Origin of the sequence: uncultured Granulicatella sp. (assembly GCF_963528195.1) — a bacterium.
Lineage (GTDB): Bacteria > Bacillota > Bacilli > Lactobacillales > Aerococcaceae > Granulicatella.
This window is the reverse complement of record NZ_CAURVN010000009.1, coordinates 1-55,256: the sequence shown is the minus strand read 5'-3', so window position 1 is coordinate 55,256 and position 55,256 is coordinate 1. Positions and strand designations below refer to the sequence as shown.

45 protein-coding genes, 1 pseudogene and 2 other annotated features are annotated in these 55,256 nt (G+C 34.7%); of the genes and pseudogenes, 39 read left to right on the top strand and 7 right to left on the bottom strand.

The window, feature by feature from the left end; translation table 11 throughout:
* Positions 1–130: 130 nt before the first annotated feature.
* The 16 genes and pseudogenes from RWR88_RS04325 to RWR88_RS04250 all read left to right on the top strand — a co-directional run bounded on the left by RWR88_RS04325 (position 131) and on the right by RWR88_RS04250 (position 19,300).
* Positions 131–997, top strand: a complete 867-nt coding sequence (locus tag RWR88_RS04325) for an ROK family protein (RefSeq protein WP_314450811.1) — start codon at positions 131–133, stop codon at positions 995–997.
* Between the two features lie 407 nt (positions 998–1,404).
* Positions 1,405–1,947, top strand: coding sequence for an XRE family transcriptional regulator (locus RWR88_RS04320; protein WP_314349946.1), 543 nt, complete (start codon positions 1,405–1,407; stop codon positions 1,945–1,947).
* Positions 1,948–1,969: 22 nt separating this feature from the next.
* A complete protein-coding gene (locus RWR88_RS04315; protein WP_314450810.1) occupies positions 1,970–3,079 on the top strand; it encodes an ABC transporter ATP-binding protein in 1,110 nt (369 codons plus the stop codon).
* Positions 3,072–3,881, top strand: coding sequence for an ABC transporter permease (locus RWR88_RS04310; protein WP_314450809.1), 810 nt, complete (start codon positions 3,072–3,074; stop codon positions 3,879–3,881). The genes RWR88_RS04315 and RWR88_RS04310 overlap by 8 nt, the downstream gene beginning before the upstream one ends.
* Positions 3,881–4,717: an ABC transporter permease gene (locus RWR88_RS04305; RefSeq protein ID WP_314450808.1), complete on the top strand. Its 837-nt coding sequence runs from the start codon at positions 3,881–3,883 to the stop codon at positions 4,715–4,717. The genes RWR88_RS04310 and RWR88_RS04305 overlap by 1 nt, the downstream gene beginning before the upstream one ends.
* Positions 4,714–5,784, top strand: a complete 1,071-nt coding sequence (locus RWR88_RS04300; RefSeq protein ID WP_314450807.1) for an ABC transporter substrate-binding protein — start codon at positions 4,714–4,716, stop codon at positions 5,782–5,784. Before RWR88_RS04305 ends, RWR88_RS04300 begins: the two co-directional genes overlap by 4 nt.
* Positions 5,785–6,022: 238 nt before the next feature.
* Positions 6,023–6,233: a binding site (T-box leader), on the top strand.
* A gap of 61 nt (positions 6,234–6,294) precedes the next feature.
* Complete coding sequence (gene argS / locus RWR88_RS04295) at positions 6,295–7,986, top strand: arginine--tRNA ligase (RefSeq protein WP_314450806.1); 1,692 nt, start codon at positions 6,295–6,297, stop codon at positions 7,984–7,986.
* Between the two features lie 293 nt (positions 7,987–8,279).
* Positions 8,280–8,810 carry a hypothetical protein gene (locus RWR88_RS04290; RefSeq protein WP_314450805.1) on the top strand — a complete coding sequence of 177 codons (531 nt, stop codon included), beginning with the start codon at positions 8,280–8,282 and terminating at the stop codon, positions 8,808–8,810.
* A gap of 339 nt (positions 8,811–9,149) precedes the next feature.
* Positions 9,150–11,042: pseudogene (locus RWR88_RS04285) on the top strand (C69 family dipeptidase); the annotation flags it as partial.
* A 168-nt stretch (positions 11,043–11,210) separates the two neighbouring features.
* A complete protein-coding gene (locus tag RWR88_RS04280) occupies positions 11,211–12,299 on the top strand; it encodes a spermidine/putrescine ABC transporter substrate-binding protein (protein WP_314450804.1) in 1,089 nt (362 codons plus the stop codon).
* A 1-nt stretch (position 12,300) separates the two neighbouring features.
* On the top strand, positions 12,301–13,887 hold the full coding sequence (locus tag RWR88_RS04275; RefSeq protein ID WP_314450803.1) for an amidohydrolase: 1,587 nt from the start codon (positions 12,301–12,303) through the stop codon (positions 13,885–13,887).
* Between the two features lie 118 nt (positions 13,888–14,005).
* The gene (locus RWR88_RS04270; protein WP_314450802.1) at positions 14,006–14,704 is read left to right on the top strand and encodes a cytochrome c biogenesis CcdA family protein; all 699 of its coding nucleotides are present in this window, start codon (positions 14,006–14,008) and stop codon (positions 14,702–14,704) included.
* An 11-nt stretch (positions 14,705–14,715) separates the two neighbouring features.
* Positions 14,716–15,267: a TlpA disulfide reductase family protein gene (locus RWR88_RS04265; RefSeq protein ID WP_314450801.1), complete on the top strand. Its 552-nt coding sequence runs from the start codon at positions 14,716–14,718 to the stop codon at positions 15,265–15,267.
* A gap of 351 nt (positions 15,268–15,618) precedes the next feature.
* On the top strand, positions 15,619–16,734 hold the full coding sequence (msrB, locus tag RWR88_RS04260; protein WP_314450800.1) for a peptide-methionine (R)-S-oxide reductase MsrB: 1,116 nt from the start codon (positions 15,619–15,621) through the stop codon (positions 16,732–16,734).
* A gap of 388 nt (positions 16,735–17,122) precedes the next feature.
* The gene (locus RWR88_RS04255; protein ID WP_314450799.1) at positions 17,123–18,376 is read left to right on the top strand and encodes an NAD(P)/FAD-dependent oxidoreductase; all 1,254 of its coding nucleotides are present in this window, start codon (positions 17,123–17,125) and stop codon (positions 18,374–18,376) included.
* A 222-nt stretch (positions 18,377–18,598) separates the two neighbouring features.
* A complete protein-coding gene (locus RWR88_RS04250) occupies positions 18,599–19,300 on the top strand; it encodes a hypothetical protein (protein ID WP_314349797.1) in 702 nt (233 codons plus the stop codon).
* A 48-nt stretch (positions 19,301–19,348) separates the two neighbouring features.
* On the opposite strand, the gene RWR88_RS04245 is transcribed toward RWR88_RS04250, so the two are convergent.
* Positions 19,349–20,029, bottom strand: a complete 681-nt coding sequence (locus tag RWR88_RS04245; RefSeq protein WP_314450798.1) for a M15 family metallopeptidase — start codon at positions 20,027–20,029, stop codon at positions 19,349–19,351.
* A 209-nt stretch (positions 20,030–20,238) separates the two neighbouring features.
* On the opposite strand from RWR88_RS04245, the gene guaB reads away from it, so the two are divergent.
* The 14 genes from guaB to RWR88_RS04175 all read left to right on the top strand — a co-directional run bounded on the left by guaB (position 20,239) and on the right by RWR88_RS04175 (position 42,246).
* Positions 20,239–21,717, top strand: coding sequence for an IMP dehydrogenase (gene guaB, locus RWR88_RS04240; protein ID WP_314450797.1), 1,479 nt, complete (start codon positions 20,239–20,241; stop codon positions 21,715–21,717).
* Positions 21,718–22,258: 541 nt separating this feature from the next.
* The gene (locus tag RWR88_RS04235) at positions 22,259–22,720 is read left to right on the top strand and encodes a DNA starvation/stationary phase protection protein (RefSeq protein WP_314450796.1); all 462 of its coding nucleotides are present in this window, start codon (positions 22,259–22,261) and stop codon (positions 22,718–22,720) included.
* A gap of 145 nt (positions 22,721–22,865) precedes the next feature.
* Complete coding sequence (locus RWR88_RS04230; RefSeq protein ID WP_314450795.1) at positions 22,866–24,212, top strand: MATE family efflux transporter; 1,347 nt, start codon at positions 22,866–22,868, stop codon at positions 24,210–24,212.
* A 170-nt stretch (positions 24,213–24,382) separates the two neighbouring features.
* Positions 24,383–24,871: a preQ(1) synthase gene (queF, locus tag RWR88_RS04225; RefSeq protein ID WP_314450794.1), complete on the top strand. Its 489-nt coding sequence runs from the start codon at positions 24,383–24,385 to the stop codon at positions 24,869–24,871.
* 11 nt (positions 24,872–24,882) lie between these two features.
* Positions 24,883–25,527 (top strand): 7-cyano-7-deazaguanine synthase QueC, encoded by a 645-nt coding sequence (gene queC / locus RWR88_RS04220; RefSeq protein ID WP_314450793.1) that lies wholly within the window; start codon positions 24,883–24,885, stop codon positions 25,525–25,527.
* Positions 25,527–26,000 (top strand): QueT transporter family protein, encoded by a 474-nt coding sequence (locus tag RWR88_RS04215; RefSeq protein WP_314112042.1) that lies wholly within the window; start codon positions 25,527–25,529, stop codon positions 25,998–26,000. The genes queC and RWR88_RS04215 overlap by 1 nt, the downstream gene beginning before the upstream one ends.
* Positions 26,001–26,746: 746 nt before the next feature.
* Entirely contained in the window at positions 26,747–29,425 is a 2,679-nt protein-coding gene (locus RWR88_RS04210; protein ID WP_314450792.1) for a pneumococcal-type histidine triad protein, read from the top strand.
* Between the two features lie 709 nt (positions 29,426–30,134).
* The gene (locus RWR88_RS04205) at positions 30,135–30,923 is read left to right on the top strand and encodes an alpha/beta hydrolase (RefSeq protein WP_314450791.1); all 789 of its coding nucleotides are present in this window, start codon (positions 30,135–30,137) and stop codon (positions 30,921–30,923) included.
* 389 nt (positions 30,924–31,312) lie between these two features.
* Positions 31,313–31,600 carry a hypothetical protein gene (locus RWR88_RS04200; protein WP_314450790.1) on the top strand — a complete coding sequence of 96 codons (288 nt, stop codon included), beginning with the start codon at positions 31,313–31,315 and terminating at the stop codon, positions 31,598–31,600.
* A 513-nt stretch (positions 31,601–32,113) separates the two neighbouring features.
* Positions 32,114–35,755, top strand: coding sequence for a DNA-directed RNA polymerase subunit beta (rpoB, locus tag RWR88_RS04195; RefSeq protein ID WP_314450789.1), 3,642 nt, complete (start codon positions 32,114–32,116; stop codon positions 35,753–35,755).
* A 52-nt stretch (positions 35,756–35,807) separates the two neighbouring features.
* A complete protein-coding gene (rpoC, locus tag RWR88_RS04190) occupies positions 35,808–39,470 on the top strand; it encodes a DNA-directed RNA polymerase subunit beta' (RefSeq protein ID WP_314450788.1) in 3,663 nt (1,220 codons plus the stop codon).
* 358 nt (positions 39,471–39,828) lie between these two features.
* Entirely contained in the window at positions 39,829–40,608 is a 780-nt protein-coding gene (udp, locus tag RWR88_RS04185; RefSeq protein ID WP_314349634.1) for a uridine phosphorylase, read from the top strand.
* Positions 40,609–40,623: 15 nt separating this feature from the next.
* Complete coding sequence (gene deoC, locus RWR88_RS04180) at positions 40,624–41,295, top strand: deoxyribose-phosphate aldolase (RefSeq protein WP_314450787.1); 672 nt, start codon at positions 40,624–40,626, stop codon at positions 41,293–41,295.
* 150 nt (positions 41,296–41,445) lie between these two features.
* Positions 41,446–42,246, top strand: coding sequence for a class I SAM-dependent methyltransferase (locus RWR88_RS04175; RefSeq protein ID WP_314450786.1), 801 nt, complete (start codon positions 41,446–41,448; stop codon positions 42,244–42,246).
* A 140-nt stretch (positions 42,247–42,386) separates the two neighbouring features.
* Here RWR88_RS04175 and fic read toward each other — a convergent pair whose 3' ends face one another.
* Together fic and tehB are read right to left on the bottom strand one after the other, a co-directional pair.
* Entirely contained in the window at positions 42,387–42,992 is a 606-nt protein-coding gene (gene fic, locus RWR88_RS04170) for a protein adenylyltransferase Fic (protein ID WP_314450785.1), read from the bottom strand.
* 11 nt (positions 42,993–43,003) lie between these two features.
* Entirely contained in the window at positions 43,004–43,864 is an 861-nt protein-coding gene (gene tehB / locus RWR88_RS04165) for an SAM-dependent methyltransferase TehB (protein ID WP_314450784.1), read from the bottom strand.
* Positions 43,865–44,003: 139 nt separating this feature from the next.
* Positions 44,004–44,234: a binding site (T-box leader), on the top strand.
* A 53-nt stretch (positions 44,235–44,287) separates the two neighbouring features.
* On the opposite strand from tehB, the gene RWR88_RS04160 reads away from it, so the two are divergent.
* From RWR88_RS04160 to dltC, 5 genes are all read left to right on the top strand, one after another.
* Positions 44,288–45,334 carry an ATP-binding cassette domain-containing protein gene (locus tag RWR88_RS04160; RefSeq protein WP_314450783.1) on the top strand — a complete coding sequence of 349 codons (1,047 nt, stop codon included), beginning with the start codon at positions 44,288–44,290 and terminating at the stop codon, positions 45,332–45,334.
* A gap of 1 nt (position 45,335) precedes the next feature.
* Positions 45,336–46,013 (top strand): methionine ABC transporter permease, encoded by a 678-nt coding sequence (locus tag RWR88_RS04155; RefSeq protein WP_314450782.1) that lies wholly within the window; start codon positions 45,336–45,338, stop codon positions 46,011–46,013.
* A 199-nt stretch (positions 46,014–46,212) separates the two neighbouring features.
* Entirely contained in the window at positions 46,213–47,073 is an 861-nt protein-coding gene (locus tag RWR88_RS04150; RefSeq protein WP_314349645.1) for a MetQ/NlpA family ABC transporter substrate-binding protein, read from the top strand.
* A gap of 90 nt (positions 47,074–47,163) precedes the next feature.
* Positions 47,164–48,333: an amidohydrolase gene (locus RWR88_RS04145; RefSeq protein ID WP_314450781.1), complete on the top strand. Its 1,170-nt coding sequence runs from the start codon at positions 47,164–47,166 to the stop codon at positions 48,331–48,333.
* A gap of 13 nt (positions 48,334–48,346) precedes the next feature.
* Positions 48,347–48,580, top strand: coding sequence for a D-alanine--poly(phosphoribitol) ligase subunit DltC (gene dltC, locus RWR88_RS04140; protein WP_314450780.1), 234 nt, complete (start codon positions 48,347–48,349; stop codon positions 48,578–48,580).
* Between the two features lie 162 nt (positions 48,581–48,742).
* Here dltC and RWR88_RS04135 read toward each other — a convergent pair whose 3' ends face one another.
* The 4 genes from RWR88_RS04135 to RWR88_RS04120 form a co-directional block, all read right to left on the bottom strand.
* Entirely contained in the window at positions 48,743–49,309 is a 567-nt protein-coding gene (locus RWR88_RS04135) for a TlpA disulfide reductase family protein (protein WP_314450779.1), read from the bottom strand.
* A 107-nt stretch (positions 49,310–49,416) separates the two neighbouring features.
* Entirely contained in the window at positions 49,417–49,842 is a 426-nt protein-coding gene (locus RWR88_RS04130) for a pyridoxamine 5'-phosphate oxidase family protein (RefSeq protein WP_314349868.1), read from the bottom strand.
* A gap of 1 nt (position 49,843) precedes the next feature.
* The gene (locus RWR88_RS04125) at positions 49,844–50,326 is read right to left on the bottom strand and encodes a glutathione peroxidase (protein WP_314450778.1); all 483 of its coding nucleotides are present in this window, start codon (positions 50,324–50,326) and stop codon (positions 49,844–49,846) included.
* A 9-nt stretch (positions 50,327–50,335) separates the two neighbouring features.
* Entirely contained in the window at positions 50,336–51,103 is a 768-nt protein-coding gene (locus tag RWR88_RS04120) for a Cof-type HAD-IIB family hydrolase (protein ID WP_314450777.1), read from the bottom strand.
* 166 nt (positions 51,104–51,269) lie between these two features.
* On the opposite strand from RWR88_RS04120, the gene secG reads away from it, so the two are divergent.
* The 4 genes from secG to smpB all read left to right on the top strand — a co-directional run bounded on the left by secG (position 51,270) and on the right by smpB (position 55,120).
* Entirely contained in the window at positions 51,270–51,503 is a 234-nt protein-coding gene (secG, locus tag RWR88_RS04115; protein WP_006703884.1) for a preprotein translocase subunit SecG, read from the top strand.
* Between the two features lie 81 nt (positions 51,504–51,584).
* Complete coding sequence (locus RWR88_RS04110) at positions 51,585–52,313, top strand: alpha/beta fold hydrolase (RefSeq protein WP_314450776.1); 729 nt, start codon at positions 51,585–51,587, stop codon at positions 52,311–52,313.
* Between the two features lie 3 nt (positions 52,314–52,316).
* Positions 52,317–54,644: a ribonuclease R gene (rnr, locus tag RWR88_RS04105; RefSeq protein WP_314450775.1), complete on the top strand. Its 2,328-nt coding sequence runs from the start codon at positions 52,317–52,319 to the stop codon at positions 54,642–54,644.
* An 11-nt stretch (positions 54,645–54,655) separates the two neighbouring features.
* Positions 54,656–55,120, top strand: coding sequence for an SsrA-binding protein SmpB (gene smpB / locus RWR88_RS04100; protein WP_314450774.1), 465 nt, complete (start codon positions 54,656–54,658; stop codon positions 55,118–55,120).
* The last annotated feature ends 136 nt before the right edge of the window (positions 55,121–55,256 follow it).

Sequence of the window (55,256 nt, the reverse complement as noted above, 5' to 3'; positions counted from 1 at the left end):
GAGCACTTGGTTTGGGACCAAGGGGTCGTAGGTTCGAATCCTGTATTCCCGATTTATTGGCAAGTAAGTGCTAGCTTACTTGTCTTTTTTTGTATATAATATAATTATTAATAATTTGGAGGAATTTTATATGGTATTAGGTAGTATCGAAGCTGGTGGTACAAAGTTTGTTTGTGCGATTGGAAATCATGATATGGAAGTTTTAGAAAGAATCTCAATTCCAACGACAACTCCAGAGGAAACTTTACCGAAAGTTTTTGAGTTTTTTAAAAAGTATGAACAAGAATTAGAAGCAGTTGGTGTGGGCGCGTTTGGTCCAATTGATAGTAATAAAAAATCTGCAACATTTGGATATATTACTTCTACTCCAAAATTAGCATGGCAAAATTTTGATTTTATTGGTGAATTGAAACGTCATTTAAATGTACCAATTAATTGGACAACTGATGTAAACGCAGCAGCTTATGGAGAATACTATTTTGGCCATGGAAAAGATTTAGAAAGTTTAGTGTATTATACATTTGGAACCGGTGTTGGTGGTGGTGCTATCCAACGTGGTGAATTTGTTGGTGGAATGAATTTCCCTGAAATGGGTCATATGATTGTAAAACGTCATCCAGAAGATAATGCAAAATGTGTTTGTCCTTTCCACTCTGACTGTTTAGAAGGTTTAGCAGCTGGACCAGCTTTACAAGAAAAAGCTGGACGTCCTGCATTTGAATTAGAACCAACTGATCCAATTTGGGATATTGAAGCTTACTATGCTGCTCAATGTATTTATAATACAACATTAATTTTAGCCCCTGAAGTGATTGTTTTAGGTGGTGGGGTTATGCAACAGTCTCATTTATTAAAGAAAGTAAAACAAGAATTCGAGAAATTAATGAATGGTTATGTTGGATATCCTTCTGTGGATGAATATTTACAAACTCCAGCATTAGGAAATAATGCAGCAACAATTGGATGCTTAGCAATGGCGAAGGCTCTTTTAAAATAGATAAATTCAAGAAATTGACTTTTTAATAGTAGAATAGGACGCCAGCAAACCTGCGGTTTCATGGCTAAAATTCGAGCCTTGGTCTCGAATTTCCCTTTAATATAAGCCAAACTTGGATTATATTAATAATTCTACTATGAAAAAGTCATTTCTTTCTGAACGGAAGTAATGAGGGTACGTTTATAAACTGACTTCTTTTATAGTAGCAATCGACGGCAGTAAACCTTTGGTTTCATGCCTTTAATGCTACTTTGAATCCTAATTTTTATATCTATTCGTCTGAATTCTATACATTGTATAGGGTTCTTTTTTTATTTTTTGAAACTTATTTGTTGACTATTACTAAACTTAGAGTATAATGAATCATAGTGTTATTAAACTTTAAGTTTAAAGAATGGAGGGATAAGATGGAAATAGGGAGTCATTTGAAAGCTCTGCGTGTTCAAAAAGGACTTACCCAAGAAGAATTAGCCGAGAGGACGGATTTGTCTAAAGGATATATTTCCCAATTAGAAAACGATCTAAGTTCACCTGCGATGGACACATTTTTTGATATTTTAGAAGTATTAGGATGTGCACCAAAGGATTTCTTTGAAGATGGACCGGAAGAAGCTTTAACCGTTTATGGGCCTGAAGATATGACCGTAATGGAGGATCCAAAACATAAAACAATAGTGACTTGGTTAAATCCAGATTCGAATGAACATGAAATGGAACCTGTAATATTAGAATTTAAACCTCAAGGGGAATACAAAGTGTTCCAACCATCATTATCCGAAACTTTTGGATATGTTCTAGAAGGTAAAGTACAAGTAAAAGTAGGAAAACAAATAGAAGTTGTCTCTAAAGGAGAATCTTTTTATTTTGAAGCTTCTGCTAAACACCAAATTAAAAATGCTGGCAATGAAACAAGTAAGGTGTTAATTGTCGCAACAAATTCTTATTTATAAAAAGGAAGGATTGGTACAAAACATGTCCAACAATGCAATTATTACATTTGAAAATGTTACAAAATCTTATGATGATACTCAAGTTTTAAAAAATATTAACTTTGAAATTGAAAAAGGAAAATTTTATACATTATTAGGCCCTTCAGGCTGTGGTAAAACTACTATTCTTCGTATTATTGCCGGTTTTACGGATGCAACAACTGGTTCTGTTACTTTAAATGGAGAAGATGTTACAGATTTACCACCGAATAAACGTAAAGTAAATACTGTTTTCCAAGACTATGCATTATTCCCACATATGAATGTGTTTGAAAATATCGCCTTCGGTTTACGTTTGAAAAAATTACCTGAAGATGTGATTAAACAAAAAGTATCTGAAGCATTAAAATTAGTTCAATTATCAGGATATGAAAAACGTGAGATTGTTCAAATGTCTGGTGGACAACAACAGCGTGTAGCGATTGCTCGTGCATTAGTGAATGAACCAGAAGTTCTATTATTAGATGAACCATTATCAGCATTAGACTTAAAATTAAGAACGGACATGCAGTATGAATTACGCGAATTACAACAACGTTTAGGAATTACATTTATTTTCGTAACGCATGATCAAGAAGAAGCTCTTGCGATGAGTGATGAAATCTTCGTATTAAATGGTGGAGAAATTATTCAATCAGGTACTCCAGTAGATATTTATGATGAACCAATCAACCGTTTCGTTGCGGACTTTATCGGGGAAAGTAATATTGTTGCAGGTGTGATGAAGGAAGACTACTTAGTAGAATTTGTTGGGAAAGAATTTGAATGTGCCGATGCTGGTATGCGTCCAAATGAGAAAGTAGAAATCGTAATCCGTCCGGAGGATTTATCTCTAACAACTGTAGATAAAGGGAAATTAACCGTTGAAGTGGATACACAATTATTCCGTGGAGTTCACTATGAAATTATTTGTTATGACGAAAATAAAAATGAGTGGATGATTCACTCAACGAAAAAAGCAGAAGTTGGATCAAAAGTTGGTTTATACTTCGAACCACAAGATATTCACGTAATGCGTTTTGGAGAAAGTGAAGAAGAATTTGATGCACGTCTAGAAAGCTATGAGGAAGTGGAGGACGACAGCAATGAGTAAAAATTTTCGCATGTTCTTTTCCATTCCATATCTTTTATGGTTGTCATTATTTGTAATAGCGCCTTTGGCAATGATTTTCTATAAATCATTTTTTGATATTAATAATCAATTAACAATTGGAAACTATACGAATTATTTTTCTTCTGGTAATTATTTAGAAATGACATTTAACTCAGTGTGGTATGCCTTTTTAGTAACATTAGTGACTTTAGTCGTGAGTTATCCAACAGCTTACTTTTTAAGTAAAACTAAACATAAAAATTTATGGTTATTATTAATTATTTTGCCAACATGGGTGAATTTATTATTAAAAGCTTATGCATTTATTGGTATTTTTAGCCAAACAGGTACAGTGAATCAGTTCTTATCATTATTTGGAATAGCGCCAAAAGAGTTTTTATTTACAGATTTTAGTTTCTTAACAGTAGCTGCTTATATTGAATTACCATTTATGATTTTACCAATTTACAATGCGGTACAAGAATTACCAAGTTCATTAATTGCGGCAAGCCGTGACCTTGGTGCGACTCCTTGGCAAACATTAAAAAATGTCGTCATTCCATTAACGATGAGTGGTGTAAGAAGTGGAGTTCAAGCAGTATTTATTCCTTCACTTTCTCTATTCATGTTAACTCGTTTAATTGGAGGAAATCGTGTAATTACATTAGGGACTGCCGTTGAGCAACATTTCTTAGTAACACAAAACTGGGGAATGGGTTCAACAATTGGGGTTATCTTAATTGTGGCGATGATTATTTTAATGTTTGTAACACGTGATCGTAGAAAAGGAGGAGAAGCATAATGAAATTAGAGAAAAATCATTGGTTATCAAATGCCTATTTAGTATTTGTATTTGCAGTACTGTATGCTCCAATTTTCTATTTGATTTATTACTCATTTAATAGTGGTGGAGGAATGAATGATTTCCAATCCTTTACTTTAGAACATTATCAAGCTGTTCTTGGCGATACAAGATTAATTGGTATTGTAATTGATACTTTAGTTTTAGCTTTGTTATCAGCTCTATGTGCAACAATTATTGGTACACTTGGTGCAATAATGATTGACTTTATTCGTTCAAATAGAAGAAAACAATTTGTTCTTGGAATGAATAATATTTTATTAGTTTCACCAGACGTTATTATCGGGGCAAGTTTATTAATTTTATTTACATTTATTGGATTTAAATTAGGATTTTGGTCCGTACTACTTTCGCATATTGCGTTTAATATTCCAATTGTTGTATTAATGGTTTTACCAAAATTAACAGAAATGAATCGTTCAATGATTACTGCTGCACGTGACTTAGGTGCAACAAGTTCTCAAGTGTTAACACGTATTATTTTACCATCGATTACACCTGGTATTTTAAGTGGATTCTTTATGGCGTTTACGTATTCTTTAGATGATTTTGCGGTAACTTTCTTTGTAACAGGAAATGGATTCTCTACAATTGCGGTTGAAATTTATTCAAGAGCTCGTCAAGGAATTAGTTTGCAAATTAATGCTTTAAGTACATTAATGTTCTTATTCTCATTAATTTTAGTGATTGGATATTATTTCATTCAACAATACCAAACAAAACGATTAAATCAGAAAAATGCTGAAACTGATTTAGCGAAGGGGGTAGTACTGTGAAGCGATTAATGATGTTTGTTGGGGCAATTTTAGTCGCAAGTTTAGGGTTATTACTTTTTAGAAAAAATTTTGAAACTGCTATCGCAGGAAATCCTGATACTATTATTGTATACAACTGGGGAGACTATATTGACCCGAGTTTAATTACTCAGTTTGAAGAAGAGACTGGTTATAAAGTTATTTATGAAACATTTGATTCCAATGAAGCAATGTATACAAAAATTAAACAGGGTGGAACGAATTATGATGTGGCAATTCCAAGTGAATATGCAATTCATAAAATGTTAAAAGAAGATTTATTAGTACCACTTGATTATTCTAAAATTGAAGGTATCGAGCATTTAGATGAGAAATTTTTGAATAAGAGTTTTGATCCAAATAATCATTATAGTATTCCTTATTTCTGGGGAACTTTAGGAATTATTTATAATAAAAAAAATATTGCTGAAGGTGAAATTACGAAATGGTCTGATTTATGGAAAGAGGACTATAAAGATTCGATTTTATTTATCGATGGTGCTAGAGAAATGATGGGAATTGCGCTTCAAACTCAAGGATATTCTTTGAATGAAAAGGATCCTGAAGTTGTAAAAGAAGCGGGTAAATTTTTGAAAACATTAATGCCAAATGCTAAAGCGATTATTGCAGATGAGATGAAGACGTATATGGCGCAAGAGGAAGCTTCCATTGGTGTGTCATTCTCTGGAGAAGCTGCGAAGATGTTGGAGAAAAATGAAGATTTAGTATATGTTTTGCCAGAAGAGGGAACGAACTTATGGTTTGATAATATTGTTATTCCTAAAACTGCTAAAAACTATGATGGTGCGTACCGTTTTATTTCGTTTTTATTGAGACCGGATGTGGCTGCTAAAAATGCGGAATATGTTGGGTACTCAACTCCTAATAAGGATGCTTTAGAGTTGTTACCAGAAGAGGTGACGAGTGATGAAACTTTTTATCCTAAGGATGAGCAGATGGAGCATATGGAAGTGTATGAGAATCTAGGTTCTGAGTTGCTAGGTTTGTATAATGACCTGTTCTTGGAGGCTAAGATTTTCCGCAACTAATGATTTCGAATTAGACTTTGCGTGATAGTAGTATTAGGACACCAGCAGCCTTGCGAAGCAAGTCTCATGGCTAAATTTCGAGCCTCGGTCTCGAAATTTCCAGTAATATAATCTGACTTTGCAGATTATATTACTCATACTACTATTCAAAGTCTTTTTGTGTTTTTTGCCTTATAAAGTTTATTATAAAATTACTAGACAAATATTCTATCGCTTGTTATAATCGTCGTATAAATAATAAACATTTATGAAGAAGAGAGTAGTTTACGGATATCTGTTTTAGCGAGCTGGGGTGGTGGAAGCCAGTCATGATGAAGTAAATGAACCGCACTTTGGAAATGATTATTCGAATGTAGTAGAGTAATCCGGTCGCTTACCGTTAAAAAAGTTTAAAGTGGTTTAAGATTTTAAACAATAAGAGTGGTACCACGGGTTATCTCGTCTCTAGTCAAGGTTGCTTGATTAGGGGCTTTTTTATTTATAATTTATACCAAAAGAAGGAGTGTCAAGATGGATTACAAAAAAATAGTTGCAGAACAAATTCATAAAACAATTAGTGAACATTTATCGTTTGAAGAAATTTATAAAATGATTGAGGTTCCAAAATATGCAGAACAAGGGGACTTAGCTTTCCCAGCATTCTCACTTGCTAAAGTATTACGTAAAGCACCTCAAGCAATTGCACAAGAGATTGTTGAAGCAGTTGCTGATGAACATATTAGCCAAGCAGTAGCAATGGGACCTTACGCAAACTTCTTCCTTTCAAAAGGTAAATTTGCAGATGAAACATTACACACTGTTTTAGAACAAAGAGAAGAATATGGTAACTTTGATTTTGGACAAGGACGTAATGTTATAGTTGATATGTCAAGCCCTAATATTGCAAAACCAATGTCAATGGGTCACTTACGTTCAACAGTTATTGGGAATGCCATCGTTAACTTAGAGAAAAAAGTTGGTTATAACCCAATTAAAGTGAACCACTTAGGAGACTGGGGAACACAATTCGGTAAATTAATCGTTGCTTATAAAAAATGGGGAACAAAAGAAGCCGTTGAACAAGATCCAATCGCAGAATTATTACGTTTATATGTAAAATTCCATGATGAAGCAGAACGCGATAGCTCTTTAGAAGATGAAGGTCGTGCATGGTTCAAGAAATTAGAAGATGGCGATGCAGAAGCAGAAGAACTATGGAATTGGTTCAAATCTGAATCATTAAAAGAATTTAACCGAATTTACGATGTATTAGGAATTACATTTGATTCTTATAATGGTGAAGCTTTTTATAATGATAAAATGGATCCAATTGTTGAATACTTAGAAAATAATGGAATTACAACAATTGACCGTGGTGCAACAGTTGTTCACTTAGATAAATATGACTTACCACCTGCATTAATTAAAAAATCAGATGGTGCTACATTATATATTACACGTGACTTAGCTGCTGCACATTACCGTAAAGCAACTTATGATTTCGCTAAAAACATTTATGTTGTAGGGAATGAACAAGCAAACCACTTTAGACAATTAAAAGCTGTTTTAAATGAAATGGGTCGTGATTGGCAAGAAAACATGATTCATGTTGGCTTTGGTTTAATTACATTAGGTGGTAAAAAATTATCAACACGTAAAGGTAAAATTGTCTTATTAGAAGAAGTTTTACGTGAAGCTGAAGAATTAGCCTTAAAACAAATTGAAGCTAAAAATCCAAACTTACCAAACAAAGAACAAGTTGCAAAACAAGTTGGGGTAGGTGCGGTAATCTTCCACGATTTGAAAAACGATCGTACAAACAACTTTGACTTCAACTTGGAAGAAGTTGTTCAATTTGAAGGAGAAACTGGACCTTATGTTCAATATACTCGTGCTCGTGCAATGAGTATTTTAAGAAAAGCAGGAGTTTCAGTTGATTTATCTCAACCATTATCATTAGAAGATGACTATGCATGGGAAGTATTAAAACAAATTGAAAATTATCCAAATATTGTGAAATATGCAGAAAGTAAATTTGAACCTTCTGTGATTTCTAAATATGTAATTTCTCTAGCGCAAGCCTTCAATAAATATTATGCAAACAGCCGCATCTTACAAGAAGATGAAGGACTAAATGCTCGTTTAGCATTAGTGGAAGCAACAGCTGTTATCTTAAAACAAGGTCTTGCAATTTTAGGAGTAGAATCTCCAGACGAAATGTAATGGTTTGAGTTTTCAGATCATTTAATAAAGCCATCCTATCTCTCACTTGTTTACCTGGCAAGTGGGAGTTTTTTGTTTGTAAGAAGCAATTTCTGTTGAAACTCTGTAAAAGGATTGATAAAATCTTCATGAGAATTATTTCACAATTTTATTTTCTATTCTTTCTTAAATAATTATTAGGAAAGGTGGGATGGATGAGGTTTGTCAAAAATAGAAGGTATATTTAGGATTGATGGGAATTTTAAAATTGGATAGAATTTTTACTTTACAAACTTATATAAAGGAGTAATGTTATGGGACTTTCATTTGGACCAAATTATACATGGACGGATCATTTCGCTCAAAGAGCACTGGAGCGGTTTGAAGTCAGCAGTGAACAGCTTCCAAAATGGGTAGGTAGACAACTTGGAAGTTTAGTAGAGTATAATAAGAATGAAGAACAGCGTCCAGAAGAGAAGAAATATGTTTCGCAAATAGGAGTTGTTTTTGTTTGTAATACAATTGAACAAAAATTTTTAACTTGCTATGAAGCGAATGATTTAGTACCAGAAGGAAAAAATATTACTATTCATGAAAATAATTTGGCATTATTTTCTGAAGAAGTAGCACATATTGCTAAAAAGTATCGTCATAAAGATGCTAAGGAGATGCTTATGAGTATTGAAGAACATCTAGATAATTTTCATCAATTTTCTCATAAAATATTATCAGGTAGATTAACTGAGCGTAATTATGAGTTAATTGCAAAATTAATAGATGAATTTCATGTCATTCGTTCGGCAATGAAAATTATTGAAACAAAACAAGGAGATTTTAAGGGTTAGTATATTTAGTTGTGACATTTTTCTATTTAAACTAGTTCTTGATGAAACATCCGTTTAAGTTGTGCTCTACTTAAACGGATGTTTTTTGTGTAGATTAATAATTTCATTAGAAATTAGGAAGAATAATTGAAAGCGCAATCATTTTAGCGTATAATATAGGCGACAAAATACACGAGAGGGAAGTGACTAGAAGAGTGTGTGAAGTTTGTGTGATTAATATAAATGAATAAGCTTACAAAAGGAGAGATAGGGATGGATAAAAAAATTACAAAACTATTATTGTCAAGCGTTATTATTGGTACAGTATTATCATTACAATCTGTAGAAGCATGTTCAGGTTTTATTATTGGAAAGGGATTAACAAAAGACGGTTCCATTTTATATGGTCGTACTGAAGATTATCCATATAAGCAAGGCGATGGAATTACACCAGGACAACATACACATAATAAGAATTTCATTGTAAATCCTGCAAAAGATTATGCAGAAGGAGAAATGTTAGAAGATGTGTCTACAGGATTCACTTATCCTCATTTACGTCATGAATTTAAATATACTTCTGTAGCAGATGATTCTAGAGATACAGATGAAGGAATTTTTGATGAACATGGATTCAATGAATATGGGGTTTCTTTAACAGCCACATTAACAACAACTCCAAGAGAAGATGTTCTAGCAGTAGATCCACTTGTTAAAGATGGAATTGCAGAAGCAGCTACGACAACATTAATTTTACCACGTGTTAAAACTGCACGTGAAGGGGTAGAACTTTTAGCAAAAGTCATTGATGAAAAAGGCTCTGCTGAAGGAAATAATATTATGATTGCGGATAAAAATGAGTTATGGTATATGGAAATTTATTCTGGACATCAATATGTTGCTTATAAATATCCAGACGATAAATTCTCTATTATGCCAAATACTTATTTCCTTGGCGCATTGAATTTATCAGATACGAACAATGTTATTGCTTCAAAAGGTATTGTTGAAACAGCTAAAAAAGCAGGATCTTATAAAGAAGTAAATGGAAAATTCCATTTAGCAGCAAGTTATGCTCCTAAACTAGATGAGCGTAATCGTTCAAGACAATATGCCGGCATTAAATTATTAAATCCTCAATCATCAGTAACTTATCAAGATGAATATTATGAATTTTTACAAGACACTCCACGTAGAGATTATACAGTAGCAGATGCAATTAAAATTCAAAGAAATCGTTTTGAAACATTATCTGAAGGATTTATTCCAGATGATGAAGTTCCGGGATATGATTTTTATAATGACTATACTCCAAAAGATAATATCAAGGCTTTACCAGAGGCTGAACAAGCAAAATATAAATATGCACCAGGTAATGAAAATGTTATTGATCCCCATGTGTATCAAATTCGTAATGATTTACCAAGTGAATTAGGAGGAATTATGTGGTTTGGCTTAAGTCGCTCACGTAACACTCCATACGTTCCATACTTTGGACATATTAAAGATACTTTTAAAGCTTACCAAGTAAGAGGAAGTAAATATAGCCCTGATTCATGGTATTGGGTTGCAGATCATATTGATAAGATGGTAACGGAACATAAAGATTTATTTGGCAAAACGATTAAATCAAATTGGGAAGAATTAGAGGAAGTTTTATTCAATTATCAAACAAAACTAATCAACCAATATCGTAATCAGTCAAATGATTATGTTCGAGCAACGGCGGATAGTTATACTGCAAAATCAATGAAAGTAGCTGAAACAGTCTTCAAGATTATGAAGGCCACTGAAGCAAAAATGGAAAAAGCGATTGAAAATAAAACTCCATTAACTGGAAACTTTGTTGATATTTCTAGCTTAAAAGAAGTAACAGCTGATACAAGACTTACAGTTGGTGGTTGGGTTCAAGAAAATAATCATTGGGTTATGTATAGAGGAGACGAAAAAGTAAAAGGTTGGTTCAATCAAGATGGAACTTGGTATTACTTTGATCAAAATGGTTCTATGCAAAAATGGTGGATTAAAGATAAAAGTGAATGGTACTTCTTAAATGGTTCAGGAGCTATGGAAACTGGATGGTTATTGGATCAAGATAAATGGTACTATTTAGAATCATCAGGTGCAATGAAAGCTTCTCAGTGGTTTGAAGTTGATGGCAAATGGTATTATGTGAATGATTCAGGAGAATTGTTAGTAAATACGACAACTCCAGATGGATATAAAGTAAATGCTAATGGAGAATGGGTATAATCGTATTTAAGTAAGATTTTGACTGGAAAGAGATTGGGCGTTTATTCGTTCAATTTCTTTTTTTTAGTATAAAAATTTCTCCATTTCAGAACGTACTAGTTGACGTGAAAGCGATATTTTATTACTATCAACTTATTGCAAACTAACAAGAGAGAAATGAGGTTTTTCATGAAAAAATTAGTATCTTTAATTTTATCTATTTTGGTCGTTGTACTTTTACTATTAGGAGTAAAAAAATATATTCAATCACAAGAAATTTCTGCAGATGAATCTGCTTCTAGTGAAAAACAGCAGCTCTATTTATTTAACTGGGGAAATTATATCGATCCAGATTTAATTAAAGAATTTGAAGCAGAAACAAATATTCAAGTCGTTTATGAAACATTCGATTCAAATGATGCGATGGAAGCAAAATTAAAACAAGGTGGTACTCGATATGATATCGTATTTCCAAGTGAATCGAGTATTACGAAATTAGTAAATCAAAACTTATTACAGCCATTGGATCATTCTAAAATTAAAGGTTTAGAAAATATCTCGCCATTTTTATTAAATAGTCCAGTGGATCCTGGAAATCAATATACAGTTCCTTATTTCTGGGGGACTGTTGGGATTATGGTGAATACAAAATATATCGATCCAGAAAGTATTACAACTTGGAATGATTTATGGAAGAGTGAATTCCGTAATAAAATTTTATTACTAGATGGAAATCGTGAAACAATGGGATTAGCATTACAGTCATTAGGTTACTCACTCAATTCAAAAGATGTAGCGCAATTAAAAGAAGCAGAATTGAAAATTAAAGCATTAAATCCAAATGTACGTGCTGTATTAAATGAAGAAATTAAAACAATGATGAAATTAGAAGAAGCACCAATTGGAATTGGTTATTCAGGAGACGCAGCTGCTGTTGCAGAAGCGAATCCAGATGTTCAATATATTTTACCACAAGATGGAAGTGCTGTTTGGACGGATAACTTTGCTTTATCCTATAATGCGGAAAATATTGAAGGAGCGTATGCTTTTATTAACTTTATGCTTCGTCCTGAAAATGCAGCTAGAAATGCAGCATTTGTAGGCTATGCTACACCAAATGAAGCTGCAAAAGAGTTGTTAGATGAAGAAGTGATTTCAGATGAAACTTTTTATCCATCACAAGAAGTCATTGAAAGTTTAGAGCATTATGAATATCTTGGAACAGAATGGATTTCTAACTACAATGATGCCTTTTTAAATTTTAAAATGGAGTTATAATATGCATTATTTTGTTAAAAGTAAACATCTCTTTATTGGAGATTCAAAAGAAACGATTGAAGGAATATTAGAAATAAAAGATGGGAAGATTGCAGCTATTCTTCCTTATCATGAAGAAGTAGATGGAGAAATTATTGATACAGGAGATCAAATGGTTACTCCTGGATTTATTGATGCTCATGTGCATTTATATTTATCCAGTTTGATTCATTTAGGAAAGATGAAAGCAGTCGGAGCGACTTCAATTGAAGAAGTCGTTGCTCAAGCAAAAGAAATTCCTGTTTATAATGGCTGGAAAATTGGGATTGGTTGGTATGCGAGTGATTTTGGACAACAAGTTTTACCAACGAAAGAAGATTTAGACAAAGCTTCCAATGAAGTTCCAATTTGCTTGATTGCTGGAGATGCACACACAATCTGGCTGAATACAAAAGCATTAGAAGCATTAGGATTAACCAGTGAAAACATTCCTTCTGAAATTGGCGGAGAAGCTGTTAAAAAAGATGGCGAGCTAACAGGAGTATTTTTAGAAGCAATTGCGATTTATTATTTATCCAAAGTGCTGGCAATTTATGATGCTGAGTCTAAAGTAGCGTTATTAGACTATATGAAACATTTGAATGAGATGGGAATCACAGCAGTTGGTGATGTTGCGTTAACAGGAGAAAGCCCTGATGATATTGTTTATCCAAAACTTTATGCTAGTGTAGAAAATGATGCAACGGTTCGAGTAAGCTTTTTCCCAGCGATGCGTGAAGAAGTTGAAGAAAACCGTCGTCTCTATCAAACGTACCAATCTCCAATGTTGCAAATGGGTGGCGTGAAACAGTTTTATGACGGAGTGACAAGTTCACATACAGCTTACTTAAAGGAACCATATCCAATGCCATTTTTTGAAGGAGATGTGGGAGGACCACTTTTAACGGAAGAAAAAATGGAACGATTGACTTTATTAGCCAATCAAGAAGGTTGGCCAATGCGTATTCATACGGTTGGAGATAGAGCAGTTGAATTAACATTATTGAATTTTAAACAAGCACAAGAAAAATATCCATTTGATGAGCCTTATAAATTTAATACAATTGAGCATTTAGAAGTAATGGATCCAAAGGACTTGCCACTTACTGCTCAAAATTCTCTCATTGTTTCAGTTCAACCAAGTCACTTATTAGTGGGGTATGAAACATTGGATGAAGAAGTTGGAGAAACTCGTGCAAAACAAATGTTTCCATTCCACTCCTTTATTACTCATGGAGCGACTTTAGCATTTGGAACAGATACTCCTGTAGTACTAAATGTAACTCCATTTGAAACGATGTACTTTGCTGTGGCTCGTCAAACAGTAGAAGGGCTTCCAGAACCAGCATTGATGCCTGAGCAAAGAATTAGTGCCCAAGAAGCTCTGATGGCTCATACAAATGGAGCAGCAAAATCACTTAGTCGATTAGATATTGGAACATTAGAAGTAGGAAATTTTGCAGACTTTGTTATTTTATCGAAAAATTTCTTAGACGAAAGTCCAGAAGGAATTTTGAAAACAACTGTCGTAGCGACTTATATTAACGGAAAAAAAGTTTATGAAGTTTAAAATAAATGGAAAGATGAAGTAGAGATTCTACTTCATTTTTTTGTGTAAGCATATTTATGTTTTCTTTGAATGTAAACGGTTATAATGGATTTATCTATCATTAAGAAGAGGTGTATTTATGGATATTTTATTATGGGGAAGCATTTTTTTTGCGGGATTATTATCTTTTTTCTCGCCATGTGTGCTACCACTATTTCCAGTTTATTTTGGAGTATTAATGAGTGAAAGAGGAAATCGCAGTATCAAAATTGGAAAGTTTGAAATAGCGATATTACCTGTTATTCGAACACTTTTATTTGTAGCAGGAATCTCTACCATTTTCTTTGCATTAGGATTTGCTGCTAGTTTATTAGGTCAATTATTGTATAATCCGTATTTCCATTTAGTATTAGGTACTATTATTGTTTTATTAGGCTTACATCAAATGGAGGTATTTCAATTAACGACTTTACAAAAGCAAAAAACAGTGCAATTTGAAACAAAAAAAGAACATTCATTGTGGAGTAGTTATTTATTGGGATTGAGTTTTAGTTTTGGATGGACACCATGTGTAGGGCCTGTATTAAGTTCAGTGTTAACATTAGTAGCAACTCAGCAAGCAAGTGTTTTTTACGGGATGTTTTTATTAGGAATTTATATTTTAGGATTATCAATTCCATTTTTAGCATTATCGATTGCTTCAACTGCTGCAATGAAAGCCTTCAATCTTGCAAAGAAACAATTATTCTTATTAAAGAAAATTGGAGGAGCTATTATTATTGCAATGGGTGTTTGGATTATTATCCAACAATTACAAGTATTATTTTTACAAGGATAGGAGAATGAGAAATGAAATTGAAATATGTATTTATTGGAGCTAGTTTATTATTAGGAGCTTGTCAACCAATGGGGAATCAACAAACAAATGCAACGAAACCTTCTACTGAAGTAGCTTCAAAAGATAAAAAAGAAAATAATGCTTCTAAAAAAGTGGTGGAAGCTTCGTTTAAAACTTTTGACGGAAAAACGGTGAATTTATCAGATTATAAAGGAAAAAAAGTATACATCAAAGTTTGGGCATCTTGGTGTCCAACTTGTTTAGCAGGATTGCCAGAAGTGGATTCTTTAGCAGCAAATCATTCAGATGATACAGTCATTTTAAGTGTAGTAGCTCCTGGAGTGAATCGTGAGAAAAAAGCGGAAGATTTTAAAGAATGGTTTTCAGGATTAGAGTATAAAAATTTACCAGTACTCATGGCGGAAACTCCAGACTTCTTTAAACAAGTTGGAGTCATTGGATATCCAACATCTGTTTTTATTAATCAAAATGGAGAATTAGTCCAAGCACATCCGGGACATTTACGAAATGAGGATATACAGAAACAACTTGATAAAATGTAAATGTTCTTTTATGAATAAGACTTTAGCTATAGTAGCAGAGGACGGCAGCAGCCAGTAATGAGGTTTCATTTTAATGCTACAACGGTAAGTCTTTTCGGGTGTTGGGCATATATATAAGATGACGTAATGAATAAAGAGAAAATACTCTTCATAGTAACAAACCCACTAGTAACCATGGAGATGGTTACTAGTGGAAGTAAAATTCGAGACCAAGGCTCGAATTTTAGGTATGAGACTTGCAACAGCAAGGCTGCTACCGTCCTTTGTTACTATACCTAAAAGTATTTTCTCCTTATATTTAGTAAATAAATAGATTCAAAATATCTCGATAAAATTTAGGGAGTGGGTATAATGGATAAAAAAATATTGATTGGAGTCGTAACGTTAATTGTACTGCTGATTGCTTCTTATTATTTCGTTTATTCTTCTCCGTCAACTGCTCTAAGGAACGTAAACCCGATTGAGAAAAAGGTTAGTTCTATTATTAACCAACAAAAGATTAAAAAATCAGAAAATAAGGGAGAAAAAGAGTTGAAGGAAATCTATCTAGCAGGTGGATGTTTTTGGGGATTAGAAGAATATTTCTCAAGAATTAATGGAGTAGAAGATGCAGTTAGTGGGTATGCAAATGGAAAAGTAGAAACAACAAACTACCAATTAATTCATGATACAGACCATGCAGAAACAGTAAAAATTACGTATGATGCAAAAGTCGTATCGCTTAGAGAAATTTTATTATATTACTTTAGAGTCATCGATCCTCTATCAGTAAACAAACAAGGAAATGATGTAGGTCGTCAATATCGAACAGGAATTTATTACCAAGATGATGACGATAAAGAAATTGTTGAACAAGTAGTAGCAGAAAAAGAAGAACAGTTAGGTAAAAAGGTAGCCATTGAAAGAGAAAATCTTAGAAACTTTGTTGTTGCAGAAGATTACCATCAAGATTATTTAAAGAAAAATCCAAATGGCTATTGTCATATTGATGTGAATAAAGCAAATGATCCAGTGATTGATCCTAGTTTATTCCCATTACCAGATGATGAAACTTTGAAAAGGACTCTGACAAAAGAACAATATGCAGTTACTAGAGAAAATCGAACAGAAATAGCTTTTTCTAATAAGTATTGGGACAATCATGAAGCAGGTATTTATGTAGATGTTGCAACTGGGGAACCACTTTTCTCTTCAAAAGATAAGTTTGATTCTGGTTGTGGTTGGCCAAGTTTTACGAAGCCTATTTCTTCAGAAGTAGTGACTTATAAGGAAGATACAAGTTTTAATATGAAACGAATTGAAGTTCGCAGTCGCATTGCAGATTCTCATTTAGGTCATGTGTTTGATGATGGCCCTCAAGATAAAGGCGGATTACGTTTCTGCATTAATAGTGCATCCATTCGTTTTATTCCGTTAGCAGATATGGAAGAAAAAGGCTATGGATTTTTGGTAGATTATATTAAATAGGACTTTAGCTATAGTAGCAGAAAGACGCAAGCAGCCAGCAGAGCTGTCTCATTGCTAAAATTTGAGCCTAGAGTCTCAAATTTTCCTGTCCAATAAGCCATATCTGACTTATTGGACTAATGCTACTATGGCAAGTCTTTTCGGGTGTTGGGCATATATATATGAAAGGCGTATGAATAAAGAGAAAATACTTTTTATAGTAACAAGCTAGTAAGGAAAATTCGAGACCGAGGCTCGAATTTTAGGTATGAGACTTGCAGTAGCAAGGCTGCTACCGTCCTTTGTTACTTTAACCAAAAGTATTTTCTTTTTATTCACCTTATAGTTTGACGGTCAAGTATCATTTCCCTTATAGTAAAATTACGAATAAAGATACAAAGGAGAAATTATGAAAGTCATTGTAGTAGGTGGAGGAACAAGCGGACTAATGGCGAGCGTTAGTGCAGCATTAGCAGGCGCAGAAGTAATTCTATTAGATAAAAATCCAAGCTTAGGACGAAAATTACTCTTAACAGGTGGAACACGTTGCAACGTAACAAACATCCGCTCAAGAGACGAAATCATTAAACACATTCCAGGAAACGGACGCTTCTTACACAGTGCCTTTTCCCAATTTGATAACCAAGACATTATCGAATTTTTCCAAAATCGAGGAGTTCAATTAAAAGAAGAAGACCACGGAAGAATGTTTCCAGTATCCGATTCTGCTAAAACCATTTTGAATACATTTATCGAAGAAATTAAACGATTAGGCATTCAAGTGAGAACAAATGTAAAAGTTAAAGCGATTCGACTAGAACAAGGACAGTTTTCAGCAGTAGAATTAGATAATGGAGAAAGAATCGAAGCAGATGCAGTCATTTTAGCACTTGGTGGGAAATCCTATCCGAAAACAGGGTCAACTGGAGATGGATACGGAATTGCACGAAGTGTAGGACATACTATTACACCATTATTTGCTACAGAAGTCCCTTTAACAAGTAATGAAACTTTCATTAAAGAAGGTGTATTACGAGCTCTTTCTTTAAGAAATGTTGCGTTAAGTGTGTTGAATAAAAAAGGGAAAGCCGTTGTAACGCATCAAATGGATATGATTTTTACTCATTTTGGAATTAGTGGACCAGCAGTATTACGTTGTTCAAGCTTTGTTCACCAAGTACAGCAAAAAGACAATGTCTCAGAAGTTACGATGTCATTAAATATACAACCTGATTTAACAAAACAGGAGTTAATAGAACAATGGCAAGAGTGGAAAGAAAATAGTCCGCAAAAAACAGTGAAGACACCGTTAAAAGAATGGATGCCTGAACGATATGCAGAATTTTTACTTCAACAAATTGGGTTGTCTTCTCAAAAAGTGATTGGTAAAATGACCGATCAAGAAGTGCAACAATTACTAAACTCTATTCAAGATTTTAGATTTACAGTTAACGGAAGTCTACCAATTGAAAAAGGTTTTGTAACGGGTGGAGGAGTTCAACTTAAAGAAGTGGATCCAAAAACATTAGAATCAAAAATCACTCAAGGAGTGTATTTCTGTGGAGAATTATTAGATATTCATGGATATACTGGAGGGTATAATATTACAGCAGCCTTTGTAACAGGATATGTTGCTGGATTGCATGCAGCACAAGGTTGGTAAAAAATGAAAAGAGCATAGTTTCGTCATAAAATCTTCATAATTAGAGGCTATACTTTAGTCATTCCAAAAGAATAATATTTACCTCCCAAAAGTAAATAAACTCTATCCTTTTTTCTCCGGCAAAAAATTGCCGGAGTTTTTTGATTTTTGTAACGAATTAAGGTTTGTTATGATATAATGACAACGAAACTGTTAAATGAATCGAGGTGTATCTCTTTCAATATGGTAAAATTGGGAGAAAGAATTGTAGAAAAAGGAATTCGTTTATTACCGTTAATGGACTTATCCCAAGTGGATACAAGTCAAGCTAGACCAATTCCGGAAGCAAAATCAAAATTAGAAATTATCGTTCATGCGATGGAAATCGGCATGGGAGTTTTAGGACATGTAGATATTTGTATTGAAGGCTATGTATACTCTTATGGAAATTATGATGAATTAGCTTGTATTTTAAATGGAGCTAGAGGCGAAGGTGTATTGTTAAAAGCACCAAGAGAAGATTATTTTAAATTTTGTAAGAGACATTACCAAAAAACATTATATATTTATAGTTTAGAAGTGACTGACGAACAATTACAATTGATTAAAAATCGTTTGGAAAAAGTATTGAAGGAATCATTTACTTGGTCACCTCCAGATGATATTTGTTCATTTAATCCTGTAAGTGAAAAGGAAGAAGAAATGTATGCGTATTTCATGGTACAATGCATGCCTGTAACTTTTTATAAATTTAGAAAAACACAATTTAAATTGTATACAATGTGGAGAAATAATTGTTTATTATTTGTAGATTATTTAGTTTCCGCATTAAAAATAAGACCTCTTCGTGCAAGAATGACAACTTTCCCAAGTTTATATCAAGAACGATTAGAATCTTTAAAAGAAAAACAACATTCAATCGTGACTGACTGTCAAATATATTGATAAAGAATAACCGTTAATCACTAATGATTAACGGCTTTTTCTTTAGTATCAGTCAGCGTAATTGCCACCTTCTACACCAAAATATTCTTCTAATGTTTGTTTTGAAGTATAGATTTTTTCTGCAATATCTCCTACATATCTTAAATGCCAGGCTTCCGCTTGATAACCAGTAATGGCTTCTTTCCCTTCTAGGAATCTTACAATAAAGCCATATTTATGAGCGTGGCTATGCAACCATTCAATAGCTTTCTCATCTTGAGGATTTTCTCCTAATAAACCACCAGAACCATTTAAAATATCAAAAGCAAGACCAGTTTGATGTTCGCTGTATCCTGGACGAGCAGAATAAGTATCTGCTGCTTCTTTTCCATCTTTATTCACATAGTTTTGATAAAGCTGAGTTTGGTAGTCGTAGGAACGAAATCCACTATATTGATTACTAATACTGAAACCTAACTCTTGCATTTTTTGAATAAGCTCTCTCACTTTTTCTCCAGCAATTGGATTTTCTCCTGGATTATAATCAGCAGGAAGTTTGTGTTTCTTGTTAACGACCATTTGAATGCCTAATGATAGATCTGCTTCTCCATTACTTTTTTGAGTCGTTACAGTAGTTTGTTCAGTTGTAGCAGTCGCTTGAGTGCTTTCTATTTTGTTTTCTGTTGTAGTAGAGTGACAAGCTGTTAAAAATGCTAGACTTGCTACCATATAAATGAATTTTTTCATCATTATCCCCCTTTATTTATAGTATTTATTGTAGCACAGATATCGAAATGAAAACATGTAGAAATGAAATTTAAGAAAACAAGAATATTTTTATTACAAATGACAAATAATGTTCATAAATTAACCGTTTTCTAATGAAAAACTACTTGAATTTTATTCAGTTCATGGTATAGTAGCTATTAAAAAATTATCGATTCTAGGAGGTCTCCAATATGTCCATGTGGGAAACGAAGTTTCAAAAAGAAGGTTATACGTTTGATGATGTACTCTTAATTCCAGCAGAAAGTCATGTACTACCAAATGATGTGGATTTACAAGTACAACTTGCAAAGAATTTATTGTTAAAAATTCCATTGATGAGTGCTAGTATGGATACTGTTACCGATTCAACAATGGCGATTGCAATTGCTCGTCAAGGTGGCTTAGGCGTTATTCATAAAAATATGTCGATTGAAGCCCAAGCTGAAGAAGTTCATAAAGTGAAACGTTCTGAAAGTGGCGTTATTTTAAATCCATTTTTCTTAACTCCGAAACATTCTGTGCAAGAAGCAGAAGACTTAATGGCAAAATATCGTATTAGTGGGGTTCCAATTGTGGAATCATTTGATAATCAAAAACTAGTCGGTATTTTAACAAATCGTGATTTACGTTTTATTACAGACTATTCGATTGAAATTAAAGAAGTAATGACAAAGGAACCATTAATTACAGCACCAGTGGGAACTTCTTTAAAAGAAGCAGAAAGCATTTTACAAAGACATAAAATTGAAAAACTTCCATTAGTAGATGAAAAAGGAAATTTATCAGGATTAATTACTATTAAGGATATTGAGAAAGTTATCGAATTCCCAAATTCGGCAAAGGATCAGCATGGACGATTATTAGTAGCGGCAGCAGTCGGTATTACTTCTGATACTTTTGAACGTGCGAAAGCATTATTAGAAGCAGGAGTAGATGCGATTGTCATTGATACAGCACATGGACATAGTGCAGGAGTCATCCGTAAAATTAAAGAAATTCGTGAAACATTCCCAGATGCAACATTAATTGCGGGAAATGTGGCTACAGCTGAAGGTACTCGCGCTTTATTCGAAGTGGGAGTGGATGTTGTAAAAGTAGGGATTGGACCGGGTTCTATTTGTACGACTCGTGTGGTAGCAGGAGTTGGTGTACCTCAAGTAACTGCAATCTATGATGCTGCGACAGTTGCAAGAGAATATGGAAAAGCGATTATTGCAGATGGAGGAATTAAATATTCAGGAGATATTGTGAAGGCAATTGCTGCTGGTGGACATGTTGTGATGTTAGGTAGTTTATTAGCAGGAACTGATGAGTCGCCAGGTGAATTTGAGATTTATCAAGGACGTCGTTTTAAAACGTATCGTGGAATGGGTAGTTTAGCGGCGATGGAAAATGGTTCAAGTGATCGTTATTTCCAATCTAAAAATGAAGCGAATAAGCGTGTTCCAGAAGGAATTGAAGGTCGTGTAGCTTATAAAGGTGCTGCTAGTGATATTATTTATCAAATGATTGGTGGTTTGCGTTCTGGTATGGGTTATGTTGGAGCGCATAATTTAGAGGAGCTTCGTGAAAATACGCAATTTATTCGTATGAGTGGTGCTGGATTAAGAGAGAGCCATCCGCATGATATACAAATTACCAAAGAAGCGCCTAATTATTCAGTCCAGTAATGGCGTAAATTGGACTTTGTCTGTAGTAGTAAGGGACGCTAGTAGCCTCGCCTTGCGAGTCTCTTAGCTAAAAATCGAGCCTAGGTCTCGATTTTCCCCGAGTAAGAGTAACCCTATTGGTTACTCTTACGTTTACTACTACGAAAAGTCCATTTCTTTGGACGTGTGTGTATGAGAGTGCGGTGAAAGAGATTGGACTTTGTCTAGCTGTAGCGAAGCACGCAAGCAGCCTCGCTATTGCGAGTCTTATTGCTAAAACTTGAGCCTAAGGTCTCAAGTTTTCCTGTACTAGAAGCCAGTGTGGCTTCTAGTACTAACGCTACTACGAAAAGTCCATTTCTTTGGACGTGGGTTTACGAGGGTACGGTGAAAAGATTGGACTTTATCTTGCTGTATCGAGGGGTATAAGTAGTATATGTATTTGTTATTATAGTGTGTTTTTTATAGCAAAAAAATATATAAAAATTTTAAAATTATGAGCATTCTAGTTTAGAATTATTCTATTCTGTGATATACTTTATTCATAAAGGAGGAATGACAAATGTCAAAAGAAAAAACAAAATTAGTATTAAATCAATTAGTAGCTGACTTAAGCCAACAAGCAGCAATTATTCACCAAGTACACTGGTATATGCGTGGACGTGGATTTATAACATTACACCCAGCAATGGATAAATTAATGGATGAAATTAACGCTCAATTAGACGAAGTATCAGAACGCTTAATCATTATTGGGGGAGCACCATATTCAACATTACGTGAATTTGCAGATAACACTAAAATTCAAGATATTCCTGCATCTTACGAACGTTCAATTGATGAATGGGTAAGACATTTATTAGTAGGATATGAATACTTAATAGGTTTATACCAAGAAGGTATAGAAACAGCTGGAGAAGAAGGCGATGATGTATCACAAGATATCTGCATCGGCTTCAAAGGTGATATTGAAAAAGTCATTTGGATGCTACGTGCACACCTAAACGAAGCACCTGGAATCTAATCAATTCAAACAAAAAAAGGATGAGTCACTCATCCTTTTTTTGTTTGGAGTTATACAATCATTTGAAAGAAATTCATCAAAAGTATAGAATAGTTTAAGAGAAAATGATTTAGAAGAAATAGATACATGATAAAAGGAGGATGAGATGAATTCAAAGGCGTTTTATCAACAAATGTTTGCGATTGCGATTCCTGTTGCGTTGCAAAGTTTACTAACTTCATTTTTGAACACATTAGATACGATGATGATTTCCTCTCTTGGAGATGCGAGTATTGCGGGTGTGGGGTTAGCAAATCAGGTGTTTTTCTTATTTACATTGATTTGTTTTGGGATTAACACAGGTTCCTCCGTTTTATTCGCTCAATATTGGGGTGTGAGGGATGTTCCTCAAGTTCGAAAAATTAATCAGGCAAGTTTAATGTTGTCTACAGCGATTTCTGTAGCATTTATGTTTGTTGCCATGTTATTTCCTTATGGAATTTTAGAATTATTTACGAAGGACGCAGCTGTTGTTCAAGCAGGTGGGGACTATTTACGTGTAGCTGCCTTAACATATGTTATAACGGCATGGAGTTTTTCTTTAGGGAGTGCTTTAAGAAGTACGGGAAATCCAAAAGTTCCATTAGTAGCAACGATGAGTAGTTTTGTTGCCAATGCTTTCTTCAATTATATTTTTATTTTTGGGAAATTAGGATTGCCAGCAATGGGAGTTGTCGGAGCAGCATTAGGAACGGTTGTAGCGAGACTGATTGAAATTGGCGTGTTAGTGTTTGTCATCAAGCGATATCAAGGTCCACTTCAAATTCCGATTCGACATTTGCAAAAAATTCCAAAAGAGTTTTGGACAGTTTATTGGAAGACAACTTTGCCAGTTATTGTCAATGAAACTTTTTGGGCATTAGGGCAAGTATTTTATAATGCAGCTTATGCGATGGTTGGAACGCAAGCGACTGCAGCGGTGCAAATTGCGGTTGCGATTCAAGGCTTAGCCTTTGTTATCGTCCGTGGACTAGGAAGTAGTTGTAGTATTATGCTTGGACAAAGTATTGGGAAAAATAAAATTGATCGAGCAAAAAAAGATGCGAATCGATTTATTATTTTATCCATTATAACGGGTGTAGTTATTGGTGCCATTGAAAGTTTAACGCCACAATGGACATTATTATTATTTGGACATATTAGTCCAGAAGTGTATACTCTTGGTCAACAACTATTACAAGTAATGGGTGTTATTTTCATTTTAAAAACAATTAATTCCATTATTGTTGTAGGAGTATTAAGAGGTGGTGGCGATACTCATTATGGAATGAAATTAGAAATGAGTTGTGTCTGGTTAGTCGGTGTCCCATTATCTCTTTTAGCAGCGGGAGTGTGGCATTTACCAGTTACCTTAGTTGTCATTTGTGCAGGAATGGAAGAAGTGACAAAAGTAGTCGTAGGACTTTATCGTGTTTATTCTCAAAAATGGATTCATCATTTAGTTCAAGACTAGTCAATCTATATAATTTATGGTAAACTACTTGTCAGACAGTTCGTAACCATCCTGTCTATAAACAAAACTAGGGCTTATTTGAACATGAAATGATCAATCAATTCCTGGAAAACGATGGTGTTTTTCAGGGATTTTTTTATGTCTAAAGAGTCCGGAAAGAAGGAATAACAATGAGAAAAAACGAAGAAATGGGAGAAATTACACACTTAGGAAGTAAAACAGTTTATCGTGATGATTATGCACCAGAAGTGCTAGAGTCATTCCCAAATAAACATCCGGAAAATGATTATTTTGTAAAATTTAATTGTCCAGAATTTACTTCATTATGTCCAATTACAGGTCAACCTGACTTTGCGACAATTTATATTAGCTATGTTCCAGGAGAACGTATGGTAGAAAGTAAGTCTTTAAAATTATACTTATTTAGCTTTAGAAATCGTGGAGATTTCCATGAAGACTGCATGAATATCATTATGAAAGATTTAGTAAAATTAATGGATCCAAAATATATTGAAGTTTGGGGCAAATTTACGCCACGTGGAGGAATCTCAATTGATCCATATTGTAATTATGGAAAACCAGGTACTAAATGGGAACAAGCGGCAGATCACCGTATGATGAATCATGATTTATATCCTGAAAAAGTGGATAACCGTTAAGGAGAATCAGGATGAAATTAGTATTATTAAGTGGTGGAGTCGATAGTTCGACTGCATTAGCGCTAGCTTTGAGTCAAGATTCTCAGGTTGAAGCTATTTCATTTTCATATAATCAAAAGCATAAGGAATTGGAATTAGAAGCTGCTAGAAAAATTGCAGCCTATTACAAAGTTCCACATCAAATTTTAGAGGTTACTTCTGTGTTTTCTGGAAGCAAATCTTCTTTAAATGCTGGAAATGATATAGAAGTCAGTACAGGAGATTATGCAACTCAAACAGAAGTAAATACAGAAGTGGAATTTCGTAATGGAATTTTTATTTCGATTTTAGCAGGAATTGCGATGCAAAAAGGAGCTTCAGAAATTTATTTTGGAGCACACTTGGATGATTCTGGAGTTATTTATCCAGACTGTTCGCCTGAATTTATTGAAGCAATGAATCAGGCTGTTCAATTAGGAAGTGGAGGCAAAGTTCGATTGACTGCTCCATTTGGACAAGTGAAAAAGAAAGATATTGTCGCTAAAGGAGTCGAATTAGGAGTTCCTTATGAATTGACGTATAGTTGCTACAATGGCGTGTATCCTCCATGTGGGAAATGTGGAACTTGTATTGATCGAAACAAAGCCTTTTTAGCAAATGGATTGGAGATTTTATAGTGAATAAAAAACAAATTAGATTATTAACACAAAATACTTTAATAGGGGCATTATATGTTGTTTTAACATTAATTAATCCTATTTCTTACGGGATGTTTCAATTCCGTTTATCAACTTTATTAATGGGTGTGCCATTTTATAAACCGCAATTGTCATTAGGGATTTTAATCGGTGTAATGATTAGTAATATTCCAAGCCCTCTTGGACCGATTGATATTTTATCTGGATTTTTAATTCAGTCAGTGAGTTTATATGTTTTTAACCGTATTTTCAAAAATTCTTATGTGAAGAGTGCTGCATATGGAATTTGGTGTGGTTTTGTAGTAGCCGCAGCATTGTATTACTCATTACAAGTGCCATTCTGGCCTAGCGTATTTGGCGTAGCTGTGTCTAATATTTTATTTGCCTTCTTAGGTACTTTTATTGTTGAAAAATTCTTAAAAGGATTTTTAGATAAAACAGTAGTTGAATAGAAAACGATGAATATACTTCGAAACGTAATAGTGTTTCGAAGTCTTTTTTTGTTTGAACGTATGAGCTAAATGATGAAAGAAAAATTTTGTGTTAGCGAGGTCGCCAGCAGCCTCGTAAGCGAGTCTCATGGCTAAAATTTGAGCCTTGGTCTCAAATTTTACCTGTCATGGAAGCCAGGTGTGACTTCCATGACTTTCGCAACAAAAATTTTTCTTTCATCGTTTAGCTAAATTTTAAAACGTAGTGTAATTATTTTTTAGGAACTAATACATTTCAGTGAAAAAACGCAAAAATAATATAAAAGAAAGCAGAAAAATCTTTTTGTAGCGAAAGCAATAGAAACCAAGGGTTGGTTTCTATTGCAGGTAAAAATCGAGACCAAGGCTCGATTTTTAGCCAAGAGACCCATAGGGGCTACTGGCGACCTCTCAAACAAAAAAGCATTTTTCTGCTTTCTTTTATTACGTGTTCAAAAAACATTGACAGAAAGATAAAAGGAGTGTAAAGTTATAAAACGTAAAGATTACGTTTTATAGAAGAGGGAGATAGAATGAAAATTCATAAAAAATCATTACTAATTGGGAGTGCAAGCCTTGTTTTATTGGGAGGTTGTTCACTGTTTAATACTTAAAATACAAGTCAGCAAACAGAATCAGAAACGACAACAACAGAAATTTCAAAAGCTGATTTAGCAAAATTTGAAAAAATTGCTGAAGAAGTAAAAGAAAACAAACCAAAAACAATTGTGGGAGAAGTATTCGAAAATGGATACTTAAAAAAACATGGAGATCACTATCATTTTGTATACGGAGCTCCACCAGCAGATGCTATCTATGAACAAAAAACTTCTACTACGAAAGCCATTAGTTCTGCAGATGACGGATATGTGTTTAATCCAAATGACATTGTAGAAGAAAATGAAATGGGATATGTCGTTCGTCACGGAGATCATTACCATTTTATTTATAAAAATAATGCCCAACAAACACTTGCTACAACACTTGCTACAAATCCGGTAGCACATGAACATCATGAAGAAGTTGAAGATGGCTATGTTTTTGATAAAAAAGATGTTGTTAGCGAAACTGAAACAGGGTATATCGTTCGTCATGGAGACCATTTCCATTATATTTATAAAGATAAACAAGGAAATCCTGTAGTAACTGCTGAACATCACGACCATGAAAGTGAACACCATGATCATGAGGGTGAGAAACATGAGCACGAAGGTGAACACGATGATCATGACCATGATGGGTATGTATTTGACAAGAAAGATATTGTAAGTGAAACAGCAGAAGGTTATGTAGTTCGACATGGAGACCACTTCCATTTTATTTATAAAAATCAAGTGAATCCTGAAAGCACACAGCCTGATACTGTTACATCAACGATTGGAAAAGTTGAAAGGGTAGAAAAGGAACTACATGGTTTAACAGGAGGAAGTGCAACAAAACCTACGACTCCTGAAACAAAACCAAACACTGAAGCTCCAACTACACAGCCAAAAGAAAAACAATTTGCCGGAATTCATTATAGAACAAGTGACGGATTTTTATTTGATGGAAATCATATTATTGGAACATCAGGAGAAAATTTATTAGTAGCTCATAATGGGAATATGAAAGATATTCATGTGATTCCATTTGAACAATTAGTCCATACAAAATGGGAAAATTTAATTCCTAAAGAACATTTAGAAGCAGCTAAAGTACGCTATGATGGGACTGCAACGGCACCTAAAGAGGAACATCACCATGATGATACAACGAAACCTGCAGAAATGAGTGAGTTAGATAAAAAAATCGAAGAAAAAATTGCAGGTATTATGAAACAATACGGTGTAAAACGTGAAAGTATTGTAGTCAATAAAGAAAAAAATGCCATTATTTATCCACACGGAGATCACCATCACGCTGATCCAATTGATGAACATAAACCAGTTGGAATTGGGCACTCTCATAGCAATTATGAACTCTTTAAACCAGAAGAAGGAGTTGCTAAAAAAGAAGGGAATAAAGTTTATACAGGTGAAGAATTAGCAAGTGTTATAAAATTATTGAAAAATAATACATTTAACAACCAAAACTTTACATTAGCAAATGGACATAAACGTGTGTCCTTCAGTTTCCCTCCAGAATTAGAGAAAAAATTAGGAACAAATATGATGGTGAAACTAACGACTCCAGATGGAAAAACGATTGAAAAATTATCAGGAAAAGTATTTGGTGAAGGTGTCGGTAATATTGCTAATTTTGAATTAGATAAACCATATTTACCAGGAGAAACATTTAAATACACGATTACTTCAAAAGATTATCCAGAAGTAAATTATGAAGGAACATTTACAGTTCCATCATCATTAGCTTATAACATGGCAAGCCGTACGATTTTCTATCCATTCCATGCGGGGGATACTTATTTAAGAGTGAAACCTCAATATGCAGTACCAAAAGGGACTGATGCTTTAGTCAGAGTATTTGATGAATTTCATGGAAATGCATACTTAGAAAATAACTACAAAGTCGGTGAAATTAAACTTCCTATTCCAAAATTAAATCAAGGAACTACGATGACAGCAGGAAATAAAATTCCGGTAACTTTCATGGCAAATGCTTATTTAGAAAATCAATCATCTTATATTGTAGAAGTGCCGATTTTAGAGAAAAATAATCAAACAGAGAAACCTGGAGTTTTATCACAATTTAAAGGACATGAAACAGAAGAAACTTCTAAGCCTGTAGAAAAAGGTGAAGAATCACCAAAAGAAACTGGAAAACCTGTAGAGAAAGTTGAAGGAAGTTCAACACCAACAGGCGAAGGATTAAAACCTGAGTCAGAAAAACCAAATGAGAATTCTATTTCTGAGCCAGGATTAGAAGAAGCACCAGCAGTAGATCCAGTACAAGAAAAGATTGCGAAATTTGCTGCTAGTTACGGATTAGGATTAGATAGTGTCATTTTCAATATGGATGGAACAATTGAATTACGTTTACCAAGTGGAAAAGTCGTTAAAAAGAATATGGCAGATTTTACAGGAGAAGTACCTCAAGGAAATATTGAAAATAAACCATCTGGAAATGCAGAAGTGCCTACTGGAAAAGTTGAAAACCAACTAACAGAAAATAAACCAGCAGATTCTTTACCAGAGCCTCCAAAACCGAATGAAAAACCTGTGAAGCCAGAAAATTCAACAGATAATGGAATGTTAAATCCAGAAGGTAACGCAGGAGTTAATCCAATGCTAGACCCAATGTTGGAAGAAGCACCAGCAGTAGATCCAGTGCAAGAAAAAATTGCAAAATTTGCTGCTAGATACGAATTAGGATTAGATAGTGTTATCTTTAATATGGATGGAACTATTGAACTACGTTTACCAAGCGGAGAAGTTGTTAAAAAGAATATGTCTGATTTTACAGCATAATATATTGATGGAAAACGTCTAAATCGATGAAAAGATTTAGACGTTTTTCGTATATATAAAAGACGTATGAAATAGTAAACGATATTTTTTAAAATGCACGTATAGGCTAAAAGATGAAAGAAAAATTTTGTGTTAGCGAGGTCGCCAGCAGCCTCTACGAGTCTCATGGCTAAACTTTGAGCCTTGGTCTCAAAGTCTCCCTGTAAAGGAAGCCAGGCGTGGCTTCCATTACTTTCGCAACAAAAATTTTTCTTTCATCTTTTAGCTGAATTTTAAAACGTAGTGTAACTATTTTAAGTGTTCTTTAACAAAGTTTACTGAAGAAATGAAAAAAACTACTATCAAAAGTCGCTCAACCAGTTTGAAATGTTCTAGATTTATGCAACCTTACTAGAAATCTTAGAACTATGGAGAGCCACTCTTCAAATGGATGTGACGTATTCTTGAGAGCAGGGAAAAAGGCGTTTAATAGGTCGTAAATCGAAAAAAATCCATGTTTACAATAAAGAAAAAAATATGTTAAACTGACGGTATTTAAGGGGTTTCAAAAAACAATAACTATGTATATATAGTTAATGAAAGCAATAAAGTACTTCATTAGACTTTTTTAGCTAGTCTCGTGTTTAGAAAACAAAAAAATAAATTAAGTGTATAAGTTAGCGAATAATCTTATTAGCTAACAAATTTGAGTTTGTAGAGGTTTTGGAATATGATATTTCATGAATTTGGTGATAAAAAATTTCCACATATATTATTGATACACGGAGGAGGTAATTCCTGGTGGAATTATCTTCGGCAAGCTCGTATATTATCCGATAAATATCATGTGATATTACCAACACTTAATGGTCATGGAGAAGAATATCAAAAAGAGTATATTTCAACTGAAAATTCCGCACAGCAAATTATGGACTATATAAAAAATAATTGCGATGGAAAATTATTTGCAGTGGGCGGTGTTTCTTTGGGAGGTCAAATTGCCATTGAGTTATTATCGCTAAATAGTGATATAGCTCAGAAAGCAATAATAGATGGTAGTATTTGTATTCCTCAGCCCAAGCTGGCGAGGGTTAGTACAATTATTGTAAAATTATTCGGAAAACTTATGTTTAGCAAATATGCAAGTAAAATTCAGTTGAGTTTAATGAAAAAAATTTATCCCAATATGGCTTATTCGCAAGAAATAGAAGGCTATTATATGGAGGATATGCCAAGGATTCCGATTAAAACATTGGTGACTATGTATCAAACATATATGGGAGAATATAGGCTTAAATATTCTATTACAGAAAGTAAAGCACAGGTTCTATATATTTATGGTGAAAAAGAAATGGGTTGCATTAAGGAATCGGCTAAGCTATTTCAAAAAATGCATCCTAATTGTACTTTATATGAAGCAAAAGGATATAATCATGGTTATCTATCGGCTTATTTGCCTTTTGAGTGGATAGATTTGGTTAATCCATTTTTGGAGAACGATGTTCATCATAATAAATAAACTATGAAGTTATATAACAATGCCTAGGTTTATCGAGTTGGATAAAACTAAATCCAGGAAAATCCTAACTCTTGGTGCAGAAACAAAAAATTGTCAGTGAAAAACGAAAATATAATAGAAAAGAAAGCAGAAAAATCTTTTTGTAACGAAAGCAATAGAAGCCAAGGTGTGGCTTCTATTGCAGGTAAAAATCGAGACTTTAGGCTTGATTTTTAGCCAAGAGACTCGCAAGCGAGGCTACTGGCGACCTCGCAAACAAAAAGTATTTATCTGCTTTCTTTTTTACGTTCTAAAAATGGTTGACATATTCTTATTTGAATTGACAGAATAATAAAAGAATAGTAGTTTAATAGCACGAAAATTAGTAACATACGAAAGAGGATGGAATAATGACAAATACAATTAACGGACAAAAACTGACATTTCTAATTTCAGATGATCCTGTTTTGAGTTTAATGGTCACAGATGAAATCGTAACGGATATTCAAGTAGAAAGTGATTTTGATGCGGATATTATCTTGCCAAAAGCAAAACGAAACTATAATGGATTAGAACGCCACCTTCAATATTTATTGGCTACAAAAAAATCCTTACCGGAAATATTGGACCAAATTAAAGAAAAAGGATTTTCTACTCCTATTCACTACAATTTGAGAATTGACATAACAGACTGTTAGGGTTAGTGAAAAACGCAAATAGAATATAAAAGAAAGCAGAAAAATCTTTTTGTAGCGAAAGCAATAGAAGCCAGGGGATGGCTTCTGTTGCAGGTAAAAATCGAGACCGAGGCTCGATTTTTAGCCAAGAGACTCGCAAGCGAGGCTACTGGCGGCCTCGCAAACAAAAAGCATTTTTCTTCTTTCTTTTACTACGTAAAAAAATGTATGCACTTTCTTGCAAACGCACAAAGAAAGTCCTTCAAAACCTTGACAAATCGCCAATTTCACGCTAAAATAATGTAACGCAATAAGTGTAACTATAGTCTTACGGGAAACTGAAATATTGTCCAGAAATCCCGTGAATATTAGGAAAAACAAAAGAATGAGCGCTCTTTTTAATAAGGGATAAAGAAATTCTTTTGGTTTTTTTTTGTTCAAAAACGACTTTCAGGCGGCATTTGTTACGAAAATTTAACAATGTAATAAATTTGTAATATTTATTCATAAAATTATGATATAGGGGTGGAAGAGTTGGCACATCATGATGTGAAATACGGTAAACACCGTGTGCGTAGAAGTTATGCACGAATCAGTGAAGTATTAGAATTACCAAATCTAATTGAAATTCAAACTGATTCTTACCAATGGTTCTTAGATGAAGGGATTCGTGAAATGTTTAAAGACATCTCACCAATTGAAGACCATACAGGTAATTTATCATTAGAATTCTTAGATTATGAATTACATGCTCCAAAATACAATCTTGCAGAAGCAAGAAATCACGACGCAAATTATGCAGCACCAATTTATGTAAAAATGCGTTTAGTGAATAAAGAAACTGGAGAAGTAAAAGACCAAGAAGTCTTCTTTGGAGATTTCCCATTAATGACAGAAATGGGAACATTTATCATTAATGGTGCAGAACGTGTAATTGTATCTCAATTAGTACGTTCACCAGGTTCATACTTCCATGACCGCCCAGATAAAAATGGTAAAGCCTTATATGGCGCAACTTTAATTCCTAACCGTGGTGCATGGTTAGAATATGAATCAGATTCAAAAGACATTTCATATGTACGTATTGACCGTACTCGTAAAATTCCATTAACAGTATTAGTTCGTGCATTAGGTTTTGAATCAGATGACACAATTTTAGAAATCTTCGGTGAAAGTGAAACATTACGTTTAACATTAGATAAAGATGTTCATAAACGTATGGATGAATCACGTACAGAAGAAGCATTAAAAGACATTTATGACCGTCTACGCCCAGGTGAACCAAAAACAGCTGAAAGTTCACGTAACTTATTAACAGCTCGTTTCTTTGATCCACGTCGTTATGATTTTGCAGCAGTAGGTCGTTATAAAGTAAATAAAAAATTAAACTTAAAAACACGCTTATTAAATCAAACAATTGCTGAAAACATCGTACATCCTGAGACAGGAGAAATTGTTGTTGAAGCAGGAACAGTTCTTGAAAAAGAAATTATGGAAAAAGTGGCTCAAGCATTAGAAGCAGGAGCAAACTTATTTACATTATATCCTTCAAGTGAAGGGGTTATCCAAGAACCTGTAACAATTCAATCAGTTCAAGTATATTCACCAAAAGATCCTGAAAAAGTGATTAAAGTAATCGGAAATGCGAATATTCCAGATGAAATTAAATGTGTATCGGCAGCTGACGTTTTAGCTACAATCAGCTACTTCTTAAACTTATATGAAGGAATCGGCTCAACAGACGATATCGACCACTTAGGAAACCGTCGTATTCGTTCAGTTGGTGAATTATTACAAAATCAATTCCGTATCGGTTTATCTCGTATGGAACGTGTGGTTCGTGAACGTATGTCTATCCAAGATGTTGCGACAGTAACACCACAACAATTAGTAAATATTCGTCCTGTAGTAGCAGCGATTAAAGAATTCTTTGGTTCATCTCAATTATCTCAATTCATGGACCAAACAAACCCATTAGGAGAATTAACTCACAAACGTCGTCTATCAGCCTTAGGACCTGGTGGTTTGACTCGTGACCGTGCCGGATATGAAGTTCGTGACGTACACTATTCTCACTATGGTCGTATGTGTCCGATTGAAACTCCTGAGGGACCAAACATCGGTTTGATCAACAGTTTATCAACATACGCTAAAATTAATAAATATGGATTCGTTGAAACTCCATATCGTCGTGTAGACTGGAAAACTCATAAAGTAACAGATAAGATTGACTACTTAACAGCGGACGAAGAAGACCGTTATGTAGTAGCGCAAGCAAACTCTCCATTGAATGAAGATGGAAGCTTCGTAAACGATGTAGTAATGGCTCGTTACGTATCAGAAAACTTAGAAGTTCCTGTAGAACGTGTAGACTACATGGACGTATCTCCAAAACAAGTAGTTGCTGTTGCGACAGCATGTATCCCGTTCTTAGAAAACGACGACTCAAACCGTGCGTTAATGGGTGCCAACATGCAACGTCAAGCAGTTCCGTTATTAAATCCAAAAGCACCATTTATTGGTACAGGTATGGAATATGTAACAGCGCATGACTCTGGGGTAGCTTTACTATGTAAACGTGAAGGTGTCGTAGAATTTGTAGATGCAAATCAAGTACGTGTACGTACAGCAGATGGCTCATTAGACCAATATAATATTACTAAATTTCATGGTTCAAATGCTGGTATGTGTTATAACCAACGTCCAATCGTTTCAAAAGGCGATAAAGTAGATGTTGGTGAAATCTTAGCAGACGGTCCTTCAATGGAACAAGGTGAATTAGCATTAGGACAAAACGTTTTAGTAGCATTCATGACTTGGGAAGGATATAACTATGAGGATGCGGTTATCATGAGCGAACGTCTTGTAAAAGATGACGTATATACTTCAATTCATATTGATGACTATGATTCAGAAGCTCGTGATACAAAATTAGGACCAGAAGAAATTACCCGTGAAATTCCAAACGTTGGGGAAGATGCATTGAAGAACCTTGACGAAAACGGAATTATCCGTATCGGTGCGGAAGTTAAAGATGGGGATATCTTAGTTGGTAAAGTTACTCCTAAAGGATTAACAGAACAATCACCAGAAGAACGTTTATTACATGCAATCTTCGGTGAAAAAGCTCGTGAAGTACGTGATACTTCATTACGTGTTCCTCACGGAGGCGGCGGTATCGTTCGTGATGTACGTGTATTCACTCGTGCAGCAGGTGATGAATTAGCGCCAGGAGTAAACAAATTAGTTCGTGTATACATTGTTCAAAAACGTAAAATTAATGAAGGGGATAAGATGGCCGGACGTCACGGTAATAAAGGGGTAGTTTCTCGTATTATGCCGGAAGAAGATATGCCATTCTTACCAGATGGAACACCAGTTGACATCATGTTAAACCCATTAGGGGTACCATCACGTATGAACATTGGACAAGTATTAGAGTTACACTTAGGAATGGCAGCTCGTGAATTAGGCATTTACATCGCAACACCAGTATTTGATGGTGCGCAAGATGAAGATGTTTGGGGAACAGTTGCAGAAGCAGGTATGGCTCGTGATGCGAAAACAATTTTATATGATGGACGTACAGGTGAACCATTCGATAACCGTGTATCTGTAGGGGTAATGTACATGATTAAACTTGCCCACATGGTTGATGACAAACTTCATGCTCGTTCAATTGGACCATACTCATTAGTAACTCAACAACCTCTTGGAGGTAAAGCTCAGTTTGGTGGACAACGTTTCGGAGAGATGGAGGTATGGGCGCTAGAAGCATATGGTGCTGCATACACATTACAAGAAATCTTGACATACAAATCAGATGACGTTGTTGGTCGTGTGAAAACTTACGAATCAATCGTAAAAGGTCAACAAATTTCTAAACCAGGTGTACCTGAATCATTCCGCGTATTAGTAAAAGAATTACAAGCATTAGGTCTTGATATGAAAGTATTAGACGCAAATGATGAAGAAATTAAGTTAGAAGACATGGACGATGATGCTCGTATGAATTTCAATGATGTTGAAAAAATGAGCGAAAAAACACGTAAGTTAAATGAATATTCTGACCGTATTGCTGAACTTTCTGGAGAAAAAACAGAAGTAGTTGAACCAGCAGTAGAAGAAACTGAAGAAATTGAAGCTTCAGAAGATACAGAAGAAACTTTAGACTAAGAATAACTATTGGAATCGTAGGGCAATTCCAAAGAAGAGGGAGGTTGGCCCCTTGATAGATGTAAATAATTTTGAAAGTATGCAAATTGGTTTAGCGTCTCCTGATAAGATTCGTGAATGGTCATATGGTGAAGTAACCAAACCAGAAACAATCAACTACCGTACTTTAAAACCAGAACGTGATGGTCTATACTGTGAAAAGATTTTTGGACCAACAAAAGATTTAGAATGTTCATGTGGTAAATTAAAGAAAATTAACAATAAAGGAAAAGTGTGTGATCGCTGTGGCGTTGAAGTAACTCGCTCAAAAGTTCGTCGTGAACGTATGGGACATATTGAATTAGCTGCGCCAGTATCACATGTTTGGTACTTTAAAGGTATTCCTAGCCGTATGGGACTTGTGTTAGACATGAGTCCTCGTGCGTTGGAAGAAATCATTTATTTTGCAAGCTATGTTGTTATCGATGCTGGTGACACAACATTGATGAAAAAACAATTATTAAGTGAACGTGAATACCGTGAAAAACGTATGGAATTCGGAACTCGTTTCCACGCAGCAATGGGTGCTGAAGCTGTTCAAGAATTATTAAATAACGTTGACTTAGAAGCTGAAATTGCAGAATTAAAAGAAGAGTTAAAAACAGCTCAAGGACAAAAACGTACTCGTGCAATTCGTCGTTTAGATATTTTAGATGCTTTCCGTGAATCAGGAAATAAACCAGGTTGGATGGTAATGGATGTTATTCCAGTTATCCCACCAGATTTACGTCCAATGGTTCAATTAGAAGGTGGACGTTTTGCAACAAGTGACTTAAATGATTTATACCGTCGTGTAATTAACCGTAATAATCGTCTAAAACGTTTATTAGAATTAAATGCTCCACGTATCATCGTTCAAAATGAAAAACGTATGTTACAAGAAGCGGTAGATGCTTTAATCGATAATGGTCGTCGTGGCCGTCCAGTAACAGGACCAGGTAACCGTCCATTGAAATCATTAAGTCATATGCTTAAAGGGAAACAAGGTCGTTTCCGTCAAAACTTACTTGGTAAACGTGTAGACTACTCAGGACGTTCAGTAATCGTAGTAGGACCAAACTTGAAGATGTATCAATGTGGTTTACCAAAAGAAATGGCAATTGAATTATTCAAACCATTTGTAATGAAAGAATTAGTAGAACGTGAAATTGCTGGAAATATTAAGAGTGCAAAACGTAAAATTGAACGTTTAGACGATGATATTTGGGCAGTTTTAGAAGAAGTCATTCGTGAACACCCAGTTCTATTAAACCGAGCACCTACTCTTCACAGATTAGGGATTCAAGCATTCGAACCAACTCTAGTAGAAGGTCGTGCAATCCGTCTTCACCCATTAGTGTGTGAGGCCTACAATGCCGACTTCGACGGGGACCAAATGGCGGTTCACGTGCCACTTTCACAAGAAGCTCAAGCAGAAGCTCGTTTATTAATGTTAGCGGCACAAAATATCTTAAACCCTAAAGATGGAAAACCAGTAGTAACTCCATCTCAAGACATGGTTTTAGGAAACTATTACTTAACATTAGAACAAGAAGGTCGTGTTGGAGAAGGAATGTACTTCAAAGACATGAACGAAGCAATGTTAGCATACCAAAATGGATATGTTCATTTACACAGCCGTATTGCAATTCACGCAAGTGCGCTTCCTCATAAACCATTTACAGAATGGCAAAAAGAACGTATGTTAGTGACTACAGTTGGTAAATTATTATTCAATGAAATTATGCCTGACGAATTCCCTTACTTAAATGAACCATCAATGGAAAACTTAGAAGTAGCTACTCCAGATAAATACTTCTTAGAACCAGGTTCAAATATTAAGGAAGAAATTGAAAAACGACCAATCGTTTTACCATTCAAGAAGAAAAACTTAGGTCAAATTATTGCGGAAGTCTTCAAACGTTTCCACATTACAGAAACATCAATGATGTTAGACCGTATGAAAGACTTAGGATATAAATATTCAACTCGTGCTGGTTTAACAGTAGGGATTGCAGATATTTCTGTTGCAGGAAATAAAAAAGAAATTCTTTCAGATGCACACAATCAAGTTGATGAAATTTCTAAATTATTCCGTCGTGGTTTGATTACAGATGACGAAAGATATGAACGTGTTATCGAAACATGGAATGCTGCAAAAGATGAAATCCAAAGCGCATTAACGAAAACACTTGGTGCTCGTAACCCAATCTTCATGATGAGTGACTCTGGTGCCCGTGGTAACATCTCTAACTTTACACAGTTAGCGGGGATGCGTGGATTGATGGCCGCTCCGAATGGTAAAATCATGGAATTACCGGTAACATCTAACTTCCGTGAAGGGTTAACGGTTATGGAGATGTTCTTATCAACACACGGTGCCCGTAAAGGGATGACGGATACTGCCTTGAAGACAGCCGACTCAGGTTACTTAACTCGTCGTTTAGTAGACGTAGCTCAAGACGTAATTATCCGTGAAACAGATTGTGGTTCTGATCGTGGTTTAACAATTTCAGCAATCCGTGAAGGAAATGAAATGATTGAAACATTAGAAGAACGTATGATTGGACGTTATGCACAACGTTCTGTAAAAGATCCAGTAACTGGTGAAGTATTTGTTGGTCACAATGAATTAATTACAGAAGATATTGCTCGTAAAATTATTGATGCTGGTATTGAAGAAGTAACAATCCGTTCTGCATTTACATGTGATACTAAACATGGTGTATGTAAACATTGTTATGGACGTAACTTAGCAACAGGATCAGAAGTAGAAGTTGGGGAAGCAGTTGGTACAATTGCCGCTCAATCTATCGGGGAACCTGGTACTCAGTTAACAATGCGTACTTTCCATACCGGTGGGGTAGCCGGAGACGATATTACTCAAGGTTTACCTCGTATCCAAGAAATCTTCGAAGCTCGTAATCCTAAAGGGGGAGCAACGATTACAGAAGTAACAGGTGAAGTTGTATCGATTGATGAAAATGCGGGAAGCCGTACTAAAGAAATCACAATTAAAGGTGCAACAGATACACGTACGTATACTGTTCTATTTACAGCTCGCTTAAATGTTGAAGAAGGACAAACAATCCATCGTGGTGAACCATTAACATCTGGTTCTATCGATCCAAAAGAATTATTACGTGTTCGTGATGTATTGTCAGTAGAAAACTACTTATTACGTGAAGTACAAAAAGTATACCGTATGCAAGGGGTAGAAATCGGAGATAAACACGTTGAGGTAATGGTTCGTCAAATGTTACGTAAAGTTCGTGTAATGGATCCAGGTTCAACTGAAATTTTACCAGGAACATTATTAGATATCGCAGACTTTACTGAACGTAACCGTTCTGCAATTATGAATGGTGAAGTTCCAGCGACTGCACGTCCAGTATTACTTGGTATTACAAAAGCTTCATTAGAAACAAATAGTTTCTTATCTGCAGCTTCATTCCAAGAAACTACTCGTGTGTTAACAGACGCATCTATTCGTGGTAAGAAAGACCACTTACTTGGACTTAAGGAAAATGTTATCATTGGTAAGATTATTCCTGCTGGTACAGGTATGGCTCGTTACCGTAATATGGAAACAAGCACTTCTACACCGGTTCAAACAGAAGAATTCGTTGAAGCTACTGAAGAGTTAGCGGAAGGAATTGTAACTGAAGGAACAGTGGAAGTAACAACAGAAGCTTAAAAATTTGAAATTGACTTTCCAAATAGTAGTAAAGGACGCAAGCAGCCTCGCGAAGCGAGTCTCATTGCTAAACTTCGAGCCTAGGTCTCGAAGTTTCCTAGGAATAGTAGCCAGAAGAGCGGCTACTATTCCCCTTACTACTATGGAAAGTCTTTTCTGTTGGACGTGTATTTATGAGAGAACGGAAAGAATTAGACTTCCTTGATATAGTAGTAAAGGACACAAGTAGATTTTCGGTCTCATGTGCATACTACTATAGGAAGTCTTTTCTTTTTAGCGAACGTTTTCAAAAAATATAAAATTATGGTATAATTTTACAGTTAAGGTATTCAAATGATACCTATAAGGAGGAAGAGAGATGCAAAATTATTCAGAAGAAGGATTACAATATCATTTAAACATTCGTAAAGGAGACGTAGGTAAATACGTTATTTTACCAGGAGATCCGAAACGTTGTGCGAAAATTGCTGAACATTTTGAAGATGCAAAATTAGTAGCAGATAACCGTGAATATGTAACATATACAGGATACTTAGATGGAGAGAAAGTTAGTGTGACTTCAACAGGGATTGGTGGACCATCCGCTTCAATCGCCTTAGAAGAATTAGTGAGAAGTGGTGCAGATACTTTTGTTCGTGTTGGAACTTGTGGAGGAATTGATATCGATGTAAAAGGTGGCGATATTGTGATTGCTACAGGTGCGATTCGTACAGAAGGAACAACTCGTGAATATGCTCCAATCGAATTTCCAGCAGTTGCAAACTACGATGTTGTAACAGCATTATTACAAGCAGGGAAAACATTAGGTTATACAACTCATGCTGGTGTTGTACAATGTAAAGATTCATTCTATGGACAACATGAACCTGAAGTAATGCCAGTTAGCTATGAATTACAACAAAAATGGGAAGCTTGGAAACGTCTAGGAGTAAAAGCTTCAGAAATGGAATCAGCCGCTTTATTTGTAGTAGCTAGTCATTTAGGTGTAAGAGTTGGCTCAACATTTTTAGTAGTAGGAAACCAAGAAAGAAATGCTGCAGGATTAGAAAATCCAATTGTTCATGATACAGAAGCCGCGATTACAGTTGCCGTACAAGCACTACGTAACTTAATTGCACAAGACCGTCAAAACGCATAAGGAAAGGTGAAGCAAATGGAATTAAAAGAAATTTTAGCAACCGTCGATCATACCTTATTAACTCAAAATGCTACGTGGGAAGAAATTCAACAAATTTTAGATGATGCCATTCATTATGGAACAGCTTCAGCTTGTATTCCTGCAAGTTATGTAAAACAAGCAACAGCATATGTAGAAGGTAAATTACCGATTTGTACGGTTATTGGATTCCCTAATGGCTATTCAACAACAAGTGTAAAAGTTTTTGAAACAAAAGATGCCGTAGCAAATGGTGCAAGTGAAATCGATATGGTTATCAATATTACGGATGTAAAAAATAAACGCTTCGACTTAGTAGAAGAAGAAATTCGTCAAATTCATGAAGCTTGTCAAGGAAGAATCTTGAAAGTAATCGTGGAAATTTGTTTATTAACAACAGAAGAATTGATTGAATTATGTAAAGTAGTGACTCGTGCAGGAGCAGAGTATATTAAAACATCAACTGGATTTTCAACAGGTGGAGCTACATTTGAAGCAGTAGCTTTAATGAAAGAACACGTAGGCCCTTCAGTGAAAATCAAAGCTGCAGGTGGAATTTCTAGCTTAGAAGATGCAGAAAAATTTATCTCATTAGGCGCTAGCCGTTTAGGTACAAGCCGTATTGTAAAAATTATTAAAAATCAAGTAGTTGAAGAGAATAGTTACTAGAAGCTTCAATAAAAGAATGTAAGGATAAATCCTGTTAGTAAGAAATTACTAGTAGGATTTTTTTGTGTGATAGAGGTATTGAAAAGGGGAAAAGAAAAGAGTAGAATAAAACAAAGTTTAGGTAAACCTAAAAATAAAGGAGTTGATATAATGGGAGAATTATTTGAAAATAAAGTATCTAAAACGATGTTAATGACACTACAAGCAAAAGCGTTAGAAGGGAGACAAAAGAATCGGTTGTTTATTGATCAAAAAGCCGAAGAAATGATGAAGCAAGTTCCATCAATAGTAAATATTTCTTTTTTTGATCAAATCGGAGTTTGTTTAAGAACAAAATATTTTGATGATTGCTGCAAAAAATTTATAAAGACTCATGAACATCCAGTTATCATTCAATTAGGCTGTGGTTTAGATGATAGGCAAGGAAGAATTGGAGCAGAAGATATTCCATTTTTCAGTGTAGATTTTTTAGATGTTATTACATTAAGACAAGAGTTTTTTGAAGAAACATCTACTTCACAGATGATTGCTGACTCGATATTAGATGATAAATGGATTCAAATTGTAAAAGAACAATATCCAAGAGGAGATTACTTATTCATTATTGAAGGCGTGTTAATGTACTTTAAGACAAATGATATAAAGGAATTAGCGACAAAATTAGAGAGAGAATTTCATCAATATGAATGTTATTTCGATACGTTACAACATCATATGATTGCTACTAAAAATAAACAAAAAGAATTTAGAGAGCAGGGAGTGCGAATGCATTGGGGACTATCTTCTCAAGAAGAGTTGTATGAATTGTTTGGAAAGCATGCAAAAATAATGAAAATAGACTATACAATGGCACAATATCCAAACCGATGGAAAGTAGTACATCGTATCGTTTCATTTATCCCGTTTATCCAAAAAGCTGCAATCTTAATTCAGTTGGGAATTTTTAGATAGTAGTAAAAAACATAAAAGCCACAGATTTGCTGTGGCTTTTATGTAAGAGAAAATTGAGACCTTAGGCTCAATTTTTAGCCATGAGACCGTAGGTCTGCTGGCATTATTTTATTACTATAAAATAACGTTTTAAAATAATTTTATAACTCTCCAGCTTTATAGATAGTATATCCTTCGTAATAATAACTATAATCAATTCCTTTCATATAAAGAACTCGATTATGAATATCAGTTGTTAAAGCTTGTTTTAACAGATGCTTAATTTCGATATCTTTAATAGGGCTTCTTTCCATTGCAAGTAAATAATTTTCCTTATCTACCTTGCTCCAATCAATAACTTGTTGTAATTCCTTCTTTAATAGTAAATCTAACCAAATTCTAGCACTTCTACCATTGCCTTCACGAAATGGATGAGCAATATTCATCTCAATATATTTTTCAATAATTTCATCAAAGGTTGATTGGGGCATTTTTTCAATATTTTTTAAAGCTTCTTCTAAATACATGACAGATGCAAAGCGAAAATGTCCTTTTGCCATATTGACTGTTCGTATTTTTCCAGCAAAATCATAGATATCTTCAAATAAATAAGCATGAATGGCTGAAAGCATTTTGTAAGAACCGACTTCGTATTGATCCAGCAAATGATTTTCAAATAATTCAATCGCTTTTTTCTTACTAATCTTTTCTTCAACTCTGGCAAGTTCTACAGAATCGATCAAATGAAGTTTGTTTTCTAAAACCATAGCGTCTTTCCTTACCCTTTCTTCGCTAATAATGTTGCAAATCTGAATCGAAGACGATTGCCGTTTGCGTCTGTTTTGTGGAGTTCACCGAAGTCTTCATTATATTTTAAAATTTCCCAACCGGCATAATATTCTAGTAATTCGCCTTCTTTGAATGTAAATGGAAAATTCACAGGACAAGGTGCATCTTCAGTAGACATAGCAGCGACAATTAAATTATACCCACCAGGAGCAGTGTGCGATTGCATATTCTCAATGACATCTGGAATTACTTCTTCATGTAAAAACATGAGTACGACAGTCGAGATAATCCAATCATATTGACCTCCAGGAATATCGGCACTTTCAATGTCGTACGGTTCAACTTCCAGAGCAAGCCCTTCTTGAGTAGCTACTTCTTGTAATTTTTGTAAGCTCGGAACATTCCAATCCAATGAAGTAACTTCATACCCTAATGAAGCAAGGTATAAACTATTGCGACCTTCTCCGCTTCCTAAGTCAAGTACACGTCCTTTTGGAATAAGTGGTTGAGCAGCTAAAACTTCAGAGTGAGTCTTTGTATAGCCATATTTTTTTGCAAAATAGTCCTCTTTTTTGCAGAAAAATTCTAAATAACATTCGATATCATCACTTGTTTCTGCAATTCGATGCCACTGTTGTGGTTCAACTAGTGGAATAGGAGTAGTCGCATTTAATTGTATAGTATCAATGACACTACCATCTTCATTTAAAAATTCAAATGTAATTTCGCCTTTTACAATATGAAGTTGTGCCCAAGTTCCAACCTTTGTATTATGCATTTTTTTAAAGGGTTCTGGTAAAGTATCCAATGTCCATAGGGGCATTTTTTTATAAGAAATTAAATTGTTCATGTATATCACCTCGTAAGATTATTGTAGAAAAAAGAAGTAAGATATGCAAGGAAAAGTATATAGGTAAAATTTATAACAAGTGATAGTAATCTAGAAATTGACTGTAACAAACTTTGTTGGTATCCTAGTTTCATATTCAAAACGCACTGTGACAAGGAGAGTAAAAGTGAATCTGTTTTAGAGAGTCTCGGTTTGGTGAAAAGAGATAATAGTTGAAACTTTGAAGATGGCCTTTGAGTGCTAATCGTTGAATCTTTAAACGATTACGGGAAAGCCCGATATAGCTTATCAGTTAGAAATAACTGATTGAGGCAGAATTTGTGAGAATTCTGTGAATGAAGGTGGTAACACGAGAGAACTCGTCCTTTGGTTGGTGAGTAAGACCAAAGAGCGGGCTTTTTATTTGCTTGAAAGGAGAAACAAATGATTGAATTAAAAAATATTGATGTAACATTTCATCAATCAGGTAAAACCGTTGAAGCTGTAAAGCAAGTAAATATTACGATTGAAGATGGCGATATTTATGGAATTATTGGTTACAGTGGTGCTGGGAAAAGTACATTAGTACGTACCATTAATTTATTACAACGTCCAACAAATGGAACAGTAACTGTTTCAGGAGTGGAGTTAACGAGTTTAAAAGAAGCTCAATTAAGAGATGCTCGTAAAAAAATCGGAATGATTTTCCAACATTTCAACTTGATGAATACTTTATCGGTATTTGAAAATGTTGCTTTTCCATTAAAACGCTCAGGATTATCTAAAGTGGAAATTAAGGAAAAAGTTGAGTCACTTCTACATTTAGTTGGATTGGAAGACAAAATTACAAGTTATCCAAGACAATTATCCGGAGGACAAAAACAAAGGGTTGCGATTGCTAGAGCATTAGCGAATGATCCAGACGTACTACTATGTGATGAAGCCACTAGTGCATTAGACCCTAAAACAACCGAATCTATTTTAGAACTTTTGAAAAAAGTAAACGAACAATTAGGCATTACAATCGTGATTATTACTCACGAAATGCAAGTTGTAAAAGAGATTTGTAATAAAGTTGCCGTAATGGAACAAGGATTAATTATTGAACAAGGATCAGTATTAGAAATTTTTACAAATCCACAAAAGCCATTAACAAAAGATTTCATTGATACAGCAACACATATTAATAAAGGAATTGAAACAGTTCTACAACATGAACATTTACTAAACTTAAATCCAGGAGATGTTCTTGCGAAAATTTCATTTGTGGGTGCTTCAACAGGAGAACCACTGATTACGAAATTATCGACTCAATTCCAAGTAGCAGCGAATATTTTATTTGCCAATGTGGAAGTTATTCAAGAAACAGCAGTTGGAACTTTGCTAGTAGGTTTATCTGGTGAAGCTGAAAAAATTCAACAAGCAATCGAATATATTCACCAATCAGGTGTTCAAACAGAAATTCTAGATGAACCAAAGGAGGTTGAATAAGATGAACTTACACCAATTATTTCCAAATATTGATGCTCGTGTAACTCAAGAAATTATTAAAAGTACCATTGATACTTTAATCATGGTCGGACTTACAGGGTTAATTGCCGGAGTATTAGGGATTGCATTAGGAGTTGTTTTAGTAGTCACTCGTGAAGGTAATATTTTAGAAAATAAAATTTTATACGCTAGTTTAGATAAAGTGGTGAACTTATTCCGTTCGATTCCATTTATCATTTTAGCGATGTTATTAATCCCATTAACAAGATTCATTGTCGGAACTACAATTGGAATTCCTGGTGCGATTGTGCCACTAGTTATTGCGACTGTTCCATTCTTCTCACGACAAGTACAATTAGCTTTGTTAGAAGTGGATAAAGGTGTGATTGAAGCTTCAATCGCCATGGGATGTACACCGTTGGAAATTATTTTCCGAGTGTACTTAAAAGAAGGATTGCCAAGTTTGATTCGTGCTTCTTCTCTAACAATTATCAGCTTAATTGGTTTAACAACAATGGCTGGAGCGTTTGGAGCTGGTGGTATCGGAAACTTAGCGATTTCGAGAGGATACAATCGATTCCAAGGGGATGTAATCGTAGTTGCAACGATTATTATGTTGATTATCGTATTTATCAGCCAAGCAGTCGGTGACTTCCTAGAAAAAAGAGCTACGAAATAAAAGGATACGAGATTGAGCGTTCTGAAACGAATCACTGGAGCGACAGCAATGGCGTGAAGTGGACGTCGTTTCAGCGAAATCGAGTTCAACTAAAACAAGATACGAGGCCGAACGCTCTGAAATGAATCACTGGAGCGACGAACTCACAATAAAAAGGATATTTAAACAGATTAAACACAAAGAAAAGAGGAATTTATAGATGAATATTAAAAAATTATTTGTAACAGCATTAGCAGGATTAACATTAGCAGCATGTGGTCAAGGAGCTCAAACTTCTTCAAATTCAAACCAAGCAGCAGATGCTAAAAAAGAAGCAAAAACAGTTAAAGTAGGGGTTAACGCAGGAAATCAAGATGTATGGAATGACGTTATTAAACGCTTAAAAGAAAAAGAAAACATCAATGTTGAATTAGTAGAATTTACAGACTATGTTCAACCAAACCAAGCATTAGAAAATGGAGATGTTGACTTAAACTCATTCCAAACAATTATTTACTTAGAACGTTTCAATAAAGAACAAAACACTCACATCAAACCAATTGGATATACAGTAATTGCTCCAATGGGTGTGTACTCTAAAAAAATTAAAAACGTTAGTGAGTTAAAAGATGGAGATACTATCGCAATTCCAGAAGATACTTCTAATAACTCTCGTGCATTACGCTTACTACATGCAGCTGGAGTTATCAAATTAAAAGATCCAAGTAACACATTAGCAACTAAAGATGATATCGTAGAAAATCCTAAGAAAATTGACATTAAAGAATTACCAGCTGGACAAACAGCTCGTGCTTTAGACGATGTAGCAGCTTCATTAATCAACAATGGTTTTGCAGTTGAAGCAGGATTCCAACCAACTAAAGATTCAATCTTTATCGAAGAAATCACAGATTCTTCACAACCATACTACAATGTCATTGCTACTAAAGAAGGTAACGAAAACAACGAAGTTTATAAAACAGTTGTAAAATACTACCAATCACCAGAAACAGCTAAGAAAATCGAAGAAGTTACAAAAGGTGCAGCAGTACCAGTTTGGGAAAAAGCTTCTTTAAAATAATTTCTAAGAATTAATCATTTTAATCATCATTTATCTCCAAAGAGGCATGCTAGTCATGCCTCTTTATTACAATAGAAAGAAGGAAATTTAATGAGCCAAATTAAAGAAAAAGCACAAGCTTTAACAGAAGAGTTAGTAGCACTTAGAAGACATTTTCATGAAAATCCAGAATCAAGCTTAAAAGAATATAAAACAGCAGAAAAAATTCAAGAGGAATTAACAAAATTAAAGATTCCATTTGAAAAAATTGCAGACACTGGAACGTTAGCGATTATTAAAGGAGGAAAAGGCGAAGGAAAAACAATTCTACTTCGTGCAGATATTGATGCATTAGAATTACCAGATTGCACGAATAAACCTTATTCTTCTAAAAATGAAGGGCTAAACCATGCTTGCGGACATGATGCTCACACAGCAATGGGATTAGGAACTGCTAAAGTATTAAATGAATTAAAAGATACATTTGCTGGTACAGTATATATTGCCTTCCAACCAGCTGAAGAAATCGGAGCAGGTGCCAAACAATTTGTAGCTTCAGGGAAAATTGATACGATTGATGAAAGTTTTGCCATTCATGTAAATTCAGGATTACCAGTAGGAACATTTGCGGTTCAAGGTGGGCCTGTAAATGCTTCTTGCGATATTTTCAAAATCAAAGTAACAGGAAAAAGCTCTCACGTTGGTCGCCCACATTTAGGTCAAGATGCATTAGTGACAGCAAGTGAAATTGTTGTAGCACTACAAACAATTGTCAGCCGTGAAGTAGATCCAGGAGATAGAGCAGTAGTAGGAGTTGGAAAACTATATTCAGGAACACGTTATAATATTGTAGCAAACGATGCTTTATTAGAAGGTACGATTCGTGCCTTTAGTCATAAAACAAGAGCGCACTTAAAAGAAGCAGTGACACGTATTGCGAAAGGTATTGCTGCAACACACCGTTGTGAAGCAGAGTTAGACTGGTATGATGCAGCTGCCCCAGTTATTAATACACCTGAATTAGCAGAGAAATTCCAAACAGTTGCTCAATCAGTAGATTCTATCAATAGCATTATCACATCCTATGAAATGACAATGGGAGCAGATGACTTTGCAGACTACTTAGTAGGTAAACCAGGGGTCTATGGGTTATTAGGAAGCCAATCTGGAGAAGAAACAGCATATGGACACCATCATGAAAAATTTGATATTGATGAAGCAGTATTACCGATTGGAGTAGAACTAGAAGTAAGCTATATTTTAAGTCGATTAAAAAATTAGAACGGAGAACAATATGGAAGAGAGAATTTTAAACATTTTAGAAGAAATTTGTGAAGATGAAGTTGTCTATGAAGATAAGGACATTAATTTAAAAGAAGAAGGTCTTATGGATTCATTAGCGTTTGTTGAATTACTTGTTCGATTAGAAGAATTTGGACTTGAAGTTGCTCCTACTGAAGTGACTTATGAGGAGATTGATACACCAAATAAGATTATTGAGTATGTGAAAAAAAGAATATTAAAATAAATCAAAATCACCATAAAAATTACAGTATTCACTCCAGCTGTATTATCAATCTTAGCAGGTCTAGGATTAGTAGCACCAAAAGGTAAAAAAGAAGACAAATAAAAACTGAATTCTTAAATGACAAAAGGATGATGAGCAGTACCCATCATCCTTTTAGCGTTTCTATAATCCTTTTAACACTTCGTCAATCGTTGCTTTATCTTTTACTTCATCGATAACATTTTTTATTTTTCCTTCTTGATCGACAAAAATCATTGTTGGAATCGAATGAATTTCTAAAGCTTTTTGGAAGCTTTTTTCTTTATCTGAGTAATAGTTAAATTCTAGTCCTTTCTCTTTTAAGAAGGCTTGTGCTTTTTCAGGTGTTTCTCCTTTTACGAGTAAGTTGACTAAAACAAATTCAATAGAATCTTGATAGTCTTTTCTTAATTCATTTAGAATAGGGAGTTCTTGCTGGCAATCCGGACACCAGCTAGCCCAAGCGACATAGACAATTTTCTTCCCTTTAAAATCTGCAGGAGTCTTTTGTTGCGCGTCTGCTGTTTCAAATGTAAAGTTTGGCAAAGCTTCTCCAATTAAATCAGTAGTAGATTTTTCTTTTGCAGCAGTTGTAGTTGCGGTGGTTGTAGTCGTGTTATTTGTAGTTGACGTTGATTGACATCCGGCAGCTAGCACAAACAGACTTCCAAAAAAGATTGTATGTATTAGGAATTTTTTATAGTTTTTCATAAAATATCTCTCCTTTAAAACGATACGTTCATTGTATCACATTAAATGAAAGAAAAAAAGGAACCTTCAAAAGGAAGGCTCCGTCTATTTTAGTGAGTTTTTGATGATTAGGCTTGAATGCTAAATGTATATTTATGCCCTTGAGTTAAGCTGTGGTAGAAGCCTTTTCCTTCATATAATTGGAATACTTGTACTCCAGCACGTTGTGAATCATCTGGATATACATTTTTAACAAATGGATTTCCTGCTAATAATTCTTCTAATCCTTCTTTTCCGATTTCACGAACTTTTCCTTCGATACGAATCACTTGAATTAAGTAGTCATCGTGTGAAAATGCTGCAATTGCGACATTTTGATTTTCTTGTAATTGTTTGTAAAAATGAGTTTGTGGGCTTGTCATAAAGAATACTCCATGTTCATTAGCAACACCGATGTGAATTGGACGAGAATGAGGTTTTCCGTCTTTATCCACTGTAGCAAAAATCGCTACTTCTAAATCCTCTAAAATGCTTAAAATTTCTTCTGTATTCATATTAACACTCCTTATTTAATAATTGTTTTATTTGTTTCTCAATGGATAATGGAGAAGTAGTAGGGGCAAATCTTGCGATGACTTCTCCGGATGCATCTACAAGGAATTTTGTAAAATTCCACTTAATAGAACTGCCTAATAGTCCTTTTGTTTCTTCTTTTAATAGCTTGAATAATGGGTGCGTTTCTGGGCCGTTAACGAGTACTTTGCCAAACATTGGGAAAGTGACTTGATAATTGAATTGACAACTTGAAGCAGCATCCAGTGCACTTAATGGTTCTTGATTACCAAATTGATTACAAGGGAATCCTAGAACACTAAATCCTTGTTCGTGATATGTTTCGTATAAGCTTTGTAATTGGGCAAACTGTGGAGCCAATCCACATCCACTAGCGGTATTCACAATAAGTAATACTTGCCCTTTATATTCTTCTAATGTACTTGTTCCATCTAATGTAGGAACTTCTATTTCATAAAGTAACATGCCTACCTCCTATATTAAATGATAATGTTTTAATCCTTGAATGACGCCACCTTTATCGTGGTCTGTACTAATATAGTCTGCTTTTTCTTTTATCAAGAGAATGGCATTTCCCATGGCAATTGAAAAATTAACTTCTTGAAACATTTCTAAATCATTAGCACCATCTCCAAAGGCGTATGTAGTGATAGAATCGTTGTTTAAAGTGCGAATTAATGCTCGAATGCCTGTGGCTTTTGAATTTCCAGCGGTAATGACATCTAATGCATAAGGAAAATTTCGAATAAATCTTAATTCTGGAAAAGCTTGTTGATAAGCTTCATCATTATTGTCTCTTGAAAGTAAGAGCATCATATTCACCACTTGTTCTTTATAAAATGTTGGCATAACATCGGGTATTGGTGTATGAATATATTCATAGGCTTCTTTGTCAAATGGGACTGTTTCGATGATTTTAAAGGCATTGACATTATAACACGTGATTCCATGCTCATTTTCTTTTGCAAATTGTAGCAGTCTTTCAATCGTTTCTTTTGGAATTTCATGTTGAATTAATTGCTCACCTTTGAAAATAACGACTTGTCCATTCATAAAAACTCCAGAATGAATATTCGTAGAGCGAATGACTTCCGAAACTTCGTTAGGAGATCTTCCTGTTGCTAGAAGTGGTTCATACCCGTTTTCCTTTAATTGTTGAATCGCTTCTATGACTTCAAGGTCGACTTGGCCTTTTTTATTTAAGAGAGTTCCATCCAAGTCAAAAAATACTAAACCTTTCATAAAAACCTCCTTTTCACATTACGTTCATTATATCACGAAAGAGGAAAAAATAGGGGATGGATGCTTAAAAAATCGTATTAGTATAAAGAAATTAAGGGCAACTGGTAGTAATTCCACTATATTTATGGTAGAATTGGAAAGAATATTAATAGAGGAGGAAGATCCTTTGTATCAAACAATTTTAACATTGATGATTATTATTAGTGTGTTACTAATTATTATTGTAGCTATGCAACCATCGAAAACTAATGCAGCAAATTCATTATCAGGCGGTGCTGAGCAATTATTTGGGAAAACAAAAGCACGTGGATTTGAGGCATTCTTAATTCGAGTAACTGTTGGATTAGGGGCAATCTTTATGATTTTAGCAGTAGCCTTAGCGTACATTTCATCAAAATAAAAATGATTAAGCACAATGTTGAAGGAGTATTTCTAAGACATTGTGTTTTTCTATTATAGTAAATATTCATGAAAGGTAGGAGTGAACAATTTGGAAGCAATTTGGCTAGAAGAAACAACAAATAAACGGGCGGTTATATTATTTCATGCATATACTGGGAAACCAACAGATCTAAGAATGTTAGCTTCCTTTTTGCATCGCTATGATTATGCAGTCTATGTTCCGACTTTTAGTGGGCATGAACATTCAAATACATGTGAAATTTTAAAAGAAACACCAGAAAAATGGTATGAAGATGCAAAACAAGCGGTACAATTTGTTCGAAGTCAAGGGTATTCAACGATTGCTGCACTAGGATTATCTATGGGTGGTATTATGGCAGCAGCACTAGCAACCGATCAATTAGTAGAAATTGCGGGAACATTTTGTTCTCCTGTTTCAAAAAGAAATGCACAATTACCTGATTTGTTGAAAAGTTTTATGGCTTTTGCTACTCATTCCGAGATGTGTGAAGAGGAAATGTTTACATTAGGGAAAAAAGCAAAACAACAATTATTAGATTTACATCATTTTTCCGCTAAAGTGGCAGAGAAATTAGAACAGGTGACAGGTCCTTTTTATATTGCGCAAGGGGAATTAGACCGATTAGTCGATCCAGAAGTATCTATTGAGATGAAAGAAGCATTAGTGAATGCAGCTGTTGATTTTCATTGGTTTGAACAATCAGGGCATGTCATTACAGTCGGAAAAGAAAAAGCAGAATTTCAAGAATCTGTATTAGAATTTTTAAACCAACAAGAATGGAGGTAAGAAATGAGAGAATCATTGAGAACAGTTTTGGTGTCCTTTTTTGAAGAATATGCACCAGAAAGTTTTTATGTAAAAGAAATTAGTGAACATTTTGGGATGAATCAATCTCAAGATTTTAAAATATTAGTCAAAGAATTAGCCGCTTTAGAAGAAGAAGGCGTCTTAGAATTAAATCGAAATGGAAAGTTTGGATTGAATCCTTTGAATCAAACATTAAAAGGAACGTATCGTGCAAATGACAAAGGATTTGGCTTTGTCACTGTAGTCGAAGGGGAACCAGATATTTTCATTCCTCGTGGAGATACAATGAGTGCGATGGATGGGGATGAAGTAGAACTAGTGATTACTGAACCAGCCGATAGCTATCGTCAACGATCTGCAACAGGAAAAATTGTCCAAATTATCCAACGCAATACGACTCAAGTGGTAGGAATTTATACTCGTTTCAGTTCAGAAACTGCAGAAGATACAGGTTATTGCGGTGAAGTAGTCGTTAAAGACAAAAAATTAGCAGGTACTCGTTGCTTAATTCGCCCAAATGGATTGCATCCAGTAGATGGTACTGTAGTCATTGTAGAATTAACAAAATACACGAATGAAAAAAATCGTTCTTCATTAGAAGGAATTGTTGTCAAAGAAATTGGTTATAAAGATGCTGTTGGAATGGATATTTTAATGGTTTTACAGCAATTACATATTCCAACAGAATTTCCACAAGAAGTGATAGAACAAGCAAATCTTGTTTCTGAAGTCATCACAGATGAAGATCGACAAGGGCGTAAAGATTTACGTGAACAATTAACCGTGACTATTGACGGGGCAGATGCTAAAGATTTAGATGATGCTGTTGCACTTACAAAACGTGAAGATGGAACCTTTGAATTAACCGTTTCAATTGCAGATGTATCCTATTATGTAACGGAAAATTCAGCGATTGATAGGGAAGCATTTGAACGTGGAACAAGTGTGTATTTAACAGACCGTGTCGTTCCAATGTTACCACAACGATTATCAAATGGAATTTGTTCATTACATCCACATGAAGAACGACTAACGATGTCTTGTCGCATGGAAATTGACCGAAGTGGAACGATTTATCAATATGAGATTTTCCCAAGTGTCATTCGCTCAGATATGCGATTAACGTATAGTTTAGTGAATGAATTGTATGAGAAAAAAGAAGTCGAAATTCCAGATGAAATTCAGCAAATGTTGTTGGATATGAAAGAATTACATCATATTTTAGAAAGACGAAGAAAAGAACGTGGAGCGATTGATTTTGAAACACATGAAGCAAAAATTATTGTGGATGAACAAGGCGCCCCAATTGACATTCAAATTCGTGAACGTGGAGTTGCAGAACGATTAATTGAATCCTTTATGTTAGCAGCTAATGAAACAGTTGCGATGCATTATCAACAAAAAAATGTTCCATTTATTTATCGTGTCCATGAACAACCACAACAAGAAAAAATGCAACGTTTCTTAGAATTTGTTACAGCATTTGGCATTAATATTAAAGGAACGAGCGACACCATTAGTCCGAAAAAACTGCAAAAAGCCTTAGATGAAGTCAAAGGAGAAACGTATGAAGCAGTTGTATCGACTATGATGCTACGTTCTATGAAGCAAGCCAAATATGATATTACACCTTCTGGGCATTATGGATTAGCTGCAGAAGATTATACTCACTTTACTTCACCAATTCGTCGTTATCCAGACTTAATTGTTCACCGTATGATTCGTCAATACGAAGGAAGTGGAAGTTTCCTATCGAAGCAACAAGAAGAATTAAATGCTTCTAAACTAGAGAGAATTGCGGATCAATCGAGCAAAATGGAACGTTTAGCAGTTCAAGCAGAACGTGAAGTAGATGCGATGAAGAAAGCTGAATTTATGGCAGATAAGATTGGACAAGAGTTTGAAGGAATTGTTAGTTCCGTTACTAAGTTCGGCATGTTTGTGGAATTGCCAAATACCGTAGAAGGTTTAGTGCATATTACGCATATGAATCAAGATTACTTTAACTTTATTGAAAGTCATATGGTCTTAATTGGTGAGAGAACAGGAGTGTCTTATCGAATTGGAGATCGTGTTAAAGTAAAATTAATTAAAGTCGATGTAGAAGCGCATGAAATTGATTTTATTTTAGCGGCGGATAATGCAGATTTGATTACTCAAAACAAACCTCCTTCTAAAGGAAAAGAAGCGCCTAAGAAAGCTGCGAAAAAAGAAAGCAGAAGTAAAAAATCGAAGAAGTCTTCTAAAAATAAAGGGAGACAAAATTTTAAAGCGCAAGCAAAGCAAAAGCGTAGAAAAAAACATTCGTAAGGAGAATTCGGATGCCAAAAGGAACAGATAATAAAGTTTTAGCGCATAATCGTAAGGCAAATCATGATTATACGATTTTAGATACGATTGAAGCAGGTTTAGTGTTAACGGGAACGGAGATTAAATCGGTTCGTCAAGCTAGAATGAATTTGAAAGATGGTTATTGTAGTTTTAAAAATGGGGAAGCCTTTTTAGTAGGGGTTCACATTAGTCCGTTTGAGCAAGGGAATATTTTCAATCATGATCCGCTTCGTACGAGAAAGTTATTATTGCATAAGAAGCAAATTCAGATGCTTGAGCAAGAGGTAAGACAGGCGGGGAATACGGTTGTTCCATTGAAGGTTTATATTAAAAATGGGGTTGCCAAGCTTTTGATTGGGATTGCTAAAGGTAAGAAAAACTATGATAAGCGTGAAGCGTTAAAACAAAAAGATATAAAACGAGATGTACAGAGAGAGTTAAAAAACTATCGTTAACTACGAAAGACTTCCTGTATAGTAGCAAAGGACGGCAGCAGCCCTTCGGTCTCATGCCTAAAAATCAAGCCTAGGGTCTTGATTTTTATTTGAAACAAAGTACGAAAAAAAGACAAAAAGATACTACCTATGCTAT

Coding starts and splice junctions, on each gene's coding strand:
- rnr (WP_314450775.1), top strand. CDS start 52,317: ATGAGAGAATCATTGAGAACAGTTTTGGTGTCCTTTTTTGAAGAATAT.
- RWR88_RS04270 (WP_314450802.1), top strand. CDS start 14,006: ATGGATATTTTATTATGGGGAAGCATTTTTTTTGCGGGATTATTATCT.
- RWR88_RS04265 (WP_314450801.1), top strand. CDS start 14,716: ATGAAATTGAAATATGTATTTATTGGAGCTAGTTTATTATTAGGAGCT.
- RWR88_RS04135 (WP_314450779.1), bottom strand. CDS start 49,309: ATGAAAAACTATAAAAAATTCCTAATACATACAATCTTTTTTGGAAGT.
- RWR88_RS04250 (WP_314349797.1), top strand. CDS start 18,599: ATGGTAAAATTGGGAGAAAGAATTGTAGAAAAAGGAATTCGTTTATTA.
- queF (WP_314450794.1), top strand. CDS start 24,383: ATGAGAAAAAACGAAGAAATGGGAGAAATTACACACTTAGGAAGTAAA.
- RWR88_RS04120 (WP_314450777.1), bottom strand. CDS start 51,103: ATGAAAGGTTTAGTATTTTTTGACTTGGATGGAACTCTCTTAAATAAA.
- RWR88_RS04175 (WP_314450786.1), top strand. CDS start 41,446: ATGGGAGAATTATTTGAAAATAAAGTATCTAAAACGATGTTAATGACA.
- RWR88_RS04235 (WP_314450796.1), top strand. CDS start 22,259: ATGTCAAAAGAAAAAACAAAATTAGTATTAAATCAATTAGTAGCTGAC.
- RWR88_RS04255 (WP_314450799.1), top strand. CDS start 17,123: ATGAAAGTCATTGTAGTAGGTGGAGGAACAAGCGGACTAATGGCGAGC.
- RWR88_RS04200 (WP_314450790.1), top strand. CDS start 31,313: ATGACAAATACAATTAACGGACAAAAACTGACATTTCTAATTTCAGAT.
- RWR88_RS04150 (WP_314349645.1), top strand. CDS start 46,213: ATGAATATTAAAAAATTATTTGTAACAGCATTAGCAGGATTAACATTA.
- RWR88_RS04145 (WP_314450781.1), top strand. CDS start 47,164: ATGAGCCAAATTAAAGAAAAAGCACAAGCTTTAACAGAAGAGTTAGTA.
- guaB (WP_314450797.1), top strand. CDS start 20,239: ATGTCCATGTGGGAAACGAAGTTTCAAAAAGAAGGTTATACGTTTGAT.
- fic (WP_314450785.1), bottom strand. CDS start 42,992: ATGGTTTTAGAAAACAAACTTCATTTGATCGATTCTGTAGAACTTGCC.
- RWR88_RS04155 (WP_314450782.1), top strand. CDS start 45,336: ATGAACTTACACCAATTATTTCCAAATATTGATGCTCGTGTAACTCAA.
- RWR88_RS04160 (WP_314450783.1), top strand. CDS start 44,288: ATGATTGAATTAAAAAATATTGATGTAACATTTCATCAATCAGGTAAA.
- RWR88_RS04325 (WP_314450811.1), top strand. CDS start 131: ATGGTATTAGGTAGTATCGAAGCTGGTGGTACAAAGTTTGTTTGTGCG.
- tehB (WP_314450784.1), bottom strand. CDS start 43,864: ATGAACAATTTAATTTCTTATAAAAAAATGCCCCTATGGACATTGGAT.
- RWR88_RS04290 (WP_314450805.1), top strand. CDS start 8,280: ATGGGACTTTCATTTGGACCAAATTATACATGGACGGATCATTTCGCT.
- deoC (WP_314450787.1), top strand. CDS start 40,624: ATGGAATTAAAAGAAATTTTAGCAACCGTCGATCATACCTTATTAACT.
- msrB (WP_314450800.1), top strand. CDS start 15,619: ATGGATAAAAAAATATTGATTGGAGTCGTAACGTTAATTGTACTGCTG.
- RWR88_RS04280 (WP_314450804.1), top strand. CDS start 11,211: ATGAAAAAATTAGTATCTTTAATTTTATCTATTTTGGTCGTTGTACTT.
- RWR88_RS04305 (WP_314450808.1), top strand. CDS start 3,881: ATGAAATTAGAGAAAAATCATTGGTTATCAAATGCCTATTTAGTATTT.
- dltC (WP_314450780.1), top strand. CDS start 48,347: ATGGAAGAGAGAATTTTAAACATTTTAGAAGAAATTTGTGAAGATGAA.
- udp (WP_314349634.1), top strand. CDS start 39,829: ATGCAAAATTATTCAGAAGAAGGATTACAATATCATTTAAACATTCGT.
- RWR88_RS04310 (WP_314450809.1), top strand. CDS start 3,072: ATGAGTAAAAATTTTCGCATGTTCTTTTCCATTCCATATCTTTTATGG.
- RWR88_RS04315 (WP_314450810.1), top strand. CDS start 1,970: ATGTCCAACAATGCAATTATTACATTTGAAAATGTTACAAAATCTTAT.
- RWR88_RS04275 (WP_314450803.1), top strand. CDS start 12,301: ATGCATTATTTTGTTAAAAGTAAACATCTCTTTATTGGAGATTCAAAA.
- RWR88_RS04230 (WP_314450795.1), top strand. CDS start 22,866: ATGAATTCAAAGGCGTTTTATCAACAAATGTTTGCGATTGCGATTCCT.
- RWR88_RS04320 (WP_314349946.1), top strand. CDS start 1,405: ATGGAAATAGGGAGTCATTTGAAAGCTCTGCGTGTTCAAAAAGGACTT.
- RWR88_RS04125 (WP_314450778.1), bottom strand. CDS start 50,326: ATGTTACTTTATGAAATAGAAGTTCCTACATTAGATGGAACAAGTACA.
- argS (WP_314450806.1), top strand. CDS start 6,295: ATGGATTACAAAAAAATAGTTGCAGAACAAATTCATAAAACAATTAGT.
- RWR88_RS04205 (WP_314450791.1), top strand. CDS start 30,135: ATGATATTTCATGAATTTGGTGATAAAAAATTTCCACATATATTATTG.
- RWR88_RS04245 (WP_314450798.1), bottom strand. CDS start 20,029: ATGATGAAAAAATTCATTTATATGGTAGCAAGTCTAGCATTTTTAACA.
- smpB (WP_314450774.1), top strand. CDS start 54,656: ATGCCAAAAGGAACAGATAATAAAGTTTTAGCGCATAATCGTAAGGCA.
- queC (WP_314450793.1), top strand. CDS start 24,883: ATGAAATTAGTATTATTAAGTGGTGGAGTCGATAGTTCGACTGCATTA.
- RWR88_RS04130 (WP_314349868.1), bottom strand. CDS start 49,842: ATGAATACAGAAGAAATTTTAAGCATTTTAGAGGATTTAGAAGTAGCG.